General features: G+C 40.1%; 37 protein-coding genes. 31 read left to right on the top strand and 6 right to left on the bottom strand.

Annotated elements, in window-relative coordinates; all coding sequences use genetic code 11:
• Positions 1–279: 279 nt before the first annotated feature.
• The 4 genes from hpf to J2Z32_RS19125 all read left to right on the top strand — a co-directional run bounded on the left by hpf (position 280) and on the right by J2Z32_RS19125 (position 5,862).
• Entirely contained in the window at positions 280–825 is a 546-nt protein-coding gene (gene hpf, locus J2Z32_RS19140; protein ID WP_210090796.1) for a ribosome hibernation-promoting factor, HPF/YfiA family, read from the top strand.
• Positions 826–1,058: 233 nt separating this feature from the next.
• Complete coding sequence (gene secA, locus J2Z32_RS19135; RefSeq protein WP_210090795.1) at positions 1,059–3,566, top strand: preprotein translocase subunit SecA; 2,508 nt, start codon at positions 1,059–1,061, stop codon at positions 3,564–3,566.
• A 68-nt stretch (positions 3,567–3,634) separates the two neighbouring features.
• Positions 3,635–4,751, top strand: a protein-coding gene (gene prfB / locus J2Z32_RS19130; protein WP_210090794.1) for a peptide chain release factor 2 whose coding sequence is annotated in 2 segments (ribosomal slippage) — positions 3,635–3,706 and positions 3,708–4,751 — 1,116 coding nt in all. Because the reading frame shifts where the segments join, the coding sequence is not laid out codon by codon here.
• A 226-nt stretch (positions 4,752–4,977) separates the two neighbouring features.
• Positions 4,978–5,862 (top strand): YitT family protein, encoded by an 885-nt coding sequence (locus J2Z32_RS19125; protein WP_342453981.1) that lies wholly within the window; start codon positions 4,978–4,980, stop codon positions 5,860–5,862.
• Between the two features lie 164 nt (positions 5,863–6,026).
• Here J2Z32_RS19125 and J2Z32_RS19120 read toward each other — a convergent pair whose 3' ends face one another.
• Together J2Z32_RS19120 and J2Z32_RS19115 are read right to left on the bottom strand one after the other, a co-directional pair.
• Entirely contained in the window at positions 6,027–6,902 is an 876-nt protein-coding gene (locus tag J2Z32_RS19120; RefSeq protein WP_210090793.1) for an Rpn family recombination-promoting nuclease/putative transposase, read from the bottom strand.
• A gap of 360 nt (positions 6,903–7,262) precedes the next feature.
• The gene (locus tag J2Z32_RS19115) at positions 7,263–8,165 is read right to left on the bottom strand and encodes a zinc ribbon domain-containing protein (RefSeq protein ID WP_210090792.1); all 903 of its coding nucleotides are present in this window, start codon (positions 8,163–8,165) and stop codon (positions 7,263–7,265) included.
• Between the two features lie 447 nt (positions 8,166–8,612).
• On the opposite strand from J2Z32_RS19115, the gene argC reads away from it, so the two are divergent.
• The 7 genes from argC to argH all read left to right on the top strand — a co-directional run bounded on the left by argC (position 8,613) and on the right by argH (position 17,617).
• The gene (gene argC, locus J2Z32_RS19110) at positions 8,613–9,683 is read left to right on the top strand and encodes an N-acetyl-gamma-glutamyl-phosphate reductase (RefSeq protein WP_425343022.1); all 1,071 of its coding nucleotides are present in this window, start codon (positions 8,613–8,615) and stop codon (positions 9,681–9,683) included.
• Between the two features lie 282 nt (positions 9,684–9,965).
• Positions 9,966–11,195, top strand: coding sequence for a bifunctional glutamate N-acetyltransferase/amino-acid acetyltransferase ArgJ (gene argJ / locus J2Z32_RS19105; RefSeq protein WP_342453980.1), 1,230 nt, complete (start codon positions 9,966–9,968; stop codon positions 11,193–11,195).
• Between the two features lie 156 nt (positions 11,196–11,351).
• A complete protein-coding gene (gene argB, locus J2Z32_RS19100; RefSeq protein WP_245251617.1) occupies positions 11,352–12,155 on the top strand; it encodes an acetylglutamate kinase in 804 nt (267 codons plus the stop codon).
• 55 nt (positions 12,156–12,210) lie between these two features.
• The gene (locus J2Z32_RS19095) at positions 12,211–13,416 is read left to right on the top strand and encodes an aspartate aminotransferase family protein (RefSeq protein ID WP_210090791.1); all 1,206 of its coding nucleotides are present in this window, start codon (positions 12,211–12,213) and stop codon (positions 13,414–13,416) included.
• Positions 13,416–14,372 (top strand): ornithine carbamoyltransferase, encoded by a 957-nt coding sequence (argF, locus tag J2Z32_RS19090; protein WP_210090790.1) that lies wholly within the window; start codon positions 13,416–13,418, stop codon positions 14,370–14,372. The genes J2Z32_RS19095 and argF overlap by 1 nt, the downstream gene beginning before the upstream one ends.
• A gap of 122 nt (positions 14,373–14,494) precedes the next feature.
• Complete coding sequence (locus J2Z32_RS19085; protein WP_210090789.1) at positions 14,495–15,727, top strand: argininosuccinate synthase; 1,233 nt, start codon at positions 14,495–14,497, stop codon at positions 15,725–15,727.
• 474 nt (positions 15,728–16,201) lie between these two features.
• On the top strand, positions 16,202–17,617 hold the full coding sequence (gene argH / locus J2Z32_RS19080) for an argininosuccinate lyase (RefSeq protein WP_210090788.1): 1,416 nt from the start codon (positions 16,202–16,204) through the stop codon (positions 17,615–17,617).
• 344 nt (positions 17,618–17,961) lie between these two features.
• Here argH and J2Z32_RS19075 read toward each other — a convergent pair whose 3' ends face one another.
• Both J2Z32_RS19075 and J2Z32_RS19070 read right to left on the bottom strand, forming a co-directional pair.
• Positions 17,962–19,230 carry a CynX/NimT family MFS transporter gene (locus tag J2Z32_RS19075; protein WP_210090787.1) on the bottom strand — a complete coding sequence of 423 codons (1,269 nt, stop codon included), beginning with the start codon at positions 19,228–19,230 and terminating at the stop codon, positions 17,962–17,964.
• A gap of 106 nt (positions 19,231–19,336) precedes the next feature.
• Positions 19,337–20,746: a VanW family protein gene (locus J2Z32_RS19070; RefSeq protein WP_210090786.1), complete on the bottom strand. Its 1,410-nt coding sequence runs from the start codon at positions 20,744–20,746 to the stop codon at positions 19,337–19,339.
• Positions 20,747–21,228: 482 nt separating this feature from the next.
• On the opposite strand from J2Z32_RS19070, the gene ftsE reads away from it, so the two are divergent.
• From ftsE to J2Z32_RS19045, 5 genes are all read left to right on the top strand, one after another.
• Positions 21,229–21,915: a cell division ATP-binding protein FtsE gene (ftsE, locus tag J2Z32_RS19065; RefSeq protein ID WP_210090822.1), complete on the top strand. Its 687-nt coding sequence runs from the start codon at positions 21,229–21,231 to the stop codon at positions 21,913–21,915.
• Positions 21,905–22,819 (top strand): permease-like cell division protein FtsX, encoded by a 915-nt coding sequence (ftsX, locus tag J2Z32_RS19060; protein WP_210090785.1) that lies wholly within the window; start codon positions 21,905–21,907, stop codon positions 22,817–22,819. Before ftsE ends, ftsX begins: the two co-directional genes overlap by 11 nt.
• A 39-nt stretch (positions 22,820–22,858) precedes the next feature.
• Complete coding sequence (locus tag J2Z32_RS19055) at positions 22,859–24,103, top strand: murein hydrolase activator EnvC family protein (RefSeq protein ID WP_210090784.1); 1,245 nt, start codon at positions 22,859–22,861, stop codon at positions 24,101–24,103.
• Positions 24,104–24,288: 185 nt separating this feature from the next.
• Positions 24,289–25,782 carry a S41 family peptidase gene (locus J2Z32_RS19050; RefSeq protein ID WP_210090783.1) on the top strand — a complete coding sequence of 498 codons (1,494 nt, stop codon included), beginning with the start codon at positions 24,289–24,291 and terminating at the stop codon, positions 25,780–25,782.
• A gap of 106 nt (positions 25,783–25,888) precedes the next feature.
• Positions 25,889–27,280: a PDZ domain-containing protein gene (locus J2Z32_RS19045; protein ID WP_210090782.1), complete on the top strand. Its 1,392-nt coding sequence runs from the start codon at positions 25,889–25,891 to the stop codon at positions 27,278–27,280.
• A 104-nt stretch (positions 27,281–27,384) separates the two neighbouring features.
• On the opposite strand, the gene J2Z32_RS19040 is transcribed toward J2Z32_RS19045, so the two are convergent.
• Positions 27,385–28,215: a flagellar motor protein MotB gene (locus tag J2Z32_RS19040; RefSeq protein WP_210090781.1), complete on the bottom strand. Its 831-nt coding sequence runs from the start codon at positions 28,213–28,215 to the stop codon at positions 27,385–27,387.
• On the bottom strand, positions 28,212–29,003 hold the full coding sequence (locus J2Z32_RS19035) for a flagellar motor protein (RefSeq protein WP_210090780.1): 792 nt from the start codon (positions 29,001–29,003) through the stop codon (positions 28,212–28,214). The genes J2Z32_RS19040 and J2Z32_RS19035 overlap by 4 nt, the downstream gene beginning before the upstream one ends.
• Before the next feature lie 202 nt (positions 29,004–29,205).
• On the opposite strand from J2Z32_RS19035, the gene uvrB reads away from it, so the two are divergent.
• The 15 genes from uvrB (at position 29,206) to J2Z32_RS18960 (ending at position 57,319) form a co-directional block, all read left to right on the top strand.
• Positions 29,206–31,200 carry an excinuclease ABC subunit UvrB gene (gene uvrB, locus J2Z32_RS19030; RefSeq protein WP_210090779.1) on the top strand — a complete coding sequence of 665 codons (1,995 nt, stop codon included), beginning with the start codon at positions 29,206–29,208 and terminating at the stop codon, positions 31,198–31,200.
• Positions 31,201–31,218: 18 nt separating this feature from the next.
• On the top strand, positions 31,219–34,092 hold the full coding sequence (uvrA, locus tag J2Z32_RS19025) for an excinuclease ABC subunit UvrA (protein WP_210090778.1): 2,874 nt from the start codon (positions 31,219–31,221) through the stop codon (positions 34,090–34,092).
• A 770-nt stretch (positions 34,093–34,862) separates the two neighbouring features.
• Positions 34,863–37,370, top strand: a complete 2,508-nt coding sequence (locus J2Z32_RS19020) for a U32 family peptidase (RefSeq protein WP_210090777.1) — start codon at positions 34,863–34,865, stop codon at positions 37,368–37,370.
• Between the two features lie 21 nt (positions 37,371–37,391).
• Positions 37,392–40,799, top strand: coding sequence for a DEAD/DEAH box helicase (locus J2Z32_RS19015; protein ID WP_210090776.1), 3,408 nt, complete (start codon positions 37,392–37,394; stop codon positions 40,797–40,799).
• 375 nt (positions 40,800–41,174) lie between these two features.
• Entirely contained in the window at positions 41,175–41,348 is a 174-nt protein-coding gene (locus tag J2Z32_RS19010) for a hypothetical protein (protein WP_245251616.1), read from the top strand.
• A 332-nt stretch (positions 41,349–41,680) separates the two neighbouring features.
• Positions 41,681–42,574, top strand: coding sequence for a UTP--glucose-1-phosphate uridylyltransferase GalU (gene galU, locus J2Z32_RS19005; protein WP_210090775.1), 894 nt, complete (start codon positions 41,681–41,683; stop codon positions 42,572–42,574).
• A gap of 156 nt (positions 42,575–42,730) precedes the next feature.
• On the top strand, positions 42,731–43,426 hold the full coding sequence (gene pcrB / locus J2Z32_RS19000; protein ID WP_210090774.1) for a heptaprenylglyceryl phosphate synthase: 696 nt from the start codon (positions 42,731–42,733) through the stop codon (positions 43,424–43,426).
• A 68-nt stretch (positions 43,427–43,494) separates the two neighbouring features.
• Positions 43,495–45,837, top strand: coding sequence for a DNA helicase PcrA (gene pcrA / locus J2Z32_RS18995; RefSeq protein WP_210090773.1), 2,343 nt, complete (start codon positions 43,495–43,497; stop codon positions 45,835–45,837).
• Between the two features lie 264 nt (positions 45,838–46,101).
• A complete protein-coding gene (gene ligA, locus J2Z32_RS18990; RefSeq protein WP_210090772.1) occupies positions 46,102–48,108 on the top strand; it encodes an NAD-dependent DNA ligase LigA in 2,007 nt (668 codons plus the stop codon).
• Between the two features lie 224 nt (positions 48,109–48,332).
• Complete coding sequence (locus tag J2Z32_RS18985) at positions 48,333–49,742, top strand: ABC transporter substrate-binding protein (protein ID WP_210090771.1); 1,410 nt, start codon at positions 48,333–48,335, stop codon at positions 49,740–49,742.
• 98 nt (positions 49,743–49,840) lie between these two features.
• Positions 49,841–51,232, top strand: coding sequence for an ABC transporter substrate-binding protein (locus tag J2Z32_RS18980; RefSeq protein WP_210090770.1), 1,392 nt, complete (start codon positions 49,841–49,843; stop codon positions 51,230–51,232).
• Between the two features lie 162 nt (positions 51,233–51,394).
• On the top strand, positions 51,395–52,801 hold the full coding sequence (locus J2Z32_RS18975; protein WP_210090769.1) for an ABC transporter substrate-binding protein: 1,407 nt from the start codon (positions 51,395–51,397) through the stop codon (positions 52,799–52,801).
• Positions 52,802–52,893: 92 nt separating this feature from the next.
• Positions 52,894–54,294 (top strand): ABC transporter substrate-binding protein, encoded by a 1,401-nt coding sequence (locus tag J2Z32_RS18970; protein ID WP_210090768.1) that lies wholly within the window; start codon positions 52,894–52,896, stop codon positions 54,292–54,294.
• Positions 54,295–54,450: 156 nt separating this feature from the next.
• Positions 54,451–55,848: an ABC transporter substrate-binding protein gene (locus J2Z32_RS18965; RefSeq protein WP_210090767.1), complete on the top strand. Its 1,398-nt coding sequence runs from the start codon at positions 54,451–54,453 to the stop codon at positions 55,846–55,848.
• Between the two features lie 73 nt (positions 55,849–55,921).
• Positions 55,922–57,319: an ABC transporter substrate-binding protein gene (locus tag J2Z32_RS18960; RefSeq protein WP_210090766.1), complete on the top strand. Its 1,398-nt coding sequence runs from the start codon at positions 55,922–55,924 to the stop codon at positions 57,317–57,319.
• Positions 57,320–57,671 lie beyond the last annotated feature (352 nt).

Here is a 57,671-nt window from a genome sequence, read left to right as displayed (position 1 = left end):
AACCTCGAAAATACCGTACCTAGATACAGCCAACAAGCGAAGGGAGAGAGGAATTCTGAAGAAGCGAAGCGGGCGTCTTTAAAATCGGACTTATACCATTAAATGTTTCATCTAATCCAATAAATCTGATTTTAACAACGCTCGAAAGAACCCTCTCCCCCGTAGCCTCCCACCACGCAGTATCTAGCCACAATTTTACGTTCAGTCACTTTACACTCCTTTTACATTACACTAACACCTGTGATATAATAAAGGTGCAAAGCAAAGGAGGAGTGCCCTATGAATTTTAGTATTCGTGGACAACAGATTGAAGTGACTGAAGCACTTAAAGATTATCTCGATAAGAAGCTCAGCAGACTAGACAAGTACTTTGATGCACCCCCCACCTCAGAAGGTAACGTCACTCTTAGTGTCGTTCGAGGATTGCACGCGGTAGAGGTAACTATTCCTCTTACTGGAGTTGTGCTTCGTGCAGAGGATCGTAGCGATGACATGTATGCATCGATGGATGCAGTCGTGGACAAGCTGGAACGTCAGATTCGCAAGCATAAAACGAAGATTAATCGCAAGTTCCGCCAAGAAGGAAGTCTTAAGACTTTATTCGTAGAAGGAACTTCCAGTGATAATGAAGAACTAGAAAACGATGAATTTGAAGTAGTACGTACAAAGCGCTTCACCCTGAAGCCTATGGATGTAGAAGAAGCCATATTACAAATGAATATGGTTGGACATAATTTCTTCGTATTTTCTAATATCGACACTCGCACTGTTAACGTCGTTTATAAACGAAATGATGGTAAATATGGTTTGATTGAACAAAATTAAACTTCCTTCATCTAAGTTAAATTCGTGAATATTTTATGAATGAAACCTTGATGATTTACTGAAAATGTCTGTATGAGCCTTTATCCGTCCTTCGGATGAGGCTCTTTATTCTTAATAAACTATTTTAATCAGTAGTCGCCAATATATGACGTTATGCGCTCTTATGTTGCGACAAGTCTTACAAACTGTTACAATTTAGGCAAATGATTTGTTTGTCGTGAAAGGGGTTAAACATGCTAGGATTAGTGAAAAAAATCTTCGGCGACGTTAATGAACGTGATGTCAAACGTCTCATGAAGACAGTAGATGTTATCAATAAATTAGAACCCGATTTTGTGAAGCTCAGTGATGAGGCATTACAAGGTAAAACAGCAGAATTCCGCGAACGCCTTGAAAAAGGAGAAACCTTAGATGATCTTTTACCAGAAGCCTTTGCGACTGTAAGAGAAGCATCCAAGCGGGTTTTGAATATGCGTCATTTTGACGTACAGTTAATTGGTGGTATGGCACTACATGAAGGCCGTATTGCTGAGATGAAAACAGGTGAAGGTAAAACACTCGTGGGAACCTTGCCGGTTTATTTGAATGCACTTTTAAGCAAAGGTGTGCACGTCGTTACGGTCAATGATTACTTGGCACAACGTGACAGCGAGCAAATGGGACAAATTTATAACTTCCTAGGGATGACGGTTGGCGTTAACCTAAATGGAATGGAACACGTAGACAAGCAAGATGCTTATGCATGCGATATTACTTATGGTACTAACAATGAATTTGGTTTCGACTATCTGCGTGACAATATGGTGTTATACAAAGAGCAGATGGTTCAACGTCCGCTCTATTTCTGTATCATTGACGAAGTGGACTCCATTTTAATTGATGAAGCGCGTACACCGCTTATTATTTCTGGACAAGCTCAAAAATCAACTGAGCTCTATTATGCTGCGGATCGTTTCGTGAAGCGTCTCGTTGCAGAGGAAGATTACACGGTTGATATTAAAGTGAAGGCAGTTTCCTTAACAGAAAAAGGGGTTGCCAAAGCTGAAAAAGCATTTGGAATTGATAACTTATACGATCATACAAACGTAACCTTGAACCACCACGTAGTCCAAGCTTTAAAAGCGAACGCAATTATGCGTCGTGACGTAGACTATGTAGTAGATGAAGACGAAGTTAAAATCGTTGACGAATTTACCGGTCGCCTCATGGCAGGACGTCGTTATAGTGATGGCTTGCACCAAGCGATTGAAGCGAAGGAAGAGCTAGAAGTACAAAATGAAAGTATGACATTGGCAACAATTACGTTCCAGAACTACTTCCGTATGTACCAAAAGCTTGCCGGTATGACAGGGACTGCGAAAACAGAGGAAGAAGAGTTTAAGAAAATTTATGGTCTTGAAGTGCTTCAGGTTCCTACCAACAAACCAAACCAACGTAAAGACATGCCGGATGTTGTTTACAAAAGTGAACAAGGTAAGTTCCGCGCGGTTGTTGAAGGAATTGTAGAGCGTCACAAAAAAAATCAACCTGTGCTTGTAGGTACAATTTCGATCGAAAACTCCGAGCTATTATCTGATCTTCTTAAACGCAAAGGCGTAAAGCATAAAGTACTCAACGCGAAATTCCACGCAGAGGAAGCGGAAATCATTTCTCGTGCAGGGGAGCCAGGTTCAGTTACGATTGCAACGAATATGGCGGGTCGTGGTACCGACATTTTGCTAGGTGAAGGTGTATCCGAAGTTGGTGGCTTGCATATTATTGGTACAGAGCGTCATGAATCTAGACGGATTGATAACCAGCTTCGTGGTCGTGCAGGACGTCAAGGGGACCCAGGCTCCACACAATTCTACCTTTCACTTGGTGATGAATTGATGCGTCGTTTTGGTGCGGACAACGTACTGAATATGATGGAGCGTCTTGGTTTTGAAGAAGACCAACCGATCGAAAGTAAAATGATTACGAAGGCGATTGAATCTGCACAAAAACGTGTAGAAGGTAACAACTTTGATTTGCGTAAAGTCGTCCTTCAATATGATGATGTGATGAACCAACAACGTAACATCATTTACAAGCAACGTCGTGAATTGCTAGAATCCGAAAACGTGAAGCAAATCGTCGTCGACATGATTAAAGCAGTGATTGAAAACATCGTTCAAGCTCATACGACTGCGGACATTCCAGAAGAATGGGATTTCGAAGCCATTGCTGAATATGTAAATAACAAGCTATTAGATGAAGGTGCTCTAAACCGTGATGACCTATGGGGCAAAGAGCCTGAGGAAATGATCGAATTCATTTTTGACAAGGTTATGGTGAAATACGATCAACGCGAAGAAGCAATGGGCTCTGAAATGGTCCGTGAATTTGAGAAGGTTATTGCACTTCGTGCGGTAGATAGCAAATGGATGGATCATATTGACCAAATGGATCAGCTTCGTCAAGGGATCCACTTGCGTGCTTATGGCGGTACTGACCCACTTCGTGAATACCAATTCGAAGGCTTCGAGATGTTTAATGCGATGGTCGCTAGCATTCAAGAGGAAGTGGCTACCTATATTATGAAGGCACAAGTAGAAACCAATCAGGAGCGTCAAGCGGTTGTAGATGAGGACAAAATTTCTACAAGCGGCGAGCCTGCGGAGAAACGCCCAGTGCAACGTAAGGAGCAAGTAGGCCGTAACGACCTTTGCCCGTGCGGAAGTGGGAAGAAATACAAACATTGTCACGGACAAAATGCTTAAATACTAAATTTTCAATTGCTGAATTGTTTTATCGCTTAATTTGCACTTAGGAAGGTGACTTCACGAACATGATCGATGCCAGTTTTAAACAGGACCTACGTCAGATTGCAACCAAATTATCTAACCTTAGGGGGTCTCTTTGACTTAGATTATAAGCAAGAGATGATCGCCAACTACGAAGAGAAAATGGCTGCACCTGACTTTTGGGATGACAACGATAAAGCACAAGCTTTGATTGCCGAAATGAACGGCATTAAAGGTGCGGTAGACCAGTATGCTGGTTTGCAGCAGGAGTGCGACGATATTGAGCTGATGCTTGAGCTAGCTGAAGAGGAAGGCGACGAATCTCTACTTAAAGAGGTTGGCGACTCCATTACAGGACTCAAGAAGAAGCTAGAAGAGTTCGAATTGCAGCTACTGCTAAATCAACCTTATGATAAGCTAAATGCGATTTTAGAGCTTCATCCAGGTGCAGGGGGTACCGAGTCTCAGGACTGGGGACAAATGTTACTTCGTATGTATACACGGTGGGCGGAGAAGCAAGGCTTTAAGGTAGAAACGTTGGATTATTTGCCGGGTGATGAAGCTGGGATCAAAAGTGTAACCTTGCTCATTAAAGGCTATAATGCGTATGGCTATTTAAAGGCAGAAAAAGGAGTACACCGTCTAGTGCGGATTTCTCCTTTTGATTCCTCTGGTCGTAGACATACTTCCTTTGTATCTTGTGATGTTGTACCAGAGATTACGGATGATGTTGATATTGAAATCCGCACTGAGGATCTGAAAATAGATACCTATCGTGCAAGTGGTGCAGGGGGTCAGCACATTAATACGACCGACTCTGCCGTACGGATTACACATATTCCTACTGGTGTTGTTGTAACGTGTCAAAACGAACGTTCGCAGATTAAAAACCGTGAGCAAGCGATGACAATGTTACGTTCCAAGCTATATGAGCGTAAGCTAGAGGAACAACGCAAGGAATTAGATGAAATTCGTGGTGAGCAATCTGACATCGCTTGGGGTAGCCAAATTCGTTCTTATGTCTTCCACCCGTATAGTATGGTCAAAGACCATCGTACTTCTGTCGAGACAGGGAATACAGGTGCGGTGATGGATGGAGACTTGAATCCATTTATTGATGGATATTTGAGAAGTCAAATCCGTACAAGTGCAGAAGAATAAACATATATCACATTTCTTTCCACTTATGTAGCGATTGCTGAATAATTCCTATGCTTTGGACGTAAGATGAGGTGCTTGAGTGCCTTAACTTGCTGACAAAGTGTAGGAATTTTTATTGAAAAGAATAAAGAAATATGAAGATAAAATAAAACACAATAAGAGCAATCGTAACATTGACAGTAGTACTAAGAGAACTTTGGAAAGATTGAAGGAGTGACAAACTGACGTGCCGCCTAAAACACGTAAACGGAGATGGACTGATCATTTTCCGATCGAAGGACCAGCAAGACATGCATTAGATAGCATTATGATTATTATCGGAGCCTTTATTACCGCAACCGCCTTTAACTTGTTTATGGTTCCTGCACATATCGCATCTGGAGGCGTATCGGGGCTATCGATCATCGTACAAAATCAACTTCATATTGAGCCTGCGTATACACAGTGGGCGCTGAATATTCCTTTATTTATTGCAGGCTTCTTTATCCTTGGGCGCAATTATGCGATTCGCTCCTTGCTAGGGACAATTGTATTGCCTTTATTCGTATTTGTAACAAAGGACTGGAGTGTGCCTACAACAGATCCGTTGCTAGCTTCCCTATATGGTGGTATCGGTGTAGGACTTGGCTTAGGTATCGTATTTCGTGGTCGTGGCTCTACCGGTGGCTTGGCAACCCTTGCGCAAATTGTGCAAAAGTTCTCTGGACTTAATTTATCCCTTTGCGTGATGCTGATGGATGGAACGGTCATTATATTAGCAGGCTTTCTCCTGTCGCCTGAAAAGGCTTTGTATGCACTTATTGGGCTTTATATTACGGGTAAAGTGATTGATATGGTCGAGCTTGGACTTAACTATACAAAAGTCGCCTATATTATCGCTGAAAAAAATGATGAAATCTCAGAAGCGATTTTGACCACACTAGATCGTGGCTTAACCAAGCTTAGTGGGCAAGGTGGCTACACAGGAGACGATCGACAAGTCTTAATGGCAGTAGTAGGTCAAAGCGAAGTTACTCGACTAAAGAAGCTAGTGCAAACCATTGAGCCAACGGCTTTTGTCATTATTACGAATGCTCATGAAGTATTAGGCGAAGGGTTTAAACGAACGTGAATTTATAAAGTTACAGCAGTATAAACAAAAATAAATGCTCCACTCTAGATAGACTGGTTTAAAACAAACCAATTACCTAGAAGGGAGCATTTTTTGACTTTAAGCATATTTATTTTCAGAAGCATCTTTATAACTTTGTTGATAATTTATTTTTTATCTCTCTTTCATTTCAAAGCTAAGATTTCTTCCTTAGTTAATCCTGTTGTTTCAATAATAACCTCAATACCAATCCCTGCTTTAAGCAAGCCTTTAGCAATATCCAATGCTTTTTTTCGCTCGCCTTCTGCTAGCCCAAGCTGCTTTCCTTTTTCGATGCCTTGTTCAATTCCTTTATCTAGAGCCCATTCCATAGCAGACGCTTCATCATGAAGGAACTTTTGGCGTTCCTCGTAGCGGAGTCGTGCTTCTCGATCCTGACTTAAAAACTCTAAAGTTGTCATTGCCTTTTTAATTGTTGGTTCATTCATCTGTAGCACCTCCCAATTTGATTTATCTGTTCCTTTTAAAAATAATAACCAATTTACAAGACCGCCTTCAAGGGGAACAGCTGATTTATCTAGCTTGGCTAATTCAATAAAGTGAATCTCTATATCATCAATTAACTCAATGCCTGTTTTGTCCTCCCTTAAATGAAAGGTGTTATGGTAGTATTCATTTGGTAAAAAGGAGTAATTTAAAATGTTAATAGTAACGCATTTTTGAAGTGCTTTATATGTCTGTCCTTCCTGTAGCTGAGCTGAATATCGTTTACCCCAATAAAATAATGTTCGCTTTTCAATATCATATTTATTGAACAGCTGCATTTCCACATTAATGTGTTCACCTGTTTCAGTTTTTGCCCAAATATCAAAAATAGATTGTTTATCCAGTGGGGCATCCTTATCGGTGTATGGGTTTAATAATGTAATTTCTTTTAAAGGAGGACTCCCTGCTTCTGTAAAGGTACGGTTTAAGAACGCTAACAATACATCCTTATTTTCTTCACTCCCGAATATTCTTTTGAATACAAAATCATTTTGGGGATTAAGCAGTTCGTACATCTGAGATCATCTCCATTTCTGTCTTAATTATAACATGCATAAACGAAAAAATTGTTAGCTCGGATTTTGTCAAAAAAATAGAGCTTCACATGATGATAGATAAGAGTTGTCCCTTACGCCTACCCACATGCAAAGCTCTAACTATATTCACTACCTGTTAAATCTAAAATTTGGCTAAACCCCAAAGTTAAACGTTTGATAAAAGCATTCAGTAGCGAAGGGACAGAGCGATTGTGGAGGAAGTCTTTAAAGTCTGATTCTAACCTAAACCAGTTCATTTAAAAGAATCAGACTTTAACAGCGACTGAAACAACGCTCCGTACCGTAGCCACCCCATTGCAATTAGTCAAGCATTAAGCTTTAAAACAAATTCCCAACTATACTTGAAGCACCAAGCTGGAATGCTTTCGTCAAAACGTACAGTAAAAACAAGGATGTAAAAATAGCACCATAAATAAGGTCGAATTTCCCTGCATTTTCTTGTTCCTTACGTGCTGTAAGTAGGGGATAAATGTGAGCAATTAAAATCGTAGATATCCCAACAAAAAGGAAAAACAAAGTGATGGAATAACTAAAATCAAGTAGTGCAAAAACTGCTCCAAGTAAAAAGGCTCCGATTGCAGGTACAAATAACACGCCAATCTTTGAGACAAGCGTTAAATAGTCTTTTTTGATTTTTGCTAAGTGCAAAATACCAAATGTGATCCCCGTACTAAGTATAAACGCTACTAGAAGGTAGATAAACGGTTTAATCACAAAATTCAAAAACGAAGGAGAACCAAAAGGATTATGACTCAAAATAAAGTATGGAATTAAAGGCATGATGAAAGCGGTAAGCACAATTGAAATGATTGCATTAATAATATGCACACTAGTGACCTGTTCTACTGCTTTGGAAGGTGATTTGAGTGTCTGCACAAAATAGCTACCATATTGCTTACTAATCGAAATGCCTTGCTTGTAGGCATCACTATCTTTGATTTTGTTCCATCCATTGGAGACGGATTCTTTGAATTGATTTTCAGTTGTAGTATTGTGAGTAGATGAAGTTGCGGCGGTAAAAGCAGCGGCATTTTCTCCAGTAACTCCACTAGCTCCAACAAGATCGCTATCTCTGTTCAACTCATTACTGTGAGCATCATGAACATGAACATTTGGCTCATTAGTTTCACCGTGCCCACTAGCAGATGCAGACAAAGGAGCCCCACATTGCCCACAAAATTCCCCTTGCTCATTATTAAAACCACATTGCGTACAAATCATAAAATAAAAACCTCCTAATTTACTAATATTTTTTATGTAAAGAATATATTGTGTCCGTAAGCACCAGGTCAATGTAAAAATTGGAAAATACTTCTGGTTAGTATGAAAAGTATCACAATCATTCCAATTATACAAAACCCCTCTTTTCCTTAACCAATTGGATAGGTTGTTAAACAGTAAATATCAAATATTAGATATTAAATATTAATAAAGCATAATATTAGCTTAATTGTTTTAGTACTTGAAAATGAAACTAGCTACCTACAAGCAATATATAAAAAATAGGATCTTAACAGCGGTTGAAGCCACCCTCTGCATCGTAGCCTCTTACTTCAAATATTTTCAAGTACTGATTTTGATAACATGTCATAATTTCATGATTGTATTTATATAAGTATAAATGTATAATAATACATACTTGATTACGGATTATACATGACATAGAAAGTGAGGAACGAACTGGTGGCAGAAGATAAACTAAAGGTAGCAATTGTAGGTTCCACAGGATACGGAGGTGTGGAGCTCATCCGATTTTTGATCGAGCATCCGCATGTGGAGATTACTTCGGTTATTTCCGCCTCCAGTGCGGGAGACTTCATTACAGATGGGTATCCTCATTTACAAGGAATTGTTGTTCAGCAGCTAGATGGAGTTGATCCCGCTCAAATTGCGGCAAAAGCAGATCTTGCATTTACAGCAACACCATCTGGAGTGAGCAGTAAGCTAGTTCCTACTTTATTAGATGCAGGGCTTCAGGTCATCGATTTATCGGGTGACTTTCGTATACAAAATCGTGAAGAATATGAGGCTTGGTACAATCACCCTGCCCCTTCACAACAGCTATTACAGGAAGCGGTATATGGTTTGGCAGAGGTGTATAAGTATGAGATTCAGCGAACGTTCCGTCTATTATCCAATCCCGGCTGCTATTCTACTACTTCATTACTAGGTTTAGTTCCGGCAATTGCGGCAGGCTGGATAAAGTCTGACAGCATCATAATCGATGCCAAATCTGGTGTATCTGGTGCAGGACGCGGAACAAGCTTAATGACGCATTATGCGGAAATTAATGAGAATCTTAAAGCGTATAAGGTGAATAAGCATCAGCATATTCCTGAAATTGAACAGGTATTAACCGATGTGGCAGGCGAAGAGATTAAAGTTACCTTTACCACGCATCTTGTGCCAATGACAAGAGGGATTATGAGCACGATGTATGCACAATTAAATGATCAATATTCTGTGGACCAGTTTATTGAGTTATATGAGCAATATTATGCAGGTAGACCATTTGTACGTATTCGGAAAAACGGAACATGGCCTGCGACAAAAGAAGTGCTGGGCTCGAACTATTGTGACATCGGTTTTGCTGTAGATGAAAGGACAAATCGTGTCACGATTATTGCGGTAACGGATAATGTCGTTAAAGGAGCAGCAGGGCAAGCGATTCAAAATCTAAATCTATGGATGGGCTGGGATGAAACAGCAGGACTTAAAATGTCGCCAGTGTATCCTTAACTACAAAAAAATTATAAGTATCTTATAGGATTGTCATATAAATTAGTGGTTGACACATCACGAGCTAGCGAAGAGACAGGGGGATTTGGGAGAAGTGAAACGTTCATCTCTTAAAACCAGATTGCAACCCTCAAGCTATTTTTTAATATAAGGAATCTGGTTTTAACAATGATCGGAGGAACCCTCTGTCTTGTAGCCCTCCATCTTCATTATTGGCAACCACTAATTTTTATTTATATCCAATATTTAAATTAGATAGATGAAAAGAAAGAAGGTATCGGCGTGGAGCAGCCATTTCAAATTCAATCAAACGGGGGAGTTACGGCACCAAAGGGCTTTTTGGCAGGAGGTCTACATGCGGGTTTGAAGAAAACAGACAGGAATGACCTAGGTGTCATACTTTGTGAAGTGCCCGCGGTGGCGGCTGCGGTGTATACGACAAGTATTTTTCAAGCGGCGCCATTACATGTGACTCGCAATAGTATTGCAGAGAGTAACGGTTACTTAAGAGGAATCGTGGTGAATAGCGGAAATGCCAATGCGTGTACAGGTGAACAAGGAGAGAAGGATGCGTATCTTATGCGTGCAGAGGCGGCAGTAGCCTTTGGTTTTGCAGAGCATGAGCTTGCTGTTGCTTCAACTGGGGTAATTGGTGAATTGCTTCCGATGGACATCGTAACTGCTGGTATCAAAAAGCTACCGACTGTGCTTGAAGCTAACGACGAAGGGGCAGAGCAGTTTTGCCAAGCGATATTAACGACGGATTTGGTGAAAAAGGAAATTGCAGTCACGCTCCAGGTGGACGGAAAAACGATCACATTAGGTGGCGCAGCCAAAGGCTCAGGCATGATTCACCCGAACATGGCGACGATGCTTGGCTTTGTAACGACAGATGCCGTTATTGAACCAGCGGTATTACAGCAGCTTTTGCGTGAGGTGACAGACCTTACTTTTAATATGATTACAGTGGATGGCGATACGAGCACCAACGATATGCTGCTTGTAATGGCAAGTGGGCTTGCTCAAAACGAAAGCTTAAACCCAACTCATCCAGCATGGGACAGCTTTGTAGCTGCATTCCGTCACGTCTGTGAGTATTTGGCTAAGGAGATTGCGAGAGATGGCGAAGGAGCATCGAAGCTAGTTGAGGTCCAGGTGCATGGCGCAGTCAGCGACAATTCAGCGAAGGCGATTGCTAAAACGGTTGTAGGGTCCAGCTTGGTGAAAACAGCGATTTTTGGCGCAGATGCGAACTGGGGTAGAATTATCGCCGCGGTAGGCAGAGCAGGTGAACCCGTCAATCCGAATACCGTAGATATTCAGCTTGGTGCTATCGAGGTATTAAAGGACTCACGTCCAATTCGTTTTGACGAAGATGAAGCTTTAGCTTATTTACAAGGAAAAAATGTGGTCATTCAAGTGTATTTGCATCAGGGGGATGGCTCGGCAATCGCTTGGGGTTGTGATTTAACTTATGATTACGTGCGGATTAATGCGGCGTATAGAACGTAAAATATGCAGGTATAAAGCTCAATCCTAGTGAAAGTTTAAGTTATGATTAATATGAAAATATAAGGAATGCGAAATATATAAGAAGTACCATTGCAAGTTTGAAAGTTGAAAGTTGAAATTTGTACACTGGATAAGCTGAAAGGGGACGCTTGGTGCATGACTAATTCAAGTAATTCAATGTTTGTGATGAAATGTGGAGGGAGTACCCTTGCAGAGCTGCCGACCTCCTTTTTCGAGGATTTAGCGAAGCTACAAGAGCAAGGTGTTCAGCCTGTCATTGTGCATGGCGGTGGTCCTGCGATCTCTGACAACCTAACGAAGCTAGGCATTGAGACTAAATTTGTAAACGGATTAAGATATACGTCTGAAGCGGTTTTAGATGTCGTTGAAATGACCTTGTCCGGCAGCATTAACAAAAAAATTGTACGCTTGATCCAACAAGCAGGTGGCAAAGCGTTAGGCTTATCTGGTGTAGATGGACAGTTAATTACAGCAAAACCAGTTGCAGCCCATGCTGAGGTCGGACTAGTTGGAGATGTGGAGTCTGTTAACAAGACTTTGATTCAAGGGATAGCTACTTTAGGGTACATTCCTGTTATTGCTCCTGTAGGCGTAGATGCTACTGGTGGAAGATACAACATCAATGCGGATACTGCCGCTGGTGCAGTGGCGTCGGCATTAGGTGTACAGCAAATGATCGTAGTCACCGATGTGCCAGGCATTTTAAAAAATGTAAATGGTGAAAAGCGAGTATTGTCTACCGTAACAGTACAGCAAATTGAAGATATGATCGACACTGGCGAAATTTATGGCGGCATGATTCCAAAGGTGCGTGCGGCGATCGCATGCATCAGCGGACAGGTGAAGCAGGTTGTCATTGTTGATGGAAGTGTGCCTAATATTTTAGGCAAAGTATTATCAGGTGAAAGTATAGGTACGACGATTACGAGAATGGGTTAGTCATTATGGTCGATATAATTTCAAATAAATAATTATCCTTGAGAGGTGAAGTGTAATGAGTCATACTGAAGCGCAAAGCGCATTGTTTCCAAGCTATTCAAGATATCCATTGTCCATTGTAAAAGGGGAAGGCAGTTATTTGTGGGATGATCAAGGCAATCGCTACTTAGATTTTATGAGTGGACTTGCGGTGGCGAATTTGGGTCATGCCCCTGAAAAGGTGAAGAAAAAGGTGCAAGCGCAGTTAGATGAGCTATGGCATGTTTCAAACCTATTCCATATTCCTCAGCAGGAGCAAGCGGCAAAGCTACTGACAGAAGTCAGTTGTGCTGATGTTGTCTTTTTCTGTAACAGTGGGGCGGAAGCGAATGAGGCGGCAATTAAATTAGCGCGTCGTTATCATCAAAAGGTGAAGGGAACAGGCGCATATGAGGTCATTACCTTCAATCAGTCCTTCCATGGACGGACATTAGCGACTTTAACGGCGACGGGCCAAGATAAGGTGAAGGATGGCTTCCTTCCACTGCCAGCAGGCTTTAAGACGGTTCCTTTATATGATTTGGATGCTTTGGACGAGGCGATTTCAGATCAGACAGCGGCAATTATGATCGAAATGGTGCAAGCAGAAGGTGGCGTATATCCGGTTGAGCCTGAGTTTGTGCAAGCATTGTCCGTACTTTGTAAGGAAAAAGGCATTTTGCTCATCGTTGATGAGGTGCAGACTGGAATGGGACGTACAGGGAAATGGTTTGCGCATCAGCATTATGGCATTGAGCCAGATATTTTCACCTCGGCAAAAGGGATTGCAAGTGGCTTGCCCGCAGGTGCGATGCTTGCGAAGGAATATTTACGTGAAGCCTTTACCCCAGGTACACATGCTTCCACCTTTGGTGGGAATCCAGTCGTATCTTCGGCAATTATTGCTACAATTGAAACTATGCTAGAGGAAAATATCCCAGATGCGGCAGCAAAAGCAGGCGATTATTTAAGCACAGCATTGCATGAGGCACTTAAGGATGAACCTTTTGTCAAAGGGATTCGTAGCTTAGGTTTGATCGTGGGGATTGAGTGTGAAGGGCCAGTAGGTCAGCTAGTATTAGAGGGACAAAAAAATAAATTGTTATTTGTAACCGCAGGAACGCATGTGATTCGTTTATTACCTAATTTAAAGGTAACGACAGAAGAAATCGATCAGGCTGTTAGCATATTAGCTTCAATTATAGCTACCCATACTCATAACCAAAAGGAGGCGGCGAAATAATGCCACTATTACAAGGAAATCATAACATTAACCTAAAAGGTCGTCATTTTCTCGAAATGGACAATTACACTACAGAGGAAATTCAATATTTAATTGATCTTGCAATTGAAATTAAGGATAAGCAAAAAAACGGGATCGCCTACGAGCCGTTAAAGGGCAAGACAGTAGGACTTATTTTTGAAAAGTCATCAACAAGAACGAGAGTTTCCTTTGAAGTAGGGACGTATCAGCTAGGTGGGCATGCTTTATTTTTAAGTAAAAATGATATTCAGCTAGGTCGTGGGGAAACGATTGCCGACACAGCGCGTGTGATGTCACGTTATTTAGATGGCATGATGTTGCGTACGTTTGGTCATGATAAAGTAGAGGATTTGGCTCGCTTTTCCAGCGTACCTGTTATTAACGGATTAAGTGACCTTGCTCATCCATGTCAGGTGTTAGCCGACTTCCAAACGGTGTACGAGCATAAAGGCACCCTTGCAGGCTTAAAGCTGGCTTATGTGGGGGATGGCAACAATATGGCACACTCCTTAATGATTGGTGGCGCTAAGTTAGGTGTCCATGTTACCATTGCTTCACCAGAGGGCTATCAGCCTGATCCTGCTGTTGTTGCAGTGGCAAAACAATTTGGGGAGCAAACTGGGGCAAAAATTGAAGTTGTTGCTGATCCGAAAGAAGCTGTGCAAAATGCAGATGTCATTTACACTGACGTATGGGCTAGCATGGGCTTTGAAGAGGAGCAAAAGGCACGTGAGCTTGCATTTGCAGATTATCAAGTGGATGAACAACTTGCTAGCTTGGCTAAAAGCGATTATTTATTTATGCATTGCTTGCCAGCCCATCGTGGTGAGGAAGTAAGCGAAGGGGTTATTGATGGCGATCATTCTATCATCTTTGACCAAGCCGAAAACCGTCTTCATGCGCAAAAGGCATTGATGGCAGCTTTGATGGGTTAATTTTAATTTATTATGGATACATCAATTAGATAAAATAAGTTAATATAAAATAAGATGATCTAGATATAACTAGATATGAAAATAAGGTTTTGGAGAAAAAAGCAGGAGGTCGTATTACAATTATGGCAAAGCAAAAAATCGTGTTAGCTTACTCTGGTGGGCTTGACACCTCTATTATTTTAAAATGGCTAAAGGAAACCTATGATGCAGAAATCATTGCCTTTACGGCAGATATTGGGCAAAAGGAAGAGTTAGATGGTTTGGAAGAAAAAGCATTAGCAACAGGCGCTTCCAAAGTATACATCGATGATCTTCGTGAGGAATTTGCGAGTGACTTCATCTTCCCAATGTTCCAAGCTGGTGCATTGTATGAAGGTCAATATTTGTTAGGCACAAGCATTGCGCGTCCACTTATCGCAAAACGGATGGTTGAAATTGCACGTGCAGAAGGTGCTACTGCAATTGCTCATGGAGCGACTGGGAAAGGAAATGACCAAGTACGCTTTGAATTAAATGCGGCGGCAATCGCACCTGAAATTGACGTCATTGCACCTTGGCGTTTGCCTGCGTTCCGCGAAGCGTTCCCAGGACGTGCGGAAATGATTGCTTATGCTGAAAAGCATGGTATTCCTGTAACAGCTTCGGCAGCGAAATCTTATTCCATGGATCGCAACCTGCTACATATCAGCTATGAAAGTGGCGTGTTAGAGGACCCTTGGTTTGACGCTTCTACACCTGAAAATAAGGACATGTACCTGCTAAGTGTTTCCCCAGAGGATGCACCAGATCAAGCGGAATATTTAGAGCTTGAATTTGAGCAAGGTAATTGTGTTGCACTTAACGGTGTAACCATGAATCCGCTTAGCATTATGGACAAGCTGAATGAGCTTGGTGGCAAGCATGGCATTGGTCGAGTGGATATGGTGGAAGACCGTTTTGTTGGTATGAAGAGCCGTGGCGTATATGAAACACCAGGCGGAACGATTTTATTTACCGCACATCGCAAAATGGAATCCATCACGATGGATCGTGAAGTGATGAATTTACGTGATAGCTTGATTACTCGCTATAGCACACTTGTATATAACGGCTTCTGGTTTGCACCTGAGCGCCTTGCCCTGCAAGCCTTAGTGACAGAAAGTCAAAAAAATGTAACAGGTACTGTACGCGTGAAGCTATACAAAGGAAACATTATTGCAGCTGGCGTTAAGAGCCCTGTGAGCTTGTATAACCCGAACATTGCTACAATGGAAGCAGATCCTACAGAAGCGTATGACCAAGGCGATGCAACAGGCTTTATTCGCTTAAATGCCCTTCGTTTAAAGGTTAGTGCGGGTGTGGATCAAAGTAAATAATTGATTTTTAAGTAGCCCTATTTTAAATTAGTATTCGACATCAACTGAAGGCTGGTAGCTACGATCCAGAGAGTTCTTGCGATTGTTGTTAAAATCATATTCCTTTTATTAAATTATATTTATTGGTGGAAATTGATTTTAAAGACAACCTTCAGAATCTCTCTGTCTCTTCGCTAGTGTTGGGTTAGCTGTCGAGGACTAAAATTTAAGAGTAAGCCTTTAGAATTATAAGTTATATGAAATACGCTTTAAAATGCTGGTTTTGAATGAGGAAAGGTTCTTCTGGCGCTGAGGTGTCCAGAGTCCTTTCTTTTTCACTTCTTTTACAGTTGATGACCATTAAGTCACTAAGTTATTAAGTGATAAAGTTATAAACTAATAAATTTATAAAGTCTACAGAATCTTTATAAATTTAAGTCTATAAAGTTAATAAATTCAAGTCTATAAAGCTTATAAAGTTAAAGGAGTGGTAATATGAGTAAGCTGTGGGGGGGACGCTTCACTAAGCAAACAAATCATTTAGTGGAGGAGTACACCGCATCGATTAAATTTGACCAAGCACTGGCACTAGAGGATGTGCAGGGGAGCTTGGCGCATGTGACGATGTTAGGCACTTGTGGTATTTTGCCACAGGAGGATGTAGAAAAGATTAAAGCAGGACTACTTCGTGTGCAAGAGAAAATTAAGTCAGGCGAAGTTGAATATTCTGTCTCTGATGAAGATATTCATATGAATATCGAAAAGCAGTTGATTGCAGAGGTAGGCCCTGTTGGGGGCAAGCTCCATACTGGGCGTAGCCGTAATGACCAAGTTGCGACAGATATGCATTTATATTTGCGTAAACGTGTGGTGGAGTTTGTAGGGCTATTGCATGATTTGCAGGAGGCACTGATTAATCAAGCGAAGCAAAATCAAGCAACGATCTTGCCTGGCTACACTCATTTACAGCGTGCACAGCCGATTTTATTTGCTCACCATTTAATGGCGTATGTGTCCATGTTCCAACGGGACATTGAACGTTTACAGGATAGCTACAAACGCATTAACGTGTTGCCATTAGGTGCGGGTGCGCTTGCAGGGACAACCTTTGCGATCGATCGCCATCTATCAGCAGAATTACTTCATTTTGATGCCGTTTATGATAACAGCTTGGATGCAGTGAGTGATCGTGACTTTATTATTGAATTTTTAGCAGATGCTTCAATCCTGATGATGCATTTATCAAGACTAAGTGAAGAGCTAGTATTGTGGAGCAGTACGGAATTTAGATTCGTGGAGCTAGACGATGCGTTTTGTACAGGTAGCAGCATTATGCCTCAAAAGAAAAACCCTGATGTACCTGAGCTCGTACGTGGAAAAACGGGACGTGTGTACGGTAACTTAATGGGGCTGCTTACAGTGTTGAAGTCCTTGCCACTTGCGTATAACAAAGATATGCAGGAGGACAAGGAAGGTATGTTTGATACTGTGTCGACGTTACAAGGGGCGTTACAGCTATTTGCTCCAATGATCGCAACGATGAAGGTCAACGCAGAGCAAATGCGTAATGCCGTAAATCAAGATTTCTCCAATGCGACAGATATCGCTGATTTCCTTGCTGCAAAAGGACTTCCTTTCCGCCAAGCGCATGAGGTCATTGGGAAAACAGTATTGTATTGCATCCAAAACAATAAATATTTGCTCGACCTAACAATGGATGAATTTAAGCAATTTTCACCGTTGTTTGACGATACCATCTACCATGTATTACAACCTGAGACTGTAGTTAACGCACGTAATGTTTACGGTGGTACTGCTTCTGGACAAGTTGCCCAAGCGATTGAGAGAGCAGAAGAACGTCTTACTGCAACACATGCATGGGTGCAGGAATATTTGGAAAAAAGCAAGTAGTATAGATAACTAGAATTAGTGCTTGGTTTGGAGAGAAAAAAATTTTAAAGGACTTTTCTACTCATTAGCGAAAAGGTGCATTCACCTTTGTAACTAATAGTTAGAAAAGTCCTCTTTAATTTAGGTTTAATTTTCAAATCGGTGCTTTGACCAACATGGAACCAGCGGAGGGGCATGGGGATTCTGGAGAAGCGTCAGCGTTCGTATTTAAAATTGGATTTTACCCATTAGTATATTCAAATAAAAAATCTGATTTTAACAACGATCGTAAGAACCCTATGCACTGTAGCACCCACCTCCATTCGTCAAAGACTGATTTGAGATTGAGCCTAAATTATTTCATATTAAATGTAGCGTTCCCTCCCCGCCAGCCACCCAAACAACACCGTCACAACAGCAAATGCCGTAATCACAATTAGCGGGATATTCCAGCCTCCTGTCAAATCATGCAGGAAACCAAATAGGAATGGGCCGATGGCGGCGAGAAAATAGCCGACACTTTGTGCCATGCCAGAAATTTGTGCGGCTTGTTCTCCAGTGCGTGTACGCAAGGAGAAAAATAAAATAACTAAACCAAAGCTTGTTCCACACCCAAGTCCTAATGCAATCATAAATAATAAGGTAAGGGATGGACTACCAAACAAAATCCCGCTGTAACCGATCACAAAAAATGAAGCGGAAAAAAGGGCTAAGCTAGTTTGACTGCGAAAACGTCCACCGATGATAGGCATAGAAAAGGAGCCAAGCATACACGCAATTTGCATATAAAAGAGATACAATCCTGAGGTTTGATAGCTAATCCCCTTCTCATAAAAAATTTGTGGCAGCCAAGCGATACCCACATAAAACATTAAAGATTGTAGCCCCATAAATAAAGTAATTTGCCATGCTAATGCAGATTTCCACATCGATTGGAATTTCACACTTGTATCGGTTTTTACATTAGTTTTTGTATTGAAATTAACGCGAGTGGCATTATCCGTATTTTTCCCACCCCAAACTACAGCGATCCACAACATTGCAGCACTTGCTGCTAAAATGACCCACACCCCAAGTGAACCTCTCCACCCCCATGCTTGATGGGCCAAAAATGGAGTAATCCCTGATGAGATCGCTCCCCATAAATTCATGGAGGAAGTATAGATTCCTGTTAGTAGTCCAACTTTGAGTGGAAAATCCCGTTTTATAACGCCAGGCACAAGTACATTACATATACCGATCGTAACTCCGATTAAGGCTGTGCCGATAAACAACAGCAAGATCGAAGGCATAGAACGCAAAACAATACCCACACACATTAACAGCATGCAATAAAGCATCGTTTTTTCCACACCCATTTTACGGGAAACGCTTGGTGCAACTAAGGAAAACAAAGAAAAGGAAAGTAAAGGTAATGTAGTCAAAAGTCCTGCAAATGTATTTGATAATCCAGTGTCTCCTTGGATATTGCTCATCAAAGCTCCAACACCTGTAATTGGTGAACGTAAGGTTGTAGCAGTTAACAGAATCGCTGTTATAATCAGTATCGTTGTTTTTAGTGTTTTTGTTGATGGGGTTGAATTCAGTGTGCTAGGGCTGGAGCTTGAGTTTTTTACTAACGTGTTACTGTTCATGGCAATTAACCTCCTACCATATGTCATTACATAGTACATTGAACCTAACATAGCATACGGAGGTTGGACAGGCTATGCTTTTTTCCACGGTTGAACTAAATCCGCTTTAATAAGGCGGTATAGCAATAATTGAAGGGTTCGCAGGATACGTATCCCGGAACAGCTTTTTTTTCTCCACTATTCTACCAGCTACTATTTTTACACGATAGGAATCGATAATATAGCCGTCGTTGCCCTTTGTAATGATCTCCTTTTGCCCCTGTGCTAACGCTTGATTAATAACGTATTTAGTTGAGGTAGGAATCTTTTTGATTTGCTTCGTTTCGATCTCATAGCGTACATCTTCTGGTATATTGCCAAATAGCTTAATCGTAATGATTCCTTGCTTAGCTGAAGCTTTAATTAACATGTAGTGCTTCGTATTATTTTTGAAACGAAAATTGATATATCCTTTGGCAAAGGTGGCATCCTGACCCTTAGGCACATAACTAACAGGTAAACTATGATTTCGACGCTCTACAATCTCAAGTCCACTTTGAACCGCGGCATTATAAAGTGTGCTGGAGATTTGACATATCCCCCCGCCTATCCCTGTCACTAGCTTACCTCCGATAATGACAGGGGCTGAACGGAAGCCAAAATTCACCTCAGCTGTATCTATCACCTTTTCATAATCAAAAATTCCATTAGGAGCGAGTATCATCCCATCCAAGGTTTGCACTACTGAACTCAAATTGTGTATGCGACCTTCACTGCTATGGATCGCAGAGGTGGAATACATCGAGATTTTTCGCTCAATGCCTTGTGCTTTTAAAGAAGCAAGAGTTACTTTAGGAGCTAAAGTTTTTAACGGAACCCCTATCTCTATCGCCGTAGGCTTGTTCATTGGAAACTGCTTAGGCAAGCTTGCATATAAAGAAGGAATAAAGCTAGACCAATCAATACGCTGAGCGACTTTGTCAGGTGAATATTGAATCAGATCGTTATCCGTAATTGTACGTACTGCATCCACTGGCATACCTAAATTCTCTTTTTCCCATGTCGGGTTAAACCATTCACGAAGCTTTGTCTCATCAATTTGCGCTTGAATACTCCACTCCTTTGGAAACTGTGAACGAACTCGCATTCTTTTCCATAGACTTCCTTGAGACAGGGACGCCATCGCAGCACGGAAATCATCCGTATGGTAGGTGATGCCACTTTGCTTAATCGTGGTCTCGATCTTAATCTTGTTAGACTCTTTAGTTTCCTTGGCTCCCATAGTTCCCGTAAGTTGATTAGATCCAGTATTTTCATTGATATAGTAGACCATCGGCTGCTGCTCTAGCTGTAGCAGACGTTGATCAAGTAAAGCTAATGCATCCTGTGGTGCTAACCCACCTACTGGCAAACCCCCAACCATAATTCCATTAGGGATGGTGCGTTGATTGGCATAAATATGTAGGGCAAATAATCCTAAAAGGTAGGCAAGGAGTAAAAGAATGAGGATTGAGATCAGCGGGTGTATTTTTTTCATGCAGTCCTCCTGTATACCTCAAATAGTTGTACATGGTTGTACGTGTACATGTTCATGTATATGCAATGGGTCAAGCATTTATAAGCTGGGTCGTGTCTGAAAGTCACTCAAGGTCATCTATTCCCGCCTTTTCGCCTCTTACTGTGTTACTTTTCCTGGGCTCACCCCAGTAAGCCTGCGAAAAAGTGCCTTGTATGAATCAAAAATTCGCCAATATCTAACCCCCGCTGACTTTTCAGACACACCCTAATCTGGCGAATGAATGAGCCAGTGAGAGTAACGTGTGGTAGAAATTGGATGTAGCTATTAAAAGTATAGTTCTAAAGCAAGGGTACTCAAAAGGTAACAAATTTGTTACAATAAATATCGTAATTATGAAAATTCCTCATCTTTTTAAAGGAATTCGCTGAATCCTGTCGAATAAATACTAAGTTGCATACATGGAAAATGACATATTTTTAAATATAGTAGGACGTGATGAATTGATCGAAATGCAGGATGTATGGAAAACGTACCCTACAGGCGCACATGCTTTAAAGGGTGTCTCAGTTAAAATTGACCGTAATGAATTTGTGTATTTGGTTGGACCTTCTGGCGCAGGAAAATCAACTTTTATGAAATTAATATATCGTGAGGAAATCCCGACTAAGGGACAAATTTCTGTAAATGGATTTAATATTGGCAAGCTTAAGCCACGAAAAATTCCTTATGTTCGCAGAAATATTGGCGTTATTTTTCAAGACTTTAGATTATTGCCTAAGATGACCGTTTATGAAAATGTAGCGTTTGCCTTAGAGGTTATTGAAGCACCTAAACGTGTCATTAAGAAAAGAGTTAATGAGGTTTTAGATCTAGTAGGTCTTAAAAATAAAGGTACACGTGATCCTTCCCAGTTATCTGGTGGGGAACAGCAACGTGTAGCGATTGCAAGAGCAATTGTTAACAATCCGTCTGTTATTATTGCGGACGAGCCTACAGGTAACCTTGACCCCGAAACATCTTGGGGAATTATGCAGTTATTGGACGAAATTAATTTTCGCGGGACAACGATTGTGATGGCAACGCATAACAAAGATATCGTGAACAAGATGCGACGTCGAGTAATTGCGATTGAAAATGGCAACATTGTGCGTGATGAAATGAGAGGGGAATACGGCTATGAGTTTTAGCTCCCTTTTCAGACATTTTAGAGAAGGCTCTAAAAATGTATTTCGTAATGGCTGGATGTCCGTTGCCTCCATTACTTCTATTATTGTGTCTTTGTTTGTGCTTGGCGTCTTTCTTTTACTCGTCTTGAATGTGAATTCGTTTGCGGATGAGGCGGATAGTCAGGTCCAAATTAGTGTGTATTTATCAGGGGACGCAGATCAGGAAACTGTAGAAAAGGTACGAGGGACGATTGCAACTATGACTGAGGTAAGCCGAGTTACCTTGATACCTAAATCGCAAGGCTTAAAGGACTTTAGAGAAAAGCTTGGTGAAGAATCTAAGGCATTGCTTGAAGGCTATACAGAGGAAACAAATCCGATTCCTGATACTTTAAAGGTTGAGGTTGTGGAGCCAACAACAGCGCCATTTGTAGCTAAAAAAATCGAAGCCTTGAACGATGATTATACAACCCAGCCGATTTACAAGGTAAAGTATGGTCAAGGCACGATGGAAAAGCTATTCAAAATTACGAAAGCCATTCGTAATATCGGTTTTGCTTTTGTAGCTGGCTTAGGAGTTATGGCAATGTTTCTAATTTCCAACACGATCCGTGTTACGATTTTGGCGCGTCGTCGTGAAATTGGCATTATGAAGCTGGTGGGTGCTACCAACACCTTTATCCGAGGGCCGTTTTTTATCGAAGGCGCCCTTATTGGGCTGATTGGCTCCGCGGTTTGTGTCACTGTTTTATTTTTAGGATACAATCAGTTAGTTGCTGCTGTTGCAGGAGATATTACCCTCGCCATCCGCTTAGTACCATTACATGAGGTAGGCTTTAAAATTGCTGTTTTATTAGTGGGGATTGGACTGCTTATTGGTGTGTGGGGGAGCTTAATGTCAATTCGTAGATTTTTGAAGGTATAAAAATAAATTTAGTCTGAGAAAAAGGATGGGGAATTAAAGTTGAAAAAGTGGATCTCAATGATTGCCGTTATCGCTTTAGCCGTAGTAGTTTTTCAGCCCGTCAGTGGATCAGCAAAAGGGAAAACCATCAGTCAAATTGATAAAGAGCTTAAACAGCTTCAAGAAGCTGCAAAAAAAGCAAAGGTGCAGCAAAAGCAAGCGGAAGATAACAAACAGCAGGCACAGCATTATGTGAATAAAAATGAAGATTTCCTTCAACAAGTTATGCAGCAAATGGATAAGGTGAGTAAAGAGCTTGCACAAATTTCCGTTAAAATTCATGATACAGAAGAAAATTTGCGCCAGACTGAAGGGCAATTAGAGGAAACAAAAACTCGCATTGAAGAACGCTCCAAATGGCTTGATTCCAGAGTGAGATTAATGTATACAGATGGCAATGTTTCTTATCTAGATGTTTTATTATCGTCCACTAGCTTTACAGACTTCTTAGAGCGCGCAGATTCATTGCAGGCGATTGCGAATCAAGATCAAGTATTACTGAATGAGCATAAAAAAGATAAGGAATTGTTTGAAAACCAAAAAGATCAATTAGAAAAAGATTTTACAGAAATTAAATCACTATATGCTCAAGCGGAATCTCGTCGGAGCATTTTGGAAGAAAAAGAAATTGAAAAACAACAGCTGATTGAAAAGTATAATGCAGAAATCGATGAATCCGATGAAATTAGTGAGGAGCAAGAGGCTTTACTTGTAGAGCTTGCAATGAAACGTGCTGCATTGGAAAAAGAAAAAAACAAGCTAAAAGCAGCTCAAATTTATACGTATAAAAATAAAAAGAGTTCAGGCTCTAGTAAATCTAGCACCTCTAGCTCAGGGGGCTTTAGTGGCAATGGTGGGTCTATGGGCTTGCCTGCAAATGGTGCCAGATTGTCTTCCGGCTATGGAACGCGGGTACATCCTATTACGGGTAAAGTTAAAAAGCACACCGGGATTGATCTTGCTGCACCACAGGGCACCGATATCCATGCCGCTGCAGGTGGCGTTGTGATCGTAGCAGAATGGTGGAGTGGCTATGGAAATACAGTTGTCATTGACCATGGAAATAACATATGGACATTGTATGGTCATATTCGTCAAGGTGGGATTTCTGTAGAGAAGGGCCAAACTGTTAAAAAAGGTCAAAAAATTGCGGAAGTAGGAAGCACAGGCAATTCGACCGGCCCTCACGTTCATTTCGAGGTTCGTATTAACGGTACGCCAGTAGACCCGATGCCATATTTGTAATAGAATAGATTTATATTCATAAAAGCGGATATCCTCCAAACGGAGTGATCATCCGTTTTTATTTAGATCATTAACCTTGTAGTAGACGCATTTGTTTTCTTCATAAATATTAAGGGTAAACTATACGTATACTATAAAGGTTTTAGGAATATCTTTACATATCATTTTAGGTGGTGGATACCCTTATGTTCAAAAAACGCACAACAATTTTATTAATCGTAGCTTCTGTGTTAATAAGCTGCTCGCTTACACTAACTTTGACGGGCCAATGGGATGGGATTATTTCAGGCTCTAAATCTCTTGTTCGGGAAGGTGTAACAGGAAGCACAAATGGCACTTATGTAAATGGGGCATCGTCAAATACATCAAAAGGTGTCAATAAAATTGAAGCTGCAATTAAATTGGTAAACGAAAATTATTTAGAGAAGATTGATCAAAATAAACTAATTGATGGTGCAATTGAAGGAATGATGAGCGCATTAGGTGATCCTTTTTCTTCTTATATGGGACAAGAAACGGCGCAGCATTTTTCAGAGCAAATCGAAGGCTCATTTAGTGGCATTGGTGCTGAGGTATCCATGGAGAATGGAAATGTAACTGTAGTTTCTCCGATCAAAGGTTCGCCTGCTGAGCGTGCAGGGATTAAACCCAAAGACATTTTATTGTCGGTTAATGGTGCCTCATTTGAAGGGTTAAGCTTAAATGAAGCTGTTGCTAAAATCCGTGGACCTAAGGGCACGGAAGCTAAAATCAAAGTAAAACGTGCAGGTGTGGAAACGACATTAGAATACACCATCATTAGAGATGATATTGCAATGGAAACTGTAAGCTCTCGGATGGAACCAGATGGCGTTGGTGTCATTGAAGTGACGGAATTTTCCATGAATACAGCGGAGCGTTTTCAAAACGAAGTCGCCGCACTTGAAAAGCAAGGTATGAAGGGGCTCGTCATTGATGTACGTAACAATCCAGGTGGTGTACTTAAGGTTGTTATTCAAATGGCAGAGCAATTTGTAGAAAAGGGTAAAGTGATTGTACAGGTTGAAGATAAAAACGGCAATCGTGATCAGACGTTGTCCAACGGAAAAAGCAAAAAATATCCGATCGTAGTTGTGACCAATAAGGGAAGCGCGAGTGCTTCGGAAATATTGGCAGGTGCGCTGAAAGAATCGGCAGGCGCCAAGCTCGTTGGTGATACGACATATGGTAAAGGGACAGTTCAATCCAGCTATCCAGAGGAAATGGGTGACGGCAGCTTAATTAAAATTACAATTGCCAAATGGTTGACGCCAAAAGGGGAATGGATTCATAAAAAAGGAGTTGCACCTGATATTAAAGTTGATCAGCCAACTTACTTCTCTGTTGCTCCAATCAATAAGGAAAATTCATATAAATTTGACATGGTTAGTGCTGATGTGAAAAACGCACAACAAATGTTAGTTGGACTTGGCTATGATCCTGGTCGTGAAGACGGTTATTTTGATAAAAACACAGAAAATATGGTAAAGAAATTCCAGTCTGCAAATGGCTTATCCGCCTCAGGGGTTATCGATACGAAGACGATTGAAGTGCTAGAAACGAAGATAGCTAAACAAATTAATGACGAAAAAAATGATACACAAATGAATACGGCGATTGCAGAAATTCGGAAGGAGATTGCTGCTAAGGCGTCGAAATAAAAAGAGGGCTGCATTGCAGCCTTCTTTTTTCAATCTTTATTTCATTCGCTTAATTCAATCGTCTAAATTTCAATGAACTAATCACAAATAAGGAGGAGATTCCCTTTTGAATATATGGTTAAATACATTAAGTCATATAGGTGGTGCATTAGGAGAACTGCTCCTAAATCCATTTTATTATATTGCTATACTTTTCATCGTGCTGATGTATCGTAGACAAATTTCGGTAGAACGTAAAATGTTTCATACGCGACTACAGGGACTTGGGAGGTTAACTGGGCGTAACTTGCTTGGCGGTTTACTAGGTGGACTAGCTGTGTCTATTGTATATATGTTTGTTGGTGTTAATTTATCGATCGAAGCTATCTATTACATTTGGATCATTTCGTTTGTTTTAATGCTCTTTTCGATTCGGTTTATTTCTTTAATTTATTCCGTAGCTATATTAGCAATCTTACAATTTGTACTTCAGCTTACACCTATTAGTGAGGCTCAAACTTTCTTGTATAATGTACAAGCCACTATTTTAAATATAAATATTCCTGCATTATTTTGTCTTGCAGGTTTGCTGTATGTGGTAGAGGCGTTTCTGATCAAATGGCAATCAGCTAAGTTAGCTGGGCCTATATATATCGAAGGTAAACGTGGTCGTCAAATCGGTGGCTACCAAATGCACCTTTATTGGGTAATGCCGTTGTTGTTAATGGTTCCAGCTACTTCAGAGGGAATGGGACTACCTTGGACACCTTTTTTTATAGCGGGTTCAGGAGGAAATGGTTATATGCTGATGGGGTTACCCGTCATGATTGGGTTTACGCAAATTGTCATGAGTTCGTTGCCGTCTCATAAAGTGAAGTTAGTTTCGCGGCGCGTGTTTATTTATGGGCTAATCGTGATTGCATCTAGCTTTATTTCATTATGGTGGAATCCGTTTACTGTGTTCACATCCATTTTGGGGATCGGATTATTAGAATGCTTAGTTTGGCATGGAAAATCTGAGGAACGTCAGCAAGCTCCGCTTTTCCTGCATCCTCAAAGAGGCTTGAAAATACTTGCCGTACAGCCTGATAGCCCTGCACATCAGCTAGGCATATTACCAGGGGAAACCTTATTGAAAATTAATAGCATCAGGTTAAATAAACAAGAAGATCTACATGCTGCGTTACGTGTTAACCCTGCGTTTTGTAAGCTAGAGGTCTTAAATTATAGTGGCGAAAGTAAATTTTTGCAGCGTGCTATTTATGACGGCGATCACCATCAGTTAGGTATGATCTTAGTGCCTGATGAAACCTCACAGGAAGCTTTAACGAACAAGAGCCTATCACTAAGCTTCTGGCAGATGTTAAATACTAAGCGGGGGTTAACAGGAAAACGGAGTCAAAGTTACAGTCAAAGTCAAAATAGAAATCAAAATCAAAATCAGGCACATGAGCAGAAGGAAAACCCTCGAGAAGACTGGCCACAGTCAGACCACGCAAATAAGACGATACAATCGTAAGAAACTAAAAAAGAACTATTACACTTTGTTAGGAGTGGGGATTGCCTTGATTCCCGTGACCCCTAGGACATGTAATAGTTCTTTTTGTTAAGCTTTTGTTAAGCTTATTGCTGTAATTGTCTAAGCACCGTGATTTCTACGCGTCTATTTTTTTGTCTGCCTGCTGAGGTATTATTGTCCCCTGCTGGACGTGTGTCAGCATATCCGGCATATTGGAAGCCCTCAGGATTCAAGTCCTCTTTATCAATAAAGTAACGTAATACAGATAAAGCACGTGCACCAGACAGCTCCCAGTTATCCGCATATTTTGATTTGCTTGTAATCGGTAGGTTGTCGGTATGACCTTCAATGCTAATCATCGTCTGCAATTGCTTGAACAGGCTTGCTAACCTTTTTAACGTTTCCGTAGAATCAGATTTGAGGTTGGCTTGTCCGATGTCAAACAAAAATCGATCGTTTAGCGTAATCGAAATTCCTTTGGGTAAATCATTTACGGAGATTTGATCCTCTAACTTATTTTCCTTAATGTATTGCTCAATCATATTCATGAGATTATTTAGTTCTTCCTCTTGCTTTCTAAAAGCAATTTCACGCGCTGTAAGTGGCTGATTTTCATCTTCTTCTTTTTCTACCGTACCCGTACTATTATTTTCTCCCTTGCCCTTATCTCCTTTACCTCCACCAGCGGCGTTGCCAGACAGTGAATTCCCACCATCCAACAAGCCTGAGCCTTCATCTAAAATGGAGTTACCACTTTTAAAGGAAGATTGCAGAGATTGAGTAATCGCTTGGTATTTTTCAACATCCAATCGACTCATTGCAAACATCACGACAAAAAAGATGAGAAGCAACGTAATCATATCCGCATAAGTTAGCAACCATCGTTCATGGTTGGTACTAGAAATCCTTTTACGTCGTCTTGGTGTTCTACTCATATGTCCTTCTCCTCAGATCGAGGGGATGGATAGCTCGTTTTTATGTCGTTTACAACAAATGATTCTACCTTACGACGCACTAACAAAGGATGCTCGCCATTTTGAATCGAAAGGACACCTTCAACAATCATTTCCATTTCGTTAAGCTTGTCTTCCCCACGCGTTTTGATTTTTGAAGCAATAGGTAAAAAAATCAAATTGGCGCTTGCCACACCATACAGTGTAGCTGTAAATGCTAAAGCAATCGATGAGCCCAAGGCGGCAGGATCAGTTAAACTAACTAATACATGAATCAGTCCCATTACTGTTCCGATGATCCCCATTGTTGGCGCATAACCACCGGCGGCTTCGAAAATTTTTGCATAGCTTTCATATTTTTTTTCGGTCGCGTCCATTTCATATTCTAAAATTTGCTTCAGTACACCTTGCTCCGTTCCATCCACAACAAGCTGAATACCTTCACTTAAAAATTGATGCTGGCTATTAAGTGTTCGCTTCTCTAGTGCAAGCACGCCTTCACGCCGCGCCACAGAACTCATGGCTGAAATTTCATCAATAATTTCGTGAATATCCTCTTTTGGTGAAGTAAAGGCAATCTTAATCGCATGTGGAATTAACTTTAATCTGTTTGTAGGAAAGCTAATAATAATAGCAGCAATCGTACCACCAAAAACGATAACAGCAGCAGTGATCTGCATTAAACCACTAATTTGTCCGCCATCCCATAAAAATCCACCAACCAAGGCAGCAAAGCCAATAATTATCCCAATTAATGTGGATATATCCATCTATAATACAACTCCTATTCTAATACTTACCGATTGCATCTAATAGATGAAAAGGGTATAATCAATGGGAACAAGTATTCTTATTTGATTTTATAAATGACATTCTTTAAATAAATATCGGTTTTTTTGCCGATAACTGTTATACAAGAGATACAAGTAGCAGCTCATTATTTTATTTTAGACGATAGGGTGATGTTGGACAATGAGTGATATTGTCTTTAGCGATAATAAATTTGAATTAGTGTCAGAATATAAGCTACAAGGTGACCAGCCAGCGGCTGTAGATGAACTTGTAAATGGTGTCCTGTCTGGACAAAAGCATCAGACGTTGCTTGGTGCGACGGGAACGGGAAAGACGTTTACAATTGCGAATACGATTGCTCGTTTAGGTCGACCTACGTTGGTGATTGCACATAACAAAACATTGGCAGCACAGCTTGCCAGCGAATTTAAAGAGTTTTTTCCAAATAACTCTGTAGATTATTTTGTTAGTTATTATGATTATTATCAGCCAGAGGCCTATATCCCCTCATCAGATACGTATATTGAGAAGGATTCAAGTGTAAATGAAGAGATTGATAAGCTACGACACTCCGCGACAAGCTCTCTTTTTGAACGTAGAGATGTCATCATCGTAGCGAGTGTGTCTTGTATATATGGCTTAGGGTCTCCGATGGAATATCGTAATTTAGTATTGTCTTTACGGGTGGGGATGGATCGTCCAAGAAATTCAATTTTAGGGCGATTAGTTGATATTCAATATCAACGTAATGATCTCAATTTTGTGCGCGGCACATTCCGAGTACGAGGGGATATTATCGAGATTTTCCCAGCGTCCAAAGGAGAGCAAGCGATCAGAGTTGAGTTTTTTGGTGATGAAATTGAACGAATTACAGAAATTGATGTGTTAACAGGCGAAATTATTGGCGAAAGAGATCATGTTGCGATTTTCCCTGCTTCTCACTTTGTGACCCAAGAGGAAACGATGCGGCGTGCGCTAGTAAATATAGAACGTGAATTAGAGGAACGGCTTGAAGTATTCCGTAGTCAGGGTAAATTACTCGAAGCTCAGCGTTTAGAGCAACGTACAAGATACGATATTGAAATGATGAAGGAAGTAGGATTTTGTTCAGGCGTTGAGAACTATTCAGGGCCATTAACGTTCCGAGAACGTGGAGCAACCCCGTATACGCTGATGGATTATTTTCCTGATGATATGCTCATTGTTATTGATGAGTCCCATGTAACCTTGCCGCAAATACGTGCGATGTATAATGGGGACCAAGCGCGCAAAAATGTGTTGGTGGATCATGGCTTCCGCTTGCCTTCGGCGCTGGATAACCGCCCACTTCGTTTTGAGGAATTTGAAGGAAAAGCGGATCAGCTTATTTATGTCTCAGCAACACCGGGTCCATATGAGCTAGAGCATTGCAATACGATGGTGCAACAGATTATTCGTCCAACTGGTTTGCTAGATCCGATCATTGAAGTGAGACCAACTAAAGGACAAATTGATGATCTTATTACGGAGATTAGAGCGCGGATTGAGCGTGATGAGCGGGTGCTCGTTACCACCTTAACGAAAAAAATGTCAGAAGATTTAACAGATTATTTAAAAGAGGTTGGCATTAAAGTGCGATATTTGCACTCTGATATAAAAACATTAGAGCGGATGAGCATATTACGTGATCTGCGTCTAGGTACGTTCCATGTTCTAATCGGAATTAACCTGCTGAGAGAAGGGCTTGATTTACCAGAGGTATCCTTAGTTGCTATCTTAGATGCCGATAAAGAAGGCTTCCTTCGTTCAGAACGTTCCCTTATTCAAACGATTGGACGTGCGGCTCGTAATTCAGATGGCCGTGTAGTGATGTATGGCGATCATATTACTGACTCAATGGATAAGGCAATTAAAGAAACAGAGCGGCGTCGTACAATTCAAATTGCTTATAATGAAAAACATGGGATTACACCACAAACAATTCGTAAAAAGATTCGTGATGTCATTGAGGCAACTAAAGTGGCGGAAAGCAAATCTGATTATCTTGCAGGTGCAACTACGGCTAAAATGTCTAAGCGTGATCGTCAAGCGATGATTGGGCGTCTAGAGGTAGAAATGAAGGAAGCGGCTAAAAACCTTCAGTTTGAACGTGCAGCTGAGCTGCGTGATGCGATCTTAGAGCTGAAGGCGGAATAATGAAGGGGATGAACATTTGTGGCAATTGACAACATTATTATTAAAGGTGCAAGAGCAAACAACTTGAAAAATATCGACATCACGATTCCACGCGACAAATTTGTAGTTTTAACTGGGCTTAGTGGCTCAGGAAAATCATCACTAGCGTTTGATACGATTTATGCGGAAGGTCAACGCCGTTATGTCGAATCGTTGTCTGCGTATGCACGTCAATTTTTAGGACAAATGGAAAAGCCCGACGTTGACTCCATCGAAGGCTTATCTCCTGCCATTTCAATTGATCAAAAAACAACAAGTCGTAACCCACGTTCAACGGTAGGGACTGTGACTGAAATATATGACTATTTGCGGTTGTTATTTGCTCGAATTGGTCACCCTCATTGTCCTGAGCATGGTATCGAAATTTCGGCTCAAACGGTACAACAGATGGTTGATCGCATTATGTCTTATCCTGAGAAGACAAGATTGCAAATTTTAGCTCCAGTCATTTCGGGCAAAAAAGGTGAGCATAAAAGTCTATTCCATGAAATTTCTAAGCAAGGGTTTGTACGTGTGCGTGTGGATGGCGAGCAACGTGACCTGTCTGAAAGTATTCAATTAGATAAAAATAAAAAGCACTCTATTGAAGTTATTGTTGACCGTATTATCGTAAAAGAAGATGTGCGAACTCGTTTAGCTGATTCGATTGAAACGGCATTACGCATGTCTGAAGGTCAAATTTTAATCGATATTATTGGTCAAGAAGAGCTACGTTTTAGTGCGAAGCACGCTTGTCCAACCTGTGGATTTAGTATGGATGAGCTATCTCCACGTATGTTTTCCTTTAATAGTCCATTTGGTGCTTGTCCTGAATGTGATGGGCTTGGTCTGAAAATGATTATAGACCCTGATCTGCTAGTTCCTGATCAAGAGAAAAGCATTAATGACGGAGCATTTGCAGCATGGGCAGGCAGTACGTCCAACTATTATCCTCAGTTTTTGAAGGCAGTGTGTCAGCATTTCGATATTCCGACAGATGTTCCTGTCTCTCAATTAACTAAAGAGCAGATGGACAAAATTTTACATGGTACAGGGGATGTAAAGGTTCATTTCCGTTTTGAAAGTGACTTTGGTGGCTCAAGAGAAGCACACATTCCTTTTGAAGGGATCATTCCAAATTTAGAGCGTAGATACCGTGAAACGGCTTCCGATGGGATCAAGGAGTTTATTGAGCAATTTATGAGCTCTAAGCCATGTGGCACATGTAAAGGTCATCGCTTGAAAAAAGAAATTTTAGCTGTAACGATTCAAGAAAAAAATATAGCCTATGTTACCTCCCTATCCATCGGTGAAGCGTTGCAGTTCTTTAATGAACTGGACATTACGGAGAAGGAACAAGCGATTGCTCATATGATCTTAAAAGAAATTAATAGTCGCCTTGGCTTCCTAGTTAATGTTGGATTGAACTATTTAACGATGAGCCGTGCAGCAGGCACATTGTCTGGTGGAGAAGCACAGCGGATTCGCCTTGCCACACAAATTGGATCTAGCTTAATGGGCGTCTTGTACATTTTGGACGAACCAAGTATTGGTCTACACCAACGTGATAATGATCGATTAATCGATACGTTGGCACATATGCGTGACATCGGGAACACATTAATTGTTGTAGAGCATGACGAAGATACGATGCTTGCCTCTGATTATATTATTGATATTGGGCCAGGTGCAGGGATTCATGGTGGAAATGTTGTTTCTCAAGGTACACCAGAAGAGGTCATGGCAGATGCCAATTCTTTAACAGGACAATATTTAAGTGGTCGCAAGTTTATTCCTGTCACGGATCAACGTCGTGCTACAGATGAGCGCTGGATCGAAGTGAAGGGTGCAAAGGAAAATAATCTTAAAAATATTAATGTGAAATTCCCGATTGGTGTATTTACTGCTGTGACAGGGGTATCCGGTTCAGGGAAATCTACGTTAGTGAACGAGATTTTGTATAAAACATTAGCTAGAGATTTAAATAGAGCAAGAGTACGTCCAGGTCAATATCGTGAAATGAAGGGACTTGAGCATGTAGAGAAGGTCGTTGATATCGATCAATCTCCAATCGGACGTACACCTCGTTCTAACCCTGCTACGTATACAGGTGTTTTTGATGACATTCGTGATTTGTTCTCACAAAGCAATGAGGCAAAAATTCGTGGCTATAAAAAAGGTCGCTTCAGCTTTAACATCAAGGGTGGTCGATGTGAGGCTTGCCGTGGTGACGGTATACTCAAAATCGAGATGCACTTTTTGCCAGACGTATATGTCCCTTGTGAGGTTTGTGGTGGCAAACGCTACAATCGTGAAACACTTGAAGTTAAATATAAAAACAAAAGCATTGCAGATGTGCTAGAAATGAACGTTGAGGATGCGGTAGAATTTTTCAAAAACATCCCTAAAATCCATCGTAAGCTTGAAACGTTGTTAGATGTTGGTTTAGGGTATATCAAATTAGGACAACCTGCAACAACCTTGTCAGGTGGAGAAGCACAACGTGTGAAGCTAGCATCTGAATTATACCGCCGTAGCACAGGCAAAACGATTTACATTCTTGATGAGCCAACAACAGGTTTACATGTGCATGACATCGATCGTTTACTTAAAGTGTTACACCGACTTGTAGATTCAGGCGAAACCGTACTTGTCATCGAGCATAACCTCGATGTCATCAAAACCGCCGACTACGTCATCGACTTAGGCCCAGAAGGTGGAAGTGGAGGCGGAACCATTATCGCAACAGGTACCCCTGAACAAATCGTGAAGGTGGATACCTCCTACACTGGACGTTACCTTGGCCCGATCTTGGAGCGAGACAAAAAGCGCACTGCAGAGCTCGAAGAGATGGAAAGCGCACAAGTCATTTAAGTTCTTAGATTTGTTGGTAAATTAATATCCCACTACGAAATAACCTATCATAGCATTTATGGTAGGTTATTTGTGGGTCTGTGATCTTTATAAAAATAATGAGCCCCGCCATATTGGGGGCAAAATTATTTAATTGCGGTTGACAATCAGCTCCAAGTAGCGAAGGAGCAGGAAGATGGTGTAAAAGCGCCATCCCCCCTTAAGAAAGAACAAGAAATGAATTGTTCTTGTTGGCTTTAAATAATCAGCCCCCTATATTGGGGCGCATATTATTTAATTAGTGGTTGACAATCACGGCAACCTAGCAGAGGGAAGGGGATAGTGTAAAAGCGCCATCCCCCCTTAAGGAAGAACAAGAAAAGTAATTGTTCTTGTTGGTTTTAAATAATCAGCCCCCTATATTGGGGCGTATATTATTTAATTAGTGGTTGACAATCAACCCACAGTAGCGGAGGGGCAGGGAGATGGTGGAAAAGCGATAGCGGCCGCCTTTAAGGTCACATTTTCAACACTAATCACACCTAATAACAGAAAATGAGACCTTAACAGCGGTTGAAACCACTCCCTGCACCGCAGCTTCCATCCCCAACATTGTCAACCACTAATTAAAATTTACATCCCAAACAAATTATAGCACTAGAGTCTAAACATAATGTCTGCTACACTTAATAAGTTAAAACTAATATGCTGTCATTTATATTAATGTCTGTCGTTTATATAAATTTTGTATATATAAATATTGAAATTTTTATAAAGCCAAGGGAGGATCTATGGAATTACGTAGACAAGATGTGGAATTGTTAGCCCCAGCAGGTGATTGGGATTGTATGAAGGCGGCTGTGGCAAATGGTGCAGATGCCATTTTTTTTGGAGTAGAAAAGTTTAATGCACGTGCGCGTGCGAACAATTTTAGAATGGACGATCTACCTGAGGTTATGAGCTATTTGCATAGCTATGGCGTAAAAGGTTTCTTGACCTTTAATATTTTAGTATTTGAAGATGAGTTAGCTGACGCTAAACATTTGATTGATATATGTATTGATGCAGGTGTGGATGCGGTAATTGTGCAGGATTTAGGTCTTGTGAAAATGATTCGAGAAATTTCGCCCGACTTCCCGATTCATGGCTCTACGCAAATGACTATTACTTCACCAGAGGCAGTGGAATTTACAAAGCCTTGGGGAATGGAACGGGTAGTGCTTGGTCGTGAAAATAACCTGAAACAAATTCAGAAAATTGGGGAACAAGCGAAGCTTCCAATGGAAGTGTTTGTTCATGGCGCATTGTGTGTGTCCTACTCTGGTCAATGCTTGACATCTGAAATGTGGGGCGGACGTTCTGCCAACCGTGGGGAATGCGCACAAGCTTGTCGTTTGCCTTACGATCTTATGGTGGATGGCGTGCAAAAGCCGATGGGAGATGTTGCGTATTTATTGTCCCCTAAAGACCTTGCGGCGATCGATATTATGCCTGAACTGATCGAAGCTGGTGTGACTTCCTTTAAAATTGAAGGTAGACTAAAAAGCCCTGAATATGTAGCTAACGTCGTTAGTAAATATCGCAAGGCAATTGATTTATATTTTGACGGAAATCACGAGCGTCCTTCTAGAGAAGAAATTCGTGAGCTACAGCAAAGCTTTTCGCGTGGCTTTACCCATGGTTTTTTAGATGGGACTAACAACAAAAAGCTTGTCGAAGGGACTTTCCCTAAAAGCCGTGGTGTCTATCTTGGTGTCGTAGAGAAAATTTTGCGTGACGGCGTGGTTTGTAAGCTAGAAGCACCCGTGAAGCGTGGAGATGGTATTGTATTTGATGCGGGCGATCCGACGCAAAAAGAAGAAGGTGGACGGATTTACGATCTTCGCCGCAAAGGTGTGAAGCTAGAGGGCGAAGCTGCTGAACAATGGATTGTAGACATCGTACCAGGACGTAATGACATTGATTTAAGAAAGGTTCATGTGGGTGACCGGATATGGAAAACAAATGATCCTGCGCTCGATAAACGTCTTCGCCAGACGTATGAGACGGACAAGCCTTATCGTGTTTTCCCTGTGCATGTGAAAGTGACTGGCCGTGCAGGCGGATTACTTGAGACCGTATGGACAGACGTAGAAAAAAATGTGACGGTACAGGTTAATTCTGAGCTTGAGCTTGATATTGCCCAAAAACGTCCGATGGATGCGGCATTATTAGAGGATCAGTTCGGAAGACTAGGTGGGACGATATTCCAGCTTGAAAAGCTAGAGGTTGACCTTCTTGGTGATGTGATCGTGCCAATGCGTGAGCTAAATAGCATTCGTAGACGTGCGGTTGAGCTGTTAGAAGGGGAAAGACCTAAACCTCCTGTATATGTTCGACATGCAGATGCTAATCCTTTGGCCTCACCTGCTGTAACACAAAAGAAGGTTTCATATGGAGAAGCAAGACTTACGGCGCTATGTCGTAGCTTACCACAGGTAGAAGCGGCATTAGAGGCAGGAATTGAGTTTATCTATGCTGATTTTGAATTTATTAAGCAATTCCCTGCTGCTGTCGAAGCAGTGCGTGCCGCTGGCAAAAAGATTGCGTTAGTGACACCACGTATTCATATGCCAGGCGAAAATGGTTACCATAACAACATTTTACGACTGAAGCCTGATGCAGTATTAGTACGTAATACAGGCGCGTTGTATTTTTACCTGCGTCATCGTCAGGAAAAACCAGATGAATTCCATCCACAAATTATTGGTGATTTCTCTTTGAATATTGCCAATCACAAAACGGTGGAGTTATTTTTGGACAGTGGTTGTGACATCGTAACGCCATCCTATGACCTTAACATTCAACAAATGGTGGATTTATTAGATCAAAGTCAGACGGATGCGATGGAGGTTGTCATTCATCAGCATTTGCCGATGTTCCATACCGAACATTGTGTATATTGTACTTTTTTAAGTGAAGGGACAGACTTCACGAACTGCGGTAGACCTTGTGAGGAGCATTCCGTTTCCTTACAGGATCGTATTGGGATGTCACATCCAGTTCGTGTTGATGAGGGCTGTCGCAATACCGTTTATAATGCGATTGAGCAATCAGGAGCAGAGTATTTAAAAAACTTTATGGAGCTAGGTGTGGCGAACTACCGAATTGAATTTTTGGAGGAAACACCACAGCAGGTGCATGAGGTTATTGATTTATATAGTAAAGCGATGCGTGGCGAAATCAGCGGAACACAAGTGTGGAAAAAACTAAAGGCGACAAACCAGCTTGGTGTAACACGTGGACAGCTTATCAAATAAAGGAGTGCATACGTTTAAATTATGGTCCCTTTTACTGTTAATGAAATGAAGGCATGGTGTGGGAAAACTTCATATCAACGTGGGGAAAAGTATGTGCAAGAGGGACGTGTCACTGCCTTAACGCACCATGGACAAGGGCAATTTGAAGGGACGGTTGCGGGGACAGGAAGCAAGGTATATACCGTGCAGGCCTCTATTTTGCAAAGTGGTGGCGTCCAAGCGATGTGTAGCTGTCCTGCGGCAGCGTCCTATTATGGCTATTGCAAGCATGTTGCGGCAGTGTTAATTACGATTCATAAGCTATATCAAGGCAAAACGACGTTACGTAGCAATTGGAATGTACAGACTTCATATCAAGGGGATCAGATTGTCGCAAGCAGTCTGATCTCTTTATTTCAATCAAAGAAAGAGCAACCCAAAGAGCAACCCAAAGAGCAACAAATAGCATTTCATCCCCATGTTAATCATGTTCAAGCACGTATACCGCTACAGGTAATGTTTATTTGTAAAGTAGTCCAGTCTTTTGGTCACACATCAAAGCTTGTCATAGAGCTTAAGCTTGGTGTAGATCGCCTGTATGTGGTGCAAAATATCGGTGAGTTTCTAACCTGCTTGGAGGCGGGACAAAGCTACCCATTTACAAAGAATTTCAGCTATCAGCCAGAGCTTCATCTTTTTCAGCCAGAAGATTTGAAATTACTTACTCTGTGCCTGAGATGTTATCAAAGTGAAGTCATTTATGATGACGTTCAGGATCGTTCCTCAGGATGGTCTCGTTCTTATTCAAAAAAAAGAAACCAACGTCAGCTTGTTATTTCTCCACTAGTCTGGAACGATTTAGCTCGCCAACTAAACGAGTCAAAGGTGCATGCTGTAATAGAAACGCTAGAAGGAAACATCATTCCTTTTACAGTGGGGGATACCAAGCTCCCTGTTTCTTTTGTGCTTTCATACGATGAGATCGAGAATAAATATACACTGTGTTGTCAGCACTTTGATCGCTGTCAGCTATTAACTCTATACCAATGTGTTATCTCTGATGAGGGAATTACAGTTTTGTCTCCTGAGCAAATGAAATTAGTTTATGAATTATACCAGCTATTGATTGACAAGCAAAATGAAGAGCTAGTGATCCCAAATGAACAAATTGAAGCATTTATGTATTACGTCATTCCTCAGCTTGAGCAGTTATGTGAATGTGATATTCAGTCTGGGGTGCACCAGCAGATCACATCGCACAAACTGATTGCTAAGCTTTTTTTGGATCAGGATGTAAATGGATTACATGGGAAGCTTGAATTTCATTATGGTGATTACTGCATAGATCCTTGGCTGTCATCGGAGCAGCGGGAGTCGAACGATGGCGTCATTATTATACGTGACATGGAAGCAGAGACAACAATTAAAGATCTCTTTCACGCCTCCTCTTTTATAGCTGAAGCTGGTGAATTGATTGCAATGCGAGATGAGCATATATATGAGATTTTGTTTCAATTTGTCCCACAGCTTAGAGACGGCCATGATTTCGTAGAGGTGTATACTACACCCGCCGTAAAACGAATGTATTATAAGCCCATCCATCCACCTAAGCTTAAAATAGACCACAGCAATCATCACGATTGGCTGGAGGTTAGCTTTGAATGTGAAGCGTTAACGGAGGAAGAGCGACATCAAATTGTGTTGTCGATGCTTGAAAAGAAAAAATATTATCGCTTACCTGAAGGTGCTTTTTTATCACTGGAGTCACCAGAGTTCCAAAGCTTTCAAGAAACGTACAATCAGCTTGGTGTAAGTAAAGAAAGTGTAAAACAAGCACAAGGTGGCTCCATAAACGTTGCAATGTCTTCTATTTTTCAGCAGGAATTTAAGCCAGATGAGGACGGAAGCAATTTTATCACCTTTGGAGATGCCCTACAAAATATGCTACATCAGCTTCACTATCCAGATACCCTTGACCTACAACCACCAGCATCAATAACCTACCCATTGCGGGACTATCAAGTGCGAGGATTTCGATTTATGAGTGTGCTGGGCAAATATGGGCTAGGTGGTATTTTGGCGGATGATATGGGACTAGGTAAGACGTTGCAAAGTATTGCATTTATTGTGTCACGTATAGAAAATAGTGATGGCATTATGAGAGGCCCTGGAGGTTCCTTCGACCTCGATCCCAATAACACAGCTCAGAAGACGCTGATCGTTGCACCCGCATCACTAATTTATAATTGGGCAGAGGAATTTGGGAAATTTGCACCACATATTTCTGTTGAGGTTATTGCAGGGGATAAAGCGCAACGTGAAGCAATCATTAAACTTGATGGGACCGCTTCTGCTTCGGTGTGGATTACAACCTATCATACTTTACGTCTTGATATTGAGTTATATGAAGGGATTCAACTGGATTGTCTTATTTTAGATGAGGCACAGGCGATAAAAAATGCAAGCTCACAAACGGCGCAAGCGCTTCGTAAGCTTTCAGCAAATTGTTCGTTCGCTTTAACAGGGACGCCGATTGAAAATAAGCTTGAGGATATGTGGTCAATTTTTCATATTATTTTTCCAGCATTGCTAGGAAGTCGGAGACGGTTTTTAGAGCTGAGTTCTGAAAAGATTAGCAAAAGAGTGGCTCCATTTATATTACGCCGTTTAAAAAGGGATGTATTGCAGGAGTTGCCGGATCGCATTGATTCTACAATGCATACCGAATTATATCCAGAACAAAAGCGACTGTACCAAGCTTTTCTTTCTAAACTTCAAGAAGATACAACAAGCGATTTAAACCAAGGTGGATTTCAAGCGCACCGTATAAAAATTTTAGCTGGCATTACGAGATTACGGCAAATCTGCTGTCACCCCTCACTGTTTATGGATAATTATGAGGGTGGCTCATCTAAGCTAGAACAGCTACTTGAACTTGTAGAAGAGGCTTGTGCTAGCGGAAAACGAATACTTATATTTTCACAGTTCACATCGATGCTGCAGATTATAGGCAATGCGCTAGAGCAACAAGAAATAGAACATTTTTATTTAGATGGGTCCACACCATCCAAGGAGCGTATTTCCTTATGTCACCGTTTTAATGAAGGAGAACGTTCAATATTTCTAATCTCTCTGAAGGCTGGAGGCACAGGCCTAAATCTTACAGGAGCAGATACGGTAATCCTATACGATTTATGGTGGAACCCTGCCGTGGAGGAGCAAGCAGCTGGTCGTGCACATCGCATGGGACAAAAACAGGTTGTGCAAGTGATTCGCCTAGTTACAAAAGGAACGGTTGAAGAGAAAATATTAGCCTTACAGGAGCGAAAGCGTACATTGATGAACGAGGTTGTCTCTGCTGAGTCTATGGATTTTATGGACTCAATGGATTCTTACAGTACAATGACAACCTTAACTGAAGAGGATGTCCGAAGCCTACTTATGATCTAAGTAGGCTTTGTTTTTAATTATTTGATTTATTGGAGCAACTTTATGTTTGCGATAAAAATTTTAAAATTAGTGGTTGCAAATTCTACCCTGAGCGAAGGGGCAGAGGGATGATGGAAAAGCGGTAGCGGCCGCCTTTAAGGTCACATTTCTAACTGTTTTCATACATATTCAAAAGAAATGGGACCTTAACAGCGGTTGAAATCACCCTCTGGACCGTAGCCTCTAGCATGGAAAGTTTGCAACCAATAATTTTCCTTTTATCACACACATAACTATTATTTATCGCTTTAAAAAATTTTGTTTATATGCTATAATGAAAGCGTAACCAAAAATGGTTTTAGGGGAGTGTCTATCATGTTGGAAGGTTTCCTCGAAATGGAATCATTGGTGTCACGTGTTCATCAAAATTTAGAGATCGAGGGATACGAAGAGTACTACAAGCTGGAATATGGCACAGAGCGTTTTCTACACACACCAGAACCTGGAGCAAGAAAGGCGGAATCCATCGAGTCTGAAAAATCATTTTTACGTAAGCTCTGGATCTTTTAATTTACACTAACATAAACTACTCAAAAAAATAATTCTAAGATCATGTTTTCATTTTCAATTACAATATAAAATTTTATTTTATATAGGCTATCTTTATCGCTGTGTTGGTTGCAGAGATGAAGGTGGCCTTTTCTTATGTTGATTTGTTAGTTTTAAATGAAACCTTCACAATTACATCTGAAAGAGATGTTGAAATAAGGAAATTAATGAAAGTTGTAATATAGGGTAAAGTTTAAAATGCTTATGCTATAATGGCTAAGATACGTACATACTAAAGAAACCATGTAAATCCTTTCTTATATTTTTCAAACAACTTTGGAGGGTACTCTTTGATGAACATTCGTAAAGCAATTATTCCTGCTGCCGGGTTAGGTACACGATTTTTGCCAGCAACCAAAGCAATGCCAAAAGAAATGTTACCCATCGTTGATAAACCAACGATTCAATATATTGTGGAAGAAGCTGTAGCTTCGGGAATTGAAGATATTATTATTGTGACGGGAAAAGGGAAACGTTCCATAGAGGATCATTTTGACCATTCCTATCAGCTTGAGCAAAATTTAACAGAAAATGAAAAATGGGATTTGTTAGAGGAAGTTAATAAATCAACTACATTAGCAGATATTCATTATATTAGACAAAAGCAACCGCAAGGCTTAGGACATGCAATATGGTGTGCTCGCAAATTTATCGGGGACGAGCCCTTTGCAGTGTTACTAGGAGATGACATTATACAATCCGATGTTCCTTGCCTAAAGCAAATGATTGATGTTTTTACAAAGCAAGAGCAACCTGCGTCCATTGTTGGTGTACAAGAGGTGCCTTGGGAAGAAGTTGATCGGTATGGTATTGTGGCGGGAGAAAATTTATCTGAGCGACTCCATTTAGTTCAGCAAATGGTTGAGAAACCTGAAATGTGTCAGTCTCCTTCTAACTTAGCAATTATGGGTAGATATATTTTAACACCACAAATCTTTAATATTTTAGAGGGACAGCAGGCAGGCATAAATGGAGAAATTCAGCTGACCGATGCAATTTTTAAATTGAGCAAGGAGCAACGAGTGATGGCTTATCAATTTGAAGGTAATCGTTTTGATGTCGGAGATAAGCTTGGATTTATTAAGACGACCATCCATTTTGGTTTACAAAATCCAGCACTACAGACTGGTTTGTATTCTTATATGAAGCAACTGCTTGACGAAATCGGAGATAAACCGTGCAACTAGGGTGCTTCTTATCTCATAATATGAGTGTTCCCCTTCTATGCGAACATTGACAGTGTGACGAGGGTAAATTAGACTAGAATAAGATGAAAAATGATATTATTTACGGCGGAACGGGGCGGGTGATTGGTCCCGTTTTTAAGTTGAAGAGGTGCAGTAGTGAAGCAAATCGTTGCGAATTGGCGTCATGTTTTTAAACTTGATCCTGATAAATATATTGATACGTTGGCGCTTGACACCGTATGCCTGTCAGGTACAGATGCGATTATGGTCGGGGGTTCAAGTGGAGTTACGTATGAAAATACCGAGGATTTATTAAATCGCCTTCGCAAATATGATTTGCCATGTGCGCTTGAGGTGTCTAATCTGGAATCGGTTGTTCCTGGATTCGACCTTTACATGGTTCCTATGGTATTGAACACAGCATCAACAACTTGGCTCATTGGTCAACATGTGAACGGGGTTGAGCAATTTGGCTTTATGATTCCTTGGGACAAAATTATTTCGGAGGGTTATATTGTTTTGAACCAGGATTGCACTGCTGCTAAGGTAAGTGAAGCTAAGACGTTACTTCATTCCTCTGAGGTGTGCGCATATGCCCAAGTAGCAGAGCGTTTACTCCATATGCCTATTGTGTATCTAGAATACAGTGGCCGTTTTGGAGATTTGGACATCGTTGCAGATGTAAAAAGAACCCTCGATGAAACTCAATTGTTTTACGGTGGGGGGATCACCAATGCGCTTCAGGCTCAGCAAGTCGCTGCACTTTGCGACACTGTAGTGGTAGGTAACATTATTTATAATAATTTAGATGCAGCGATCTCTACGGTTGAAGCAGTAAAAAATAGCAAATAAATAGCAATAGCAATAAATTGATAGACAAAGTAGTGAAGTAATTTTTCTGAAAAAGGAGCAGCTTTTATATGCAAACTGTAAATATACATGATGCCATTGCCCGTCTTAATCCTGAGCAGCGTAAAGCAGTCGAAGATACCGAAGGCCCGTTGTTAATTATGGCGGGTGCTGGTAGTGGAAAGACTCGTGTGCTTACGCACCGTATCGCCTATTTAATTAGTACACGTAAAGCACCACCTTGGGCAATTTTAGCGATTACATTTACAAATAAAGCAGCTCGTGAAATGCAGGAGCGTGTCTCTAAGCTAGTAGGGGCAGAAGGTCGGGACATTTGGGTGTCCACGTTTCACTCCATGTGTGTTCGGATTTTAAGAAGAGATATTGAACGAATTGGATTTACCTCTAATTTTTCTATTTTAGATTCTACGGATCAATTATCTGTCATAAGAGCAATTATGAAGGAACAAAATATAGATACTAAAAAGTTTGAACCCAAAGCGATTCAAGCGATGATTAGTGCTGCTAAAAATGAACTGATTACACCGCAAAAATATGAGCAAAATAGTACAGATTACTTTGAAGGTATTGTGTCTAAAGTCTATGTGAAATATCAGCAACGTTTGCGTAGCAATAATTCACTAGATTTTGATGACCTCATCATGAAAACGATCGAATTGTTTAAGGATGTACCCGATGTACTTGATTTTTATCAGAAAAAATTTAAATACATTCATGTCGATGAATATCAGGATACGAACCGAGCGCAATATATGTTGTGTAAGCTGTTAGCAGCTGATCATCACCGTATTTGTGTCGTAGGGGATAGTGATCAATCAATTTATCGTTGGCGTGGTGCAGATATTAGCAACATTTTGAATTTTGAAAAGGATTATCCCGATGCGACTACGATTATGTTAGAGCAAAATTATCGTTCTACCTCGACGATTCTAAATGCGGCTAACAGTGTAATCGCCAATAATACTGGTCGTAAGCCTAAGAAATTATGGACGGACCAAGGCGACGGGAACAAAATTAAAGTGTATCGTGCGGATTCTGAGCATGCGGAAGGTTACTTTGTAGCTTCGGAAATTGTTCAAAATGTGAAGGATGGCGGGCAATATCGCAATCATGCTATTTTATATCGCACAAATGCGCAGTCGCGGGTCATTGAGGAAATTTTAATTAAATCTGATATCCCCTATCAAATCGTGGGTGGGATTAAGTTCTATGACCGGAAAGAAATTAAGGATATTTTAGCTTACTTAAGACTATTATCGAATCCAGATGATGACATTAGCTTAACAAGAATCATTAACGTACCAAAACGTGGCATTGGTGATACAACGGTCGGTAAGCTTGCTGCCGCTGCTGCGGAGAGAAGTACTTCTATTTTTAAAGTTTTAGCTACAGTAGACGATTTAGGTTTTGCTGGAAGAACACGTAATGCGCTTGTTGAGTTTTATGATATGATTGTTGCCCTGCACGGGATGACAGAGTTTTTGTCCGTGACTGAGCTCACCGAGCAAATTCTTGAGCATAGTCAATACCGCGTTGAGCTTGTACAGGAAAACACGTTGGAGTCTCGCTCTAGACTAGAAAATATTGATGAGTTCCTATCGGTTACAATGGAATTTGAACAAAATAATGAAGATAAAACATTAGTATCATTTTTAACCGATTTAGCTCTTATCGCTGATATTGATTCCATGAATGACAACCCAGAAGAGGACGATAATGCAGTTGTTTTAATGACGATGCATAGTGCTAAAGGATTGGAGTTCCCGAATGTGTTCATTATTGGGATGGAGGAGGGGGTATTCCCGCACAGTAGAGCTTTTTTAGACAACGAAGAGCTGGAAGAGGAAAGACGTCTAGCCTACGTAGGGATTACACGCGCAGAACAAAAGCTATTCCTGTCCTGTGCCCAATCTCGTACATTGTATGGTCGGACTACCGCAAATCCACCTTCTAGATTTTTAGAAGAAATCCCTGAGGAGCTAAAAGAAGATACTAAGGTTGCTCATGATCGGTATCATCGGGCAAATCGGGCAGGTGGCGCATACGGTGGGAAAGGTTTTGAAGGAAATGGTGGTAGTAACTTTGGTTATCGAGCACAGAATACTGCACAAGGCCAAGGTTTCTCTACATCTACGTCCTCATCCACTTCCCCATCGTCTCGTGTAACAGTTACAACTGGGTTGCCAGGTGCTTCTGCCTCTAAACCACAAGGTGCTGCTTCAGGTGACTATCAGGCAGGCGATAAAGTATCCCATGGGAAATGGGGAATTGGCACCATCGTCTCCATTAAAGGTTCTGGTAATGATATGGAATTGCAAATTGCATTCCCTGCACCAGTTGGCGTGAAACGTCTACTAGCAGGCTTTGCACCTATTACGAAAGTACAAGTGTAAGGATGGCTTGATTTTTAAAAATTTGTACTTGCGATACACAAACTAGCGAAGGGGCAGAGGGATGGTGGAAAAACATAGTGGCCGCCTTTAAGGTCAGATTTTTATCATCTTTAAACAAAATTATTGAAAAAATTGGACCTTAACAGCGGTTGAAACCACCCTCTGCACCGTAGCTTCCAACCTCTAATGCATGTACTGATTTTTATATTGAGCCAGCATGATACTAAATTATTATTTAACCTTCTAGGGGGTAGTCAACTGACCATGGATGCCATGTTGAAATTGGAACAATTAGTAGAGCAATTAAATCACTATAACTATCATTATTACACTTTAGATCAGCCTTTAGTGAGTGATAAAGAGTATGATGCTTTATACGATCAGTTGACGGCACTTGAAGCAGAGACTGGGATAGTTTTGCCTGATTCCCCAACAGGAAGAGTAGGCGGCGAATTGTTAAAGGGCTTTAAGCCACATCGTCATCTTTCCGCCTTATGGAGCTTAGATAAAGCGCAAAACCAAGACCAGCTTTTGTTATGGCACCAACGTGTTTTAAGGCTGATCGCAGACTATAACTTGAAAAATCCTGATACTCCACTTCCTTCGCCTAGCTATGTTGTTGAATTGAAGTTTGATGGGTTAACGTTGAACCTAACGTATACTGATGGGAAGCTTGTGCAGGCCGCAACAAGAGGCAATGGCGTGACAGGTGAAGGGATTTTATCCCAAGTGAAAACAATCAAGTCCGTTCCGCTCACCATTCCTTACAAGGAAGGCACAATCGAGGTGCAAGGTGAAGGGATCATGAACCTCTCTGTCTTGGCAAAATACAATGAGACTGCGCTAGAGCCTTTGAAAAATGCACGTAATGCCGCAGCAGGTGCATTACGTAATTTAAATCCAAAAACAACTGCGGAACGTAAGCTAAGCGCCTTTTTCTATAACGTGGGTTATAGCGACAATGTCACCTTTGCTACCCACCAAGAAATGATGGATTTTTTGAAAGAAAATCGCTTCAAGGTAAATCCGTATGTATCCTATTACGATAACTTTGAACAGGTTGCCGAAGCTCTTGCTGACATTGTTGAGCGTCGTACCACGTTAGATTATTTGATTGATGGTGCTGTAATAAAAATTACTGATATGCGCACTAGAGAAATATTGGGGTATACCGATAAATTTCCGCGTTGGGCAGTTGCCTTTAAGTTTGAAGCAGAGGAAACAACTACAATTTTGCAATCGGTCGTGTGGAACGTTGGTCGTACAGGTAAAATTACGCCACTTGCCAAGGTAGAGCCTGTAGAGCTTGCAGGCGTTACAGTACAAAACTGCACACTTAATAATGTTGGCGATATTGAACGGAAAAATTTAAAGAATGCTTTAGGAACTAGAGTATTTATTCGTCGCTCCAACGACGTTATTCCCGAAATTTTGGGTAAGGTAACTGAGGAGCAGGATGGGGAAGAAATAGAGTATCCGACCACTTGTCCAGCATGTGGTTCAGCTTTAGAACAACGTGGAGCTCATTTGTTTTGTAACAACCGTTTAAATTGTAAACCGCAAATTGTAGCGAGAATCACCCATTTTGCATCCAGAGATGCGATGGATATCGAAACCTTTAGCGAAAAAACCGCCGAACAGCTTTATTTAGAATTAGATGTGCATCAGCCTGCTGATTTATATACCTTGCAATTTGAGGATTTAATTAAGCTAGAGCGCTTTGGAGAACGTAAGGCACAAAACCTGCTGGATGCATTGGAGCAAAGTAAAAGTAGAGATTTAGCTTCATTTTTGTATGCTTTAGGTATTCCGAATACAGGGAAATCAACAACAAAGGCACTTGCAGATCATTTTAAAAGCCTAGAAGCAGTGATGGGAGCAACCGTAGAGGAATTAATTGCTTTACCTGATATTGGTGGCATTGTTGCAGAAAGTATTGTTTCCTATTTTAAAGACCCAATACTTTTAGATGGTATACAACGTATGTTAGCGCTTGGTGTAACACCTGTACCCCCTGCCGAGATTGCACCTCCACCTACAGATTCGTACTTTTCTGGAAAAGTGGTAGTCTTAACGGGAACCTTACACCAATTAACTCGTGAAGAAGCAACTAAGCGCTTAGAAGCATTAGGCGCCAAAGTAACTGGAAGTGTGTCCAAGAAAACGGATCTTGTCATTGCTGGGGAAAAAGCAGGCAGTAAGCTTGCTAAAGCTAGGGAGCTTGGTATTGAAGTGATGGACAATGAAGAGGAATGGATGAAGTTGCTTTAAGCTTTAAAGGAATTATGAAATAGAACTGGTTAGAAATTAGTTAGAAATTGATGTTGTTACACGTTTTATAACGTGATTATTAGGTGCTTGAAACATTTTGTTTCAGGTGCCTTTTTTGTATTGGATTAAAAACTTCAATTTTTAACCATCAATAACTATTTTGAAGGAGGAAACGTTATAGCGATGTGTAATGAAAATTGAAAAAATTAGGAGATGGAATAGAAATGAAATTACGAAATATGATGATTTTATTTATTAGCCTTTGCCTGCTTTTAGCAGGTTGTACAACTCCATCCGCTCAAAATAACAAGGATACAAAAAGGGTGCTCAAAGTCATGTATTGGGATGAAAGCTACTTTTTTCAGCAATATGGAGAGTTATTTACGATGCAGTATCCAAATACAGAAATTCAAGTGATAAGCACTGGGCAACTATACAATCAGAAGGATGAAAACGGAAATGATATTAAATATGATAAAGCTTATTCTGATCTAGTTGAGAAGGAGAAACCAGATATTTTATTAATGGATTCTAATCTTTTTCCACAATATGCTACTGAGGGGAAGCTAGCAGACCTGGGAGCAATGGTTGAACGTGATAAATATGATTTGACTACATATTCCCAAGGGATTTTGGAGTCACTTAAGGAAAAGGGAGAGGGTAAGCTATATGGTTTAAGCCCTGCTTTTCGGAGCAATGCGATCTTTTATAATATTGATTTGTTTAAGAAATATGGAGTTGATTTACCCCACGATGGCATGACATGGCAAGAAATTATGGATTTAGCCCGTCGTTTCCCTACAGATGGTAGTAAAGAAGAACGTGTATATGGCTTTGCATTGGATCAAAGTAGGAATTTGAATACTGTAGGAAGCTTAGCGCTTAATTTTGGGGATACAGCAGGAATTAATCTTCTTAATGGTAAAACTAAAAAAGTAACAATGGATACAGAGTCATGGACAAATATATTTAAACTTGCTGTAGATGCTGCTTCGTCTAAGGCAATATATGACCCTAATACAGAAGACTATTCTGACATTACAACAAACGAAGACTATTATGAACGTCAACCCTTTCATATGGGACGTGTAGCTATAACCGTACAAACAAATGAGTTTTTGCGGGATTTAAGTGAAGTTAGCAAAAATTCAAAAAAATATAAATCGTTTGAGCTTGGGCTCGCAGCAGGACCTGTTGATCCAGCCAATCCGACAAAAACTAATGGCGCGTATTTGAACGAAATCTTTGCTATATCAGCGGGGTCACCTAATATGGAGGCGGCATGGGATTTTGTGAAATTTGTGAATGGAGAGGCATTTGCGAAGGTTAAAGGGAAGTCATTAAATATGGGCTTACTCGCTCGTGAAGGGATTAGTAAGGATTACAATGGGATTTCACTAGAGGCCTTTTATAAGCTTAAACCTGAAATGGCATCAGATTTTGGTGAAAACTTAATCCCATCTAGCTTTTATGAGCCTTATTATAAAGTGTTAAAACGTGAGACTGAGCTGTTACAGGATAACAAGAAGACAGTAGAGGAAGCATTAAAAGTAATGCAAAACGAAAGCCAAGCAGCGTTAGATCAAGCCTTTAAGGATCAGGAGACTAAAAAGGCACCAGAGGATAAAAAGTAAATATCAACTAACCAACTAACAATTTTATTAATCTAAAATAAATCGTTTCCCGTCTATACTATGTAGTTAAATTTTTCCAAAATATTTGGAGGTAGGAAATGAAAATCAGAGGATTAAATACGATTGTCTTCATGTTGGTAGTTGTTTTACTAGTTGCAGGATGTACTTCTCCATCTGGTCAAAATAAAAATGAGGAGAAACAAAACCTCAAAGTAATGTACTTTGACGAAAACTATTTTTATCAGCAATACGGTGATTTATTTAGTATGAAATATCCTAATATTGATGTTGAGGTTGTGAGTACTACCAAAATAAGCAATGAGTCTGTTGATGGGGAACAATATGACTATCAAAAAGCATATTTAAAATATATAGAAAAAGAGCAACCAGATGTTTTGCTAGTAAACCCAGATTACATTAGCAAAATTGCAGCAGAGGGGAATTTAGTTGAGCTACAGCCACTCATTGACCGTGACAAGTATGATATGACGACCTATTCTCAGGGAGTATTGAACTCCATTAAGGAAATGGGAGAAGGTAAGCTGTATGCGTTAAGTCCTAAGTTTGATGTTAATGCGATTTTTTACAATGCTGATTTATTTAAAAAATACGGTGTAGAACCACCACATGATGGAATGACATGGCAAGAAATTTTAGATACCGCTCAGCGCTTCCCTACAGATGGAACTGAAAAGGAGCGAATCTATGGTTACGGATCGAATAGTGGGACAAGCCTGGATCAATTAGCTACAGATATAGCAGATGCTCAAGGCCTTAGCTATTATAATGGAAAAACAAAAAAGATTACTATGAACACTGATTCTTGGAAAAATATTTATAAGATGGCAGTGGATGCGGTAGCAAGTAAGGCGGTGTACACAACTAATACCACAGAAGGCTTTCAAGGTTCAAGTATGGAGGAGTATTATGCAAGTCAGCCCTTCTTAATGGGGCGTGTGGCTATGACCGTGGATGGAAGTTATTTGTTAAGTAATATGAAAGAAGCAGCAAGTGATGTAAAGGAATATAAAGGCTTTGAAATTGGCATAGCAGCAGGGCCTATTGATCCAGCTGATCCAACCAAGACAAATAGCGGTTATATAAAAGAGTTATTTGGGATTCGTGCTGGCTCGCCAAATATTGAAGCGGCATGGGATTTTATTAAGTTTATAAATGGAGAGGAGTTTGCAAAAGTAAAATCTAAAACGTTAAACAATGGTTTGCCAACGCGAGAAGGTATTAGCAAAGAATACAACGGTGTTTCTTTAGAGGCGTTTTATAAGCTACAACCTAGAGTAACATTGGAGGATAATGATTCCATACCAAATGATTTTTATAAAAATTATCGTGAAATTTTACAAGGTGAAGTGAAGCTTCTGGAAGAGAATAAAAAATCAGTGGAAGAAGTATTGAATATTGTGCAAAATGAAGCTCAAAACGCATTAGATCAAGCTTTTAAAGCCCAGGAGGCTCAGAAAAAATCAAAATAAAAACATTAAAATTACAAGGGCCTAAACGCAAAAATAGCATAGCAAAGAGTATCAATTATGACATGAGTGAATCTATCATCTATCAAGTTTATGAAACCAAAGTGTGTAATTATACGTCTATATATTAAGTAATACAATTTTTCTAATATTTGGAGGTCAAAAATGAAATTCAAAAGGTTACATAAGATTGTGATGATTTTGACATGTATTTTACTAGTTGCAGGGTGTACTTCTCCTTCTGGCCAAAATAAAAATGAGGAGAAAAGAACAGTAAAGATCATGTTTTGGGATGAAAGTTATTTTTATCAGCAATACGGTGATTTGTTTAGTATGAAATTCCCTAATACAGAGGTTGAGATTGTCAGCACGAACAATTTATATGATCGTTCTGATGAAAGTGAGGAATTTGACTATAATAAAGCATTGGCTAAGTTTATAGATAAAGAGCAGCCAGACGTTTTGCTTGTAAATGCAGGCGCAATTAAAAAGCTTGTAGCAGATGGAAAGCTAGCTGAGCTACAACCACTGATTGATCGTGATAAATATGATATGACAACGTATTCACAAGGTATATTGGAATCCATCAAGGAAATGGGGGATGGGAAGCTATTTGCCTTGAGTCCTAAGTTTTCATCTAATGGAATTATTTATAATGCAGATTTATTTAAAAAGTACAGTATAGAACCGCCTCATGATGGGATGACATGGCAGGAGATTTTAGATTTGGCACGCCGTTTTCCAACAGATGGAACTGAAAAGGAAAGAATTTATGGTTATGGTTCACAATATAACAATAACCTAAGTGAACTAGCATCAACGATAGCTAATGAGCAAGGACTTAAGTTTTATAATGGACAAACAAAACAAATTACATTAAATACCGACGCATGGAAAAATGTTTATAAGATGGCAGCGGACGCGATAGCAAGTAAAGCTATCTATACTGTCACTGGGGATGGCTTCCAAGGTGGTAGCATGGAAGAATATTATGCAAGTCAGCCGTTTTTAATGGGACGTATGGCGATGACTGTAGGTGGTAGCCATATTTTGGAAAATATAAAACAAGCAGCAGATAATATGAAAGATTATAAAAGCTTTGAAATTGGAGTTGCGGCAGGTCCTGTTGATCCTTCTGACCCAACAACCACTAACAATGCTTATATTAATGAGCTATTTGCGATTCGAGCAGGTTCGCCAAATGCGGATGCAGCATGGGATTTTGTTAAATTTGTAAATGGTGAGGAATTTGCAAAAATAAAATCAAAGACACTTAACAATGGCTTGCCAACGCGTGAAGGCATCAGCAAGGAATACAAAGGGATTTCATTAGAAGCGTTTTATAAACTTAAGCCTAAAATGGCATTGGATAGTGATAACGAACTAACGTCAATTCCAAGCAGTTTTTATGAAAAGTACCAGCCTATTATGGCACGTGAAATCAAACTTCTTGAGGAAAATAAGAAAACTGTAGATGAAGCATTAAATACGATACAAACGGAAGCGCAAGCAGCACTAGATCAGGCTTTTAAGGACCAAGAAGCAGAGAAAGCACAAAAAGATAAAAAATAATAACTGTATCATCATCATTTTAAAGCAAAAGATCATTGAAAATACTTTCAATGGTCTTTTTATCTATCAGCTATCCAACTTTGGAGGTAAAAATGAATTTCAGAAGACTACAAAAGATTGTGATGATTTTGACATGTATTTTGCTAATCGCAGGGTGTACTTCACCTGTTCAAAATAAGAAAGAGGAGAAACGAACAGTCAAAATCATGTATTGGGATGAAAATAATTTTAATCAGGAATACGGTGATATGTTTAGTATGAAATTCCCAAATACCGATGTTGAGATTGTCAGCACAGATAGATTATATGAACGTGAGGAGGGTGTGGAATTTGACTATGATAAAGCATTGGCTAAGTTTATAGATAAAGAGCAGCCAGATGTTTTGCTTGTAGGCTCAGCAGGATTTGAAAAGCTTGCAGCGGATGGAAAGCTAGCGGAACTACAGCCGCTAATTGATCGTGATAAATATGATATGACAACGTATTCCCAAGGTGTATTGGAATCAATTAAGGAATTGGGTGAAGGGAAGCTATTTGCTTTAAGCTCTAAGTTCACAATTGATGGAATTATATATAATGCAGATCTATTTAAAAAATACGCTGTCGAGCCACCACATGATGGGATGACATGGCAAGAAATTTTAGAATTAGCACGTCGTTTTCCAACAGATGGAACTGAAAAGGAAAGAATTTATGGCTATGGTTCACAATATGGGAATGACCTAAGCGAATTAGCATCAATGATAGCTAGCGAGCAAGGATTAAAGTTTTATGATGGGAAAACAAAAAAAATTACCCTTAATACAGACGCATGGAAAAAAGTGTATAAGATGGCGGCGGATGCGATTGCAAGTAAAGCGGTTTATACTGTTACCGGAAATAGTTCACAAAGTGGTAGCATGGAAGAATATTATGCAAGTCAGCCCTTTTTAATGGGGCGTATGGCGATGACTGTAGGTGGTAGCAATATTTTGGAATATATAAAGCAATCATCAACTTATGTAAAGGATTATAAAAGCTTTGAAATCGGGGTTGCGGCAGGACCTGTTGATCCTTCTGACCCAACTACCACTAACAATGCTAATATCAATGAACTATTTGCGATTAGAGCAGGTTCGCCAAATCTGGATGAGGCATGGGAGTTTATTAAATTTGTAAATGGTGAGGAGTTTGCAAAAATAAAATCAAGGACGCTTAACAATGGCTTATCAACCCGTGAAGGCATCACTAAGGAATACAAAGGGATTTCATTAGAGGCGTTTTATAAGCTTAAGCCTAAATTTTCATTGGTTTATGATAACGAATTAGCATCGATTCCAAGTAGTTTTTATAAAAAATACCAGCCTATTAAAGAACGTGAAATTAAACTTCTTGAGGAAAATAAGAAAACTGTTGATGAAGCATTAAATACGATACAAACGGAAGCGCAAGCAGCGCTAGATCAGGCATTTAAGGACGAGGAAGCGGAGAAGGCACAAAAAGATAAAAAATAATAAGTGTAACCATTATAGTCTTAAGGCAAAAGATCATTGAAAATACTTTCTATGGTCTTTTTTTAATTCTATCTTCTTTCACTGATGTGAAACTTAAGTGTCTAGTTAATCGTGTCTATTATGTAATACAATTTTTCAAAAATTTGGAGGTAGAAAATGAATTACAGAAGGCTACAAAAGATTGTCATGATTTTAACCTGTGTTTTGCTAATCGCAGGGTGCACTTCAACTGCTCAAAACAAGAGTGAGGAGAAACGCACGGTCAAGATCATGTTTTGGGACGATAAATCTTTTAATTATCAATATGGCGACTTATTTAGTGCGAAGTATCCAAATACTGAAGTTGAAATTGTTAGCACTAGTTCATTATATGAGATCAATGACAATGAAGAATTTGATTATAGTGAAGCATTAAATAAATTTATTGAAAAAGAGCAGCCAGACGTTTTGCTACTAAACCCAAGTGATATTAAAAATTTAGGAGCAGGTGGCAAACTAACAGAACTACAGCCGCTAATTGATCGTGATAAATATGATATGACAACCTATTCTCAAGGTATAGTGGAGTCAATTAAGGAAATGGGTGAAGGAAAGCTTTTTGCCCTAAGTCCAAAGTTCTCAATTAATGGAATTTTATATAATGCTGATTTATTTAAGAAATATGGTGTGGAACTACCACATGATGGAATGACATGGCAAGAGATTTTTGATTTGGCTTCTCAATTCCCTACAGATGGAGATGCAAAGGAGCGAATTTATGGATTTGGAATACAAAGTGGTACTAACATAAGTGATTTAGCAACTAGAATAGCTAGCTCACAAGGCCTTACTTTCTATAATGACAAAACCAAACAAATTACAATCAATACAGATTCGTGGAAAAATGTTTATAAGCAGTCATTAGACGCAATTTCAAGTAAGGCGATCTATGTAAGGGAAGGTGATGGCTTCCAGGGTGATAATATGGAGGATTACTATGCGAGTCAAGCCTTTTTAATGGGGCGTGCAGCGATGACGATAGACAGTACCTTTATGCTAAGTAACATTAAAGATGCAGCAAAAAATATGAAGGATTTTAAGGAATTTGAAATTGGTATCGTAGCAGGACCAGTTGATCCATCGGAGCCGACAAAAACTACAGGTGCACATTTAAATGAATTATTTGCAATTCGTTCGGGTGCTACAAATGTGGATGCAGCATGGGATTTTATAAAATTTGTAAATGGTGAGGAATTTGCAAAAGTAAGCTCGAAAACAGTTGATAATGGATTATCTGCACGTCTTGGATTTAGTAAAGAATACGATGGAGTTGCCTTAGAACCATTATATAAGCTACAACCTAAAATAAAATTAGATGACAGTTTGGGTGGCTCCATTCCAGCAGAATTCTTTGAAAAATATAATATGATTTTAGAACGTGAAACTAAGCTTCTTGAAGAAAATAAGAAGACTGTGGCTGAAGCGTTAAATGCGATACAAACGGAAGCGCAAGCAGCACTAGATCAGGCATTTAAGGATCAAGAAGCGGAAAAGGCACAAAAAGATAAAAAATAATAGTTGAAACAAATGTGTCTAGTTGTCCGTCTGTATTATAGTATACAATTATTGAAAATTTTGGAGGTAGAAAATGAATTTCAACAGGCTACATAAGATTGTGATGATTTTGACAAGTATTTTGCTAATTGCGGGGTGTACTTCACCTGCTCAAAATAAGAATGAGGAGAAACGAACAGTCAAGATTATGTCTTGGGATGAAAGCTCCTTTTATCGACAATATGGTGACTTATTTAGTATGAAATATCCAAATACTGAAGTTGAAATTATCAGCACTAGTAAGTTATATCAATCAATTGAAAATGAAGATTACAATTATGATGAAGCTTTAACTAAGTTTATTGAAGAAGAGCAGCCAGACGTCTTACTACTTAACCCGAGCGATATAAACACACTAGGGGCAGGTGGAAAGTTAACAGAAATACAGCCACTCATTGATCGTGATAAATATGATCTGACAACCTATTCCGAAGGAATATTGGAATCAATTAAGGAAATGGGAGAAGGGAAGTTATTTGCTCTAAGCCCTAATTTCAGTATGGAAGGGATTTTATATAATGCAGATTTATTTAAAAAATATGGTGTCGAGCCACCGCATGACGGAATGACATGGCAGGAGATTTTAGATTTGGCACGTCGTTTCCCGACAGATGGAGAGGCAAAGGAACGAATTTATGGCTTTGGAACACAAGATGGTACAAGCATAAGTGATTTAGCATCTACAATAGCTAGCTCACAAGGTCTTAGTTTCTATAATAAGAAAACAAAAAAAATTACAATCAATACAGATTCGTGGAAAAATGTTTATAAGCAGGCATTAGATGCAATTTCGAGTAAAGCAATCTATGTAAGGGAAGGTGAAGGCTTCCAAGGTGGGAATATGGAAGATTATTATGCGAGCCAACCCTTTTTAATGGGACGTGTAGCAATGACGGTAGACCGTACCTATATGTTAAATAATATTAAAGATGCAGAAACATACATGAAGGATTATAAGAAATTTGAAATTGGTATCGCGGCGGGTCCAGTTGATCCATCCGAGCCTACAAAAACTAGGGGTGCATTTTTAAATGACTTATTTGCTATTCGTGCAGGCTCTCCAAACTTGGATGCAGCGTGGGATTTTATTAAATTTGTAAATGGTGAAGAATTTGCAAAAGTGAAATCAAAAACAGTTAATAATGGATTGTCCTCACGTATAGGCTTTACTAAAGATTACAATGGAATTTCGTTAGAACCGTTATATAAGCTTCAACCTAAAATAAATTTAGATGAAAATTTACGAGATGTTATGCCAATAGAATTCTATAGAGAGTACAGTCCGATTCTAGAACGTGAAGTTAAGCTTCTTGAAGAAAATAAGAAAACTATAGATGAAGCACTAAATACGATACAAATAGAAGCACAAGCGGCACTGGATAAGGCAGTTAAGGATGAAGAGGCAAAAAAGGGACAAAAAGATAAAAAATAGTCGTGGAATTATTACTTTAAGCAAAAGATCATTGGAGATACTTCAATGGTCTTTTTTATTATATAAAAATAGTTGCGCAACAAAATAAATTATGATATATTATTTCATGTCGCTTTAAGCAAGAAAATGTCAGTCGCTTTTAAAGAATTGAAAAAAGTGTTTGACTTTGAAATGAGAAAGTGATAGCATATATAAATGTTCGACAAAAAAGTTCTTTGAAAACTGAACAAATGAAATGCAATATCAATGAAATAGAATCGTCAGATTCAAAATGAGCTTATCGCTCTTTTCAATAACTTTATTGGAGAGTTTGATCCTGGCTCAGGACGAACGCTGGCGGCGTGCCTAATAC

Source organism: Paenibacillus turicensis (genome assembly GCF_017873435.1).
Taxonomy (GTDB): Bacteria; Bacillota; Bacilli; order Paenibacillales; family Paenibacillaceae; genus Fontibacillus; species Fontibacillus turicensis.
This window is presented reverse-complemented; position numbering and strand designations above follow the sequence as displayed.

Bases quoted from the DNA above. Each gene is read 5' to 3' on its own strand.
- J2Z32_RS19115 (WP_210090792.1), bottom strand. From the start codon at position 8,165: ATGATTTGTACGCAATGTGGTTTTAATAATGAGCAAGGGGAATTTTGT.
- J2Z32_RS18980 (WP_210090770.1), top strand. From the start codon at position 49,841: ATGAAAATCAGAGGATTAAATACGATTGTCTTCATGTTGGTAGTTGTT.
- J2Z32_RS18970 (WP_210090768.1), top strand. From the start codon at position 52,894: ATGAATTTCAGAAGACTACAAAAGATTGTGATGATTTTGACATGTATT.
- hpf (WP_210090796.1), top strand. From the start codon at position 280: ATGAATTTTAGTATTCGTGGACAACAGATTGAAGTGACTGAAGCACTT.
- J2Z32_RS19095 (WP_210090791.1), top strand. From the start codon at position 12,211: ATGAGTCATACTGAAGCGCAAAGCGCATTGTTTCCAAGCTATTCAAGA.
- uvrB (WP_210090779.1), top strand. From the start codon at position 29,206: ATGAGTGATATTGTCTTTAGCGATAATAAATTTGAATTAGTGTCAGAA.
- galU (WP_210090775.1), top strand. From the start codon at position 41,681: ATGAACATTCGTAAAGCAATTATTCCTGCTGCCGGGTTAGGTACACGA.
- J2Z32_RS19020 (WP_210090777.1), top strand. From the start codon at position 34,863: ATGGAATTACGTAGACAAGATGTGGAATTGTTAGCCCCAGCAGGTGAT.
- J2Z32_RS19050 (WP_210090783.1), top strand. From the start codon at position 24,289: ATGTTCAAAAAACGCACAACAATTTTATTAATCGTAGCTTCTGTGTTA.
- pcrA (WP_210090773.1), top strand. From the start codon at position 43,495: ATGCAAACTGTAAATATACATGATGCCATTGCCCGTCTTAATCCTGAG.
- secA (WP_210090795.1), top strand. From the start codon at position 1,059: ATGCTAGGATTAGTGAAAAAAATCTTCGGCGACGTTAATGAACGTGAT.
- J2Z32_RS19120 (WP_210090793.1), bottom strand. From the start codon at position 6,902: ATGTACGAACTGCTTAATCCCCAAAATGATTTTGTATTCAAAAGAATA.
- J2Z32_RS19010 (WP_245251616.1), top strand. From the start codon at position 41,175: ATGGAATCATTGGTGTCACGTGTTCATCAAAATTTAGAGATCGAGGGA.
- J2Z32_RS19085 (WP_210090789.1), top strand. From the start codon at position 14,495: ATGGCAAAGCAAAAAATCGTGTTAGCTTACTCTGGTGGGCTTGACACC.
- ftsX (WP_210090785.1), top strand. From the start codon at position 21,905: ATGAGTTTTAGCTCCCTTTTCAGACATTTTAGAGAAGGCTCTAAAAAT.
- ligA (WP_210090772.1), top strand. From the start codon at position 46,102: ATGGATGCCATGTTGAAATTGGAACAATTAGTAGAGCAATTAAATCAC.
- J2Z32_RS19035 (WP_210090780.1), bottom strand. From the start codon at position 29,003: ATGGATATATCCACATTAATTGGGATAATTATTGGCTTTGCTGCCTTG.
- J2Z32_RS18975 (WP_210090769.1), top strand. From the start codon at position 51,395: ATGAAATTCAAAAGGTTACATAAGATTGTGATGATTTTGACATGTATT.
- argF (WP_210090790.1), top strand. From the start codon at position 13,416: ATGCCACTATTACAAGGAAATCATAACATTAACCTAAAAGGTCGTCAT.
- J2Z32_RS19070 (WP_210090786.1), bottom strand. From the start codon at position 20,746: ATGAAAAAAATACACCCGCTGATCTCAATCCTCATTCTTTTACTCCTT.
- J2Z32_RS18960 (WP_210090766.1), top strand. From the start codon at position 55,922: ATGAATTTCAACAGGCTACATAAGATTGTGATGATTTTGACAAGTATT.
- argH (WP_210090788.1), top strand. From the start codon at position 16,202: ATGAGTAAGCTGTGGGGGGGACGCTTCACTAAGCAAACAAATCATTTA.
- J2Z32_RS19015 (WP_210090776.1), top strand. From the start codon at position 37,392: ATGGTCCCTTTTACTGTTAATGAAATGAAGGCATGGTGTGGGAAAACT.
- argB (WP_245251617.1), top strand. From the start codon at position 11,352: ATGACTAATTCAAGTAATTCAATGTTTGTGATGAAATGTGGAGGGAGT.
- J2Z32_RS19075 (WP_210090787.1), bottom strand. From the start codon at position 19,230: ATGAACAGTAACACGTTAGTAAAAAACTCAAGCTCCAGCCCTAGCACA.
- J2Z32_RS18965 (WP_210090767.1), top strand. From the start codon at position 54,451: ATGAATTACAGAAGGCTACAAAAGATTGTCATGATTTTAACCTGTGTT.
- J2Z32_RS18985 (WP_210090771.1), top strand. From the start codon at position 48,333: ATGAAATTACGAAATATGATGATTTTATTTATTAGCCTTTGCCTGCTT.
- J2Z32_RS19040 (WP_210090781.1), bottom strand. From the start codon at position 28,215: ATGAGTAGAACACCAAGACGACGTAAAAGGATTTCTAGTACCAACCAT.